Origin of the sequence: uncultured Coprobacter sp. (assembly GCF_947855755.1) — a bacterium.
In the GTDB taxonomy this organism is placed as follows: domain Bacteria; phylum Bacteroidota; class Bacteroidia; order Bacteroidales; family Coprobacteraceae; genus Coprobacter.
This window is the reverse complement of record NZ_CANUAR010000024.1, coordinates 1-57,671: the sequence shown is the minus strand read 5'-3', so window position 1 is coordinate 57,671 and position 57,671 is coordinate 1. Positions and strand designations below refer to the sequence as shown.

Sequence of the window (57,671 nt, the reverse complement as noted above, 5' to 3'; positions counted from 1 at the left end):
GACTTAATTCTGCACTGCTAATAATATCGATATTCATAGCACTACTCCTTAATTTCGTAGTTCCGAACCTGCGCCTTACGACATTAACCTCGCCTAAAGACAATCCCTCACGTAAAACTATTTCCAGCGTTGCATTTTCACTATCGACATGAACTGTATCATTTTCGAATCCTATATAACTAATAACCAAAATCTCACTATCTTTCGGCTTCACAATAGAAAAACTTCCATTTTCGGCAGTAACCGCAAAAACCTTCGTATTGATCCATGCCACATTAGCCCCGGGTAACGGTTCTCCTACACTATCTTTAACAACACCCTTTACCTTGGCCTGTACCGGATACAAAAGCAAACAGAAAAATATTAAAAATATATATTTCATATATGACAATTCGTTTATTACTAAAAAATATAACACCCTTAATCACAAAGTCTTTTCCGTTCACTGAAACATGTCTGGCTTGACTTGCAATAAGGAAATACAAAATCACGCATCTTAAATATCCCAAGATACGTCACACAGGGACACGCAAACTCTTCCACAAGAAACATTTGCTTATTCCCCGCAATAAATTCTAAATAAGGAAAATAGAATAAAGAGTAAGATAATAACGTGGTGTACGTAAAGAATTGGGAGGAATATCTTTTATCTCGGTACGTACGGATTCGACAAATGAAAAATTCCTTTCCCTGTCAGGTAACAGATAACAAAAGAACTGCATAAACGGAATAAAACTCGCACACTCACAAGAATGTTTCATCAGATCTACTTTATAAACAGTAGCTTCACATCCGTCATCTCCACAAAAATTATCTGATAAAAAGTTCGTATCACGGCATTTTTCACAACCGGTAACACAACATTTCTGTTCAGCCTCACACCCCGAACAGCAATAGTGCATAACAGAGATCCCTACCCCCGCAAAAACGATCAGCAGAGATAATGAAATAGCCAATATGTAACGAAAACTTCTCATAGTACGTTGCAAAAATAAAAAGATTCGTCCATTACGACCATTTAATTTTCCCTTTTTATCTATTACATTTATTAAATACAACAGATAAATATTTAATATACAAGTATTTAAATACTAAAAAAAAATTTACTATTCTACTTCCTTGAAATAACAATCATTCTGCAGTTTCGGACAAAAAATGCTCCAAGTCCTTACCAGAAAGCCGCAAATGCAGTTTACCATTACGTGCAACCGAAATATTTCCGGTTTCTTCTGATACGATAACCGCCGTAGCATCCGACTCTTGAGTAATACCCAATGCCGAACGATGCCTTAGTCCCAAAGATTTAGGAATATCGTTATTATGAGACACAGGCAATATACAAGCAGCCGCCACAATACGGTTATCCGCTATAATCATAGCTCCGTCATGCAAAGGACTGTTCTTAAAGAAAATATTTTCTATAAGACGAGAATTGACATCGGCATTTATAATATCTCCTGTTTGCTCATAAGCAGTAAGTGCCATATCTTTTTGTATCACAATAAGAGCTCCGGTTTTGGTTTTAGACATATTCATACACGCATACACCAATGGCATAATATAAGACTGCTGATCTGCATTTTTCTCTTTACTGGGAAGAAACAACCTGAAAAAGAAACGCCATCGTTTATGAGATCCCAATTCGACAAGAAAACGACGGATTTCATCCTGAAACAAAATAACTAAAATCAAGACCCCGACACTTACCAGCTTATCCATTATCGCCCCGAGCAAACGCATATCCAAAATCCGAGTAACAACGACCCAAACTCCGATAAAGGCCATAACACCGGCAAAAATATTGATCGTGCCGGAATCTTTCATCATCTTGTAGATATTATAAAGCAACAAACCGACAAGTAAAATATCTAAAGCGTCTTTTATCCCGAAATGAACAAACATAAATTATCTTGCTGTTAAAGTTTTTGTAACGATCTTTACTGTTTCCACAGCTTCTCTGACATCATGCACACGCAATATATCCGCACCGCCCAACAATGCAAGGGTATTCAGAACAGTCGTACCGTTCAGACTCTCTTCCGGAGATGTTCCTAACAATTTATAGATCATAGATTTCCTGGATATTCCCGCCAAAACAGGTAATCCCAATGTCCGAAACTCAGACAATCCATTCATCAATGAATAATTATCGTCTAATGTTTTACTAAATCCGAAACCGGGATCTATGATAATATCATTCACACCCATCAACCGGAGTTTCTCTGTCTTCTTGGAAAAATACATCAACAAATCGGCAACAATATCATCATAATTCGTATAATCCTGCATAGTTTGAGGAGTTCCGCGCATGTGCATCAAAATATATGGAACTCTGAGAGCAGCAACAGTTTCAAACATCTCATCATCTAATTCTCCCCCCGATATATCATTAATCATCGACACCCCGAATTCTTCTACGCAACGACGGGCTATCCCTGCACGAAAAGTATCTACCGAAATATAAACATCCGGATATATTGCCCGAATTGCTGAAAGCGCATGAGACAAACGATTCATCTCTTCCTCTTCCGGTATATTCTCTGCCTGAGGACGAGAAGAGTAAGCCCCTATATCGATAATCGCGCCACCCTGCTCAACAATCTCTCTCGCCCGCGATATTACGGCAGCTTCGGTCTTACAACGACTTTCGGCATAAAAAGAATCGGGAGTAACATTTAATATACCCATTACCAAAGGCGGTGTCAAAGCCACCATATCTCCGTTCAAGTTTATAGTAAATGCAGGTTTATTGCAGGCAACATTCATAAACGGTCTTTTTATTTACAACAAACGAAGATAGACCTTTTTATTTAAAAAGCCTATCCGATATAATGTATATTTTCATACAAATTACAAAAAAGGCTTCCTTCATAATCCGAAATTCTAACTATTTGCATATTTACGTAAGCCCCAAAACATCACCGCTCAATTCCCGGAATCCCGATTTTGTCCGGTACTTTCTAAAGATTCCCGCTCAACCGGAGCAAACGATTGTTCTCGAGGACGATATATAGGAGTCGATTTCTTTCTACCGGAATTTTTCTTACGCCGAACAGTATCCTTCTTAATTGAAATTTGCTTTTCAAAATCAGAGATTTCGGTTTCAAACTGCTTGAAATCAGAAACCTCCGGCTCAGCTTGTCTCGTTGTACCATAAAAACGCACGACAAGAAGTATCACAATGCAACATAGTAATAAAATTACTGCAAAGCGTTCTCCACGACTGAAATTCCAAAAACGATATTTTTCAGATTCTTTCATCTAAAATAATCCGAGTCCGGACAGAAAAATTAAAAATATAGCTACAGGTGCGACAAAACGCATACAAAACATTAAGATACTAAAATACCAGACACGAGAAACCCCATGATTACTCAATTCTTCTTTTATAAATTGCCGATCGAGCTTCCATCCGACAAATATAGAAATAAGCATTCCTCCTGCAGGCAACAATATATTCGAAGCTAAAAAGTCGCAAAAATCAAATATGGAAAAACCGAAAATGTGAAAATCACTCAATGGACCGAATGATAATGAACAAAGAGTACTCATCACCAAACAGATGAAAATAAGAATTTGTGATGCCCGACGACGTGTAAAATGAAATTCTTCATGCAAAAAAGCAATAGCGACTTCACACAACGAAATGGTAGAAGTCAAAGCTGCAACTGTAATAAGCACGAAGAACAATATAGACCAGATATAAGCACCCGGTATTTGCTGAAATACATTCGGCAGTGTAATGAAAATCAACTCCGGACCTTGTGAAGGACTTATTCCAAAAGAAAAAACCGCCGGAAAAATAATAACTCCGGCCAATACAGCGACAAAAGTATCCAAAGAAGCCACCGTAATCGCCGTTTTAGGTAGCGAAGTTTTATCGGAAAAATATGAAGCATACGTTATCAGTGTACCCATTCCTAAACTCAATGAAAAAAACGCCTGCCCCATAGCCCGCAACACCACGCCTGAATCTATTTTAGAAAAATCAGGATGAAACAAAAAAGAAAGCCCTTCCTTTGCACCGGACAAGAAAAGCGACCGTATGCAAAAAGCTATCAATATTACAAACAGTAAAGGCATCAAAACATTAGATGCACGCTCTATTCCGTCACTAACACCCCTTGAAACAATAAAATAATTCATCCCAAGAAACAGAAATATCCAAAATAACGGACGAATAGGCGATGCCGTAAATTCAGTAAAAGCAGTAGCAAAATATTCGGGACTTTTCTGACTCATTCCGAAAGTAGCCGCCTGATAAACATAATCTAATGTCCATCCGGCAATCACAGAATAAAATCCCATAATAAACACCGGAGCAAATACTCCCATATATCCGATAATATTCCAATGTGTTCCGGGAGCTAATTTCAAAAACGAACGATTTACATTTGCCTTGGCACTACGTCCTACGACAAACTCGGCAAGCATGACGGGTAATCCCAAAAACAATACACAAAGAATATATACCAGCAGAAATGCCGCCCCTCCGTTTTGTCCGGTTTCATAAGGAAACCTCCAAATATTTCCCAATCCGACAGAAGATCCCACAGTAGCGGCAATAACCCCCAGTTTCGTCACAAATGTCGCCCGTTTTGCCATAAACTCCAAGTTTAAATTACATTTAATACAAAAATAACATTTATATATCTTTTTATCACATTTAACCCCACAAAAATTAATTCTTGCAACAAATCAGAATAAATAAGAAGCAAAAAAGAATCTAAAGTGCGTAAAAAATAAAATCCTACATACAAAATATAGTATCTTTGTATAATTAGAATTTGTCTAAATTTTACATAGACATTTTTTAAGAATCATTTTCGAGAATGTTTTCTTGTTTTTATAAAGAAAATATCGAGCTATTCAAATGAAAACAGGAAAACAAATCGAAAAAAAACGCAAAGATGCCCAGACTGAATTTCCTTATCGGGAAATTTAAAATGGCTTTTAATCAATATAACAATTATGAAAGTAATACGGTTTTTATCGAAGTTCATTCCTACAATACTGGTAGGTATCACTATATTATATCTTTCTCTTTCTCATGTTACCTCTCCATATAATGTTCCCAACATACAGAATTTAGACAAAATTGTTCATTTTACAATGTATATGGGATTAGTTTCCGTTTTTTGTTTCGATGTGTATCGTTCCAGTTGGCTTTCACGCCACGACGGATCTATACTGCTATCGGGATGGATACTTGCCGTTTTATGGGGTGGTTTGATGGAATTATTCCAAAAATACTTTACCGAATACAGAACAGCCGACTGGTTCGATTTTTTAGCAAACACGGTAGGTGCTTTCGCTGGAATCTTAGTAGGAGTTTTTATTATACGCCCCCTTATTCAACGATACAAAAAAACAAATCAAAAACAAAACACCTCTGTTCGATAATCAAACTCTCAATCATCCAAAAATATTCTCTACATAATAATTCTTTGAAGCCTGCCCAAGAGTCTGTCTGAATTTTACTCGGGTCAGGTTTGAAAGTTTCTTTCGAGGATGTTTTTCTGTTTTTACAAAGAGGATAGCGGGCTATCTGACGAGGGAAAACGGGAAAATAGACCGGAAGAAAACACAAAATTTCCCGATTATTTTCAAAATCTTATCGAATTAGTTTCTTCAAAATATTTTTTCAAAACAAATAAAGAAACAAGTTTTTCTCTTTCCGGATCTTTAAACTGTTCTACATATTCGTGCGCGTGGGCAATGATCTCCTCTGCCTTTTGAGGATGTGTAATATAATAATTAAGCCGCTCTTCCAAATCCGAAAAATCAGGCTTAATCTCTACATAATGATAATCCGGAATAAGCCTCCCCTCCATAAACCAGGTCTCACATGTGGGTCGGGGCATAACAGCCAATGAATTAGACGACATTACCCATTTCAAATTACTTGCAACATCATTTCCCTCCAAAGACAAGATAAATTTATAATCGAGGTGTTGACGCAATGTCATTTTCTCTACTATCCACTGCTTATTCGGATGCCGACCTTTGATTTCCCCCAAATTGCACATAGGATGTCCCCAATATTTTTCAAGAAACCGATAACGATTCTCTTTAAACCCATTTGTTCCGGGTAATCCGATCTTTCCACGAAAGACTATCATATCTTTCTTTTCTGCAAAGCTTTTTTCATCTTTGACAAAAATAAAATGGCGGACTTTATCTAATTTCATAATAACCGAATTCTCATTACCTGCTACAAGAGGCCGGCTTTTAACAATAGACGGAACTTTCGGAACAGAAACCAAATCTCCCGGACATAACTTCCATTTCAAGTATTGAGGAAACCAACGAGTATATTCGAAAGTATCGAAAAAATAGACTTTTTGTTTACACATCGGTTGCCTCTTCAAAGGAATAAGTTCATCCTCCCAATCATTATAAATAGTTGATAAATAGCCTTTGTCAAGCTGATTATAATAATTCACGCGCCGCATAATATATTCCTTATCTGCAAACTCATCTAATTTAGTAAACTCTTTCTTTAAACGAATCCGGAAAAAAAATTTCGGAATTACCAATCTCAGATAATTAATCCCATAATACACAAATTTGGGATTCTTTCCATTTCGCCATAAATAAGAAAATTTAGAATTTATCATAAAACTCGATTTGGCCTTCAAAAAATATGAATGTGACTCTATCTCCAATTAATAATATCAATATGATTCAACAATACGACAGTATCCATTACTCCTCATGACCAGCTAAAACCGTAAAAAATAACTCGGATTTTGGCAAGATAGACCTGCATCCCCTCTTTTTACAACAAAGATAGAAATTATTTCTACCTTAACAAACATTTATATGCATTAGGTTAATATTGTGTTATTTTGCTATACTAAAGTCCTCTCAAATTCTGTAAAAGCATTTTTTGAGAATTGTTCCTGAAAGTATTTTTCATTCTGACAAAAAGCGAACAGGTCATGTGATATGCAGAAATGGGGAAATGATAGAAATTATATGGCACAAATATTCCAATAATAAAATAAATGTCCAAAATATCTTTTTAATGCTTAACCGACAACCTCATTATCCCGAACTAACTAAAAAACAAAAGCCTGCAGAAAATTCTCTACAGGCTTCGTGCGGATGAAGGGACTCGAACCCCCACGGCTTTCGCCACTAGATCCTAAGTCTAGCGCGGCTACCAATTACGCCACATCCGCGTTTTGCTTTGCAAAGGTAATCGAAGTTTACGAATTTGCAAATATTATTCGCTTTTTTTCCTCATTCACCCCCTGACATAATCCAGTCTTTCGCACGTTCTATGATAGCATCTCGATCCGGAGTATCTGCCATATTCACAAAAATATCGGGTGCAATTCCAAATTCAGTATGTTCCTTATTAACATTATAAATAGGAGAAGCAGAAAAACGCACCGACCAGCCGTTCGGCAATTCAGAAGACACAGGAAGGCCGCTTCCGCCTCCGGTATAATCCCCTATAATCTTTACTTGCGGCAATTCTTTCATTACCGATACAAAATTATTCGTCGCACTATAACAACGGCGGTTTGTCAATACAGCAACAGGTTTCAGATAGTGTATCCTATCAGAAGGGGCAGTTTCTAACCTGATTTCATGAAAATCGGAGAAAGCATCATGAGCCGGACCGGTCTTATGCCGAATATAGCCGCAAATCCGATCTTCTGTAATAAAACGAGAAGCTATGCGATTTACTGTCGTCAGTATTCCTCCGCTATTGTCTCTCACATCGATAATAATCCCGTCACAAGATGAAAATGCAGCAAGTATCTGATCCAAATTACTCTCTCCCACTCCTGAAGAAAAACTCGCATAATATATGTACCCAATATTCGTATTTGCCAGAATACGGTATTTCATACCTCCGGCTATTTGATAATCGGGCTGCTGCAAATAATATTTATTGACAATCTCTTCATTAAAATTTACCGGATAGTCTTCGAACCATTTCCAATACCGGGCCATATCGAACGAAGAGGATAGATTCACATGCCCGTCTTGCAACTCCGCCAACATATCTGCCAATACACCGAACAACTCCTCATCAGTCATATTCTGAGCAATTCGTGATCGATAATGCTGATGAACTTCATTCCAGTCTATATTTTTATAATCGAAAAAACAATATCTTTCGTCCATAATAGACCACAAGGCCTCAAAATTACCTTCCGGATTATCTGTAAAATCCGATTCGGGAATACAAGAAGAAAAAAGAAGTGATACCCCGAACAAACAAACCATAAAAATCCGACTAAGCATTTTATAAATTTTGTCTTGTAAAAATACATTAGAGAAAAAATATTCCGCCATATCCCGACATCCGAGAATATATTTACATAAAAATGTCCTTCCTTTAATTATCATACTACAATATTAATAAAATGCAGAAATCGAAGAAGCAGCCGACATCACTTTTCTACGCTGACTACGTGTTACAAACTCCGTTGCGATTCCGACAGTAAATACATGTGTGTACATCTTATAAACCAAATGGTTCTGGTGCATAGAACGCAGCCGGTTCTTGTATCCGATGCGAACGGCACTTCTTCCTACCGGAAAATCGACGGTAAACATATTACTCATATCGAACTGATTATGAAAAGAGCCGAAATGGACAATACCCTTCGTATTCCCGAGACTGAACATCTCATAATAAGTTTGTCCGTATCCGGGACAAAAAAATGTCCCTATAAAAGGTAAAGACATTGAATAACGGAACGTAATCGGATAACCGGACACTCGCCATGTATAAATAGCCATACCGGAAACTCCTGCATTGACCGATGCTTTTGCCGCTGCCGGATTATTAGAATTTCTGAGATTATATATTCCACCGACATTTGTACTCAACTCCCCGCCTCCCAATAATTTTAACTTACAAGGCAAACGGAAAATCCGATACAATCCAAAAGAATAATCAAACATACCGGTAATCATCATGCCGTTTCCGGGACGATTCCGAGTAGTTGAAAAATCAACTTCGAAAAGATGCCGTGCAGCCAATCGCCCGGCACCGAAAGGAGCTACTCTCATTCTTTCGTGCCCGATGCCCACATCAAGACCGCTATATCGATTGATCGACAAATAAGTGTCGTAAACCTGATTATTTCCGACAGAGAAATAAGTTGAAGCGACAACCGGACGAACAACTTTCACCGAATCGTTATCTCTTTCAACAGCCTGTATGATATTTTTCCCGAATAGGAAAAACATCATTAAAATAAACATGCTTCGGTACTGCCGGATTCCCATTCTTAAAATAATTTCATTTGACCGGTAATTTCATCTAATATATCGCTATTGCCTTCGCTCTGAGAGTCTGTATCCGTATCATCCGGTAATTCGGCTTCCGGAACTTCCTGCTGCGGAATCTCTTTACGCAAAGGTTCTAATTCATTGATCGTCTCTATCGTATAAGTAGATATACGCTTACCTTTCGCCTTAAAACTTTTTACACCGATAAACTCCTCCGCATCAATTATCAACGGGTCTCGGAACGCGTCATTTCCTCCGAACACCACTTCAAAACGGGGGAACGATTCATCGGTAAGCAAGATCAAAGATGATTTAGAATTCTCACCCAAAAAATTTTGTTTCTTTTGAGTCGGCTCTAACTTGAAGCGTTTCAAATAAGGATATCCTTGATCTGCATCATTTAAAGCCGCAGTCCATGTCTTACCGGAATCATATTTTTCTATAATCATAATATCCGGCTCATAATGGTTGGTTGCATCAAAAGAAGTGGTACAAAAATCTCCGTTCTTCATAATAACAAGAATCTGGTCGTTCCCGTGAAATTCACCCAAAAACTCTCCTCGCCCATCATAATTAAGACGCAAAATATCCCGATCGAACCAAACCTGCCGTCCTCCTAACGTAGAACCGCCTTTTTCTTTCAAGGAGATTTTATGTATCTCATTTTTAGTCACGATATTCCCCATAGACTGCCGCCCCTTAATTGCAATGTCGCTAAAATCCTTGTCGATGAACAAACACTTAAGTCGAGGTTTGGGTTTAAATGTAATTTTCAATATTTCAGCCTCCCCATTCGGATTTGCAGTAAACCAAACGACTCGAGATCCCGGTTTTCCTTGTGTCAAATCATACTCTTTGTCACGAGTCACACCGGTCACGGCAAAACGCTTGATATAATGAAGACCGTCTTTCCCGTCACGATATATGACATTATAGATGGTTCGGGTATCGTTCTTCTTGAACACATTGATATACAATACATTTTTCCCGATAAACATTTTCTCGCTTACCCGAACGACTTTATACTTGCCGTCTTTATAAAAGATAATTATATCATCTATATCCGAACAATTACAAATAAACTCGTCTTTCTTAAGGCCGGTTCCCATAAAACCTTCCTCGCGGTTGATATACAATTTTTCATTTGCTTCGACCACCTTAGTAGCCTCGATCGTATCGAAACTCCGAATTACCGTTCGTCGAGGATAATTCTTTCCATATTTACTTTTCAATGCTTCATACCAACGGATCGTATAATCCACGATATGAGCCAAATGATTCTCTATCTCTTCGATATCCGTCTTTATCGCAGCAATCTGCTCTTCAGCTTTCTCGGAGTTAAATTTAAGGATACGTCCCATTTTTATCTCCATAAGCTTTAGAATATCTTCTCGGGTAACCTCTCTGACGAACGAAGATTTAAAAGGCTCTATTCTTTTATCGATATGCGCCACGGCAATATCCATAGAAGTGCTGTCCTCAAAAGCTTTATCTTTATAAATCCGTTCTTCGATAAATATCTTTTCCAACGAAGCAAAATGAAGAGTCTCCTCCAACTCGTGTTTTTGAATACTCAACTCTTCTCCCAGCAACCGCACCGTATTATCGACACTGCGCCGAAGGACATCGCTCACTGTCAAAAAATGAGGCTTACTGTCGCAAATCACACAACAATTCGGAGAAATACTTACTTCACAATCGGTAAACGCATACAGTGCATCAATCGCCTTATCCGAAGATGTACCCGGTATTAAATGCACCAATATTTCAGCATGCTGAGCCGTATTATCATCTACTTTACGGATTTTTATTTTACCTTTTTCCAAAGCCTTCAAGATAGAATCGATCAATGTCGATGTCGTCTTCCCGTAAGGAATTTCGGTAATTGCCAAAGTCCGGTTATCCCGTTTCTCCACTTTAGCCCGAACTTTTACAGAACCGCCGCGCTCCCCGTCATTATAACGGGTCACATCGATAAATCCACCCGTCTGAAAATCCGGAAACAACTCGAAAGGTTCATTTCTCAGATAAGCGATTGCAGCATCCAATATCTCATTAAAATTATGAGGCAATATTTTTGAAGACAGACCAACCGCAATCCCTTCGACTCCTTGAGCCAATAACAACGGAAATTTAACCGGAAGCGTTATAGGTTCTTTATTCCGCCCGTCATACGAGGGCTTCCACTGCGTAGTTTTAGGATTAAACACGACATCGAGAGCAAATTTCGATAACCGCGCCTCGATATAACGAGGAGCTGCAGCACTATCTCCGGTCAATATATTCCCCCAATTTCCCTGACAGTCGATCAACAGGTCCTTCTGTCCCAATTGCACCAAAGCATCTCCAATAGAAGCATCTCCGTGAGGATGAAACTGCATTGTATGTCCGACAATATTCGCGACTTTATTATAACGCCCGTCATCCAAACGTTTCATCGAGTGAAGAATACGCCTCTGTACCGGTTTCAAACCATCCTCCAAATGAGGAACTGCCCGTTCGAGGATTACATACGAAGCATAATCCAGAAACCAGCTTTGGTACATTCCCGTCAATTGATATTTAAAATCCGGCTTATCGCCTCCCGGCACTTTATAAGACGAATGGCTATTCTCTTCCGCCACATCGTTGCTTGATGCATCAAACTGATCATCAGCAGGAATCAGCTCTTTATCTTCTTCACTCATGAATCAAAAATATCTGTGTTTTAAACGCTCGAATCATATCGTCAAGTTTTCTGAAGTTTCAAAATATGCGGTTTTAACATTTTTATCAGCTTAATAACGACATGCTCATGCAAAAATACAAATTAAATCGAAAAAAATCATTTACTTTGCACTTTATTAGCCTCAGAATCGAGGTTATAAACGATCTTTTTTTAAAATAAACCGACATAAAGATATAAAACATAACAAAAGATATGGCACAGCAAGAAGACGTTTTTAAAAAACTGGTATCGCATTGTAAAGAATACGGTTTTGTTTTCCCTTCCAGCGAAATTTATGATGGACTCGCAGCAGTCTATGATTACGGACAAATGGGTGTAGAACTGAAAAACAATATAAAAAAATACTGGTGGGACAGCATGGTATTGCTTCACGAAAATATCGTCGGCATCGACTCTGCTATTTTCATGCATCCGACAATCTGGAAAGCATCAGGACACGTAGATGCGTTCAATGATCCTCTGATAGACAATAAAGACTCAAAAAAACGTTATCGTGCAGACGTTCTGATCGAAGACCAGTTGGCAAAAATGGACGAAAAGATCGAAAAAGAGGTTGAAAAAGCGGCAAAACGGTTCGGTGAATCATTTGATGAAGCGTTGTTCAGACAAACTAATCCACGTGTACAAGAGCATGCAGCAAAACGAGAAGAATTACACAGCCGTTTCGCCAAAGCAATGAATGACAACAACCTCGAGGAGTTGCGTCAGATCATCCTCGATTATGAAATTGTCTGCCCGATCAGCGGAACAAAAAACTGGACGGATGTCCGTCAATTCAACCTGATGTTCTCCACAGAAATGGGATCTACTTCCGACGGAGCAATGAAGGTATATTTGCGTCCCGAAACCGCTCAAGGGATATTTGTAAACTACTTGAACGTACAAAAGACAGGCCGCATGCGCATTCCTTTCGGAATCGCTCAAATAGGGAAAGCTTTCCGTAACGAAATAGTAGCCCGACAGTTTATATTCCGCATGCGTGAATTCGAACAGATGGAAATGCAATTTTTCGTACGTCCGGGACAAGAACTCGAATGGTTTAAAACATGGAAAGAAATACGGCTCAAATGGCACAAAGCACTGGGATTAGGAGACCATAAATATCGATTCCATGATCATGATAAGCTGGCACATTATGCAAATGCCGCTACCGATATCGAATTCGAAATGCCTTTCGGATTCAAGGAAGTCGAAGGTATCCACTCCCGTACCAATTTCGATTTGGGAAGTCATGAAAAATATTCAGGAAAAAAACTTCAATATTTCGATCCTGAACTGAACGAATCCTATACTCCTTATGTCATCGAAACATCCATCGGTGTAGATCGCATGTTCCTCAGTATTATGGCAGCAGCCTATTGCGAAGAAAAACTCGAAAACGGAGAATCGCGTGTTGTATTAAAATTACCTGCACCTTTAGCACCGGTAAAACTCGCAGTCCTGCCTTTAGTAAAAAAAGACGGGTTGCCTGAAAAAGCTCGGGAAATCATCGATACGCTGAAATTCGATTTCAAATGCCAATACGACGAAAAAGATTCTATCGGAAAAAGATATCGACGTCAAGATGCGATCGGAACTCCGTTTTGCGTCACTGTCGACCATGATTCTCTCCATGATAATATGGTTACGATCCGCCACCGCGATACAATGGAACAGCAACGTGTCCCTATTGACCAATTGGCACAAATCATCGGAGAACAGGTAAGTCTAAAATCTCTGTTAAAGAAAATCGTTGAAAAGTAAATAACGAATATATGAAAAAATCTCTTATCATCTTAATAAGTATTTTTGTCTTACTGGTGATTATTATCGGTTACGGAATATCGATAAATAATAAAATGGTTAATGCCGATGAGGCTGTAATGTCTCAATGGGCAAAAGTAGAAAACCAATACCAACGCCGGGCAGACCTGATCCCGAATCTCGTAAACACAGTCAAAGGATATGCTTCTCATGAGAAAGAAACTCTCGACGCTGTGGTAAACGCCCGGGCCAAAGCCACACAAGTTACAATCAGTCCTGAGAACCTGAACGAAGCATCTTTACAAAAATATCAGGCTGTTCAAGGTGAACTAAGCCAGGCATTAGGACGACTGTTAATGGTAACGGAGAATTATCCCGACCTGAAAGCAAACCAGAACTTTCTGGAGCTGCAAGCACAACTTGAAGGAACAGAAAACCGAATCTCTACCGAAAGGACAAGATATACGGATATGGTACGAGATTACAACGCCATGATACGTCGTTTTCCTGCAAGTATTATAGCCGGAATAGGTGGATTTGACAAAAAACCTCAATTTACAGCCGAAACCGGAGCTGAAAAAGCACCGGAAGTAAAATTTTAATTGATGAATAAAAAGGAATAAAGACGATGAAAAAATTTCCGGGAATTATAATATTACTGACTATCGTTTTCATAATGTCTTGTAAAGACGATAAAGAAGACACATGGACACAATATCAGAAATGGAGAAATGAAAATGCGGCCTACTTCAATCAGAAAAGGGCAGAAACGGATGAAAACGGGTTTCCGGTCTATACAGAAATCTATCCGGTTTGGGATCCGGGAAGTTTCATTCTGATGAAAACATACAAGAAAGGAGATGGAACAAAACCCGCTCCGCTAAACAACAGCACTGTAAAATTCATGTATAAAGGTACGTTATATAACGGCACGGCTTTCGACTCGACTTATCTTTATACCGACAGTGCAACCACCGGAAGAGTAGATCAATTCATACAAGGATTCCAGATAGCTCTCACAAGTATGCAACCCGGTGACAGTTGTCAGGCAATTATTCCTCAAAACTTAGGATATGGAGCAGAAATGTCTTCTTCAGTCATATTGCCTTACTCCACTTTGATTTTCGATCTCAAGTTGATAGACGTTCTCGGTTATGAACATCAAGTTCCCTAAAAAATCACTCCTCTAACAAATAAAAAAAGCCTTATTCCAAAGGCTTTTTTATTTATCGGTAAAGACGTCAATATTCAGATAATCGCTTGATCGTCCCGAACGAATTTTATTATTATTCTAATCAGAAAAATTCTTACAAAAAAATAGAGCAGCTCTTCTCAGAACCACTCTATTACACCTTTTTTGTTCTTATCGCTAAATTATTCAGCAACAACTGCAGCTGAATCAACGATAGCAGCTGAGTCAGCAGCTACAGAATCAACGATTACAGTTTCTTCTACTACAGAAATAGAATCAACCATAGTTGAATCAGCGCTAGTAGCGTCGCTAGTAGTTTTAGAAGAACAAGCTGCAAATGACATTGCAAATGCAACAGCGAAGAACAAGACTAACTTTTTCATTTTCTTTAAATTAAATATAAAACAATAAATTATTGCTTCAAAAACGGTTCAAAGGTATAGATTATTTTCTAATGTTGTATCACCTGAACTCATTTTTTTTCAAAAAAGTCAACTTTTTTCTTCAGAAATGCTATATCGGAGAAAAATTTGTATAAAGATACCGTTTTATACTCCGTTTCGGAGTTTTCTCAAATTCAGTCGGATAAAGATGAATTTTAGCGATTTGTTCATAAGGAGCAACCTCCTTATTTAAATTTTTCCGAATTTCCTCCATTGCTACCGGCAAATCTTCATTCGCAATTCCATAATCATCAACAGCCTCATAGTCAGGATATACCAAAGCGACCAAACGTCCATCCTTTTCAATAACAAGGCTTTCCATTATAAACGGCATATTATTCAATTTCGACTCGATCTCCTCCGGATAGATATTTTGCCCGCTCGCCCCCAAAATCATTGTTTTGTAACGACCCTTTATAAATATGGTATCATCGTTATTCACCGTACCCATATCGCCGGTATGCAACCAACCATCCTTATCGATCACCTTTTCGGTCGCTTCCTGATTTTTATAATAACCGGCCATTACGTTCTCACCTCGTACACAAATTTCTCCCGGAATCAGCTCGGGATCAGAAGAGTCGATCTTCACTTGCATATATCCTTCAAGAATTCGTCCAGAAGAACGTGGTATAAATTCAGAATGGTGAGTATAACTGATCAAAGGACCGCATTCTGTCATTCCATAACCGACAGTAAACGGAAATTTAATACGATGCAAAAAAGCCTCAACTTCGGCATTTAAAGGAGCGCCTCCGACAATTACCTGCTCAAAACGTCCACCGAAAGCATCCACCAGTTTTTTTCGTACCTGCCCATAAATACGGGAGTCGAGCAACGGAACATTAAGAGCCCATTTCAACGGACGTTTATTCAACATCGGCAATATCTGCTTCCGATATATCTTTTCTAATATCAGAGGCACGCAAATAATAAGATTAGGCTTTACCTCTTCCAATGCTTTCAACAATATTTTAGGCGAAGGAATTTTCCCCAATAACGTAATGTGCGTGCCGACAGCCAAAGGTACTAACAAATCAAATGCACATCCGTAAGCATGTGCCAAAGGTAAAAATGAAAGACATTTACTTCCTGAAAAATGAAGTTTCGAAGATATTCCGAAACACACATTTCCTCCGAGATTATTTCCCGTAAGCATTACCCCTTTACTAAAACCGGTCGTTCCCGAAGTATAATTAATCAAGATTACCTTGTCATTAGTTAATTCGGCAAAACGGACATCGTCTCTCGTAAAACCCTTAGGATATGCTTTTTTAAACAACTTATCCATATCACCCAAACATTGAGTAATACATTCTCCGTCCCGCTGATCAAGACAAGTATAATCCACCAAAGAAATAGTCGCGCGTAATTGGCTCAGTTTATCCACTTCGAGATTTTCCCAAATCAAATCTCCGGCAAAAAGCAAAACAGAATCTGAATGATTAACAATATGCTGAACATCATTTGCATTAAAATCCTGCAATATCGGAACGATAATTGCTCCATAAGAAACCGCAGCCATAAAAGCTATACACCATCGGGGAGTATTACGGCCGACAAGAGCAATCTTGTCCCCACGCCTAATCTGACAATATTTAAATAACAGATGCAAACGGGCTATTTGCTCTGCAACTTCTCCATAAGTAAAAGTTTCTCTCGTATTATAATCGGTCAATGCAGGCAGATCCCAATTTTCCTTAAAACTTTTCTCATAGATTTTGATAAAATTTTCCTCGATCATGGCAAATTAAGTTATGTCGAACTGCAAATTTATAATGAATAGTTGGTATTCTCCCTATAATATAGCTAAGGAATGTTACAGCACCGACGCTTTTTGCCTTAAAATGACTAACTTTGTTTCGTTTTTAATATGAATTACAATCTCATTAATGGTCGATCATACAATTTTTGAAAATAAAACAGCAGTTTATTATACATTAGGATGTAAACTCAATTTTGCTGAAACTTCCGCGATTGGAAAGATTCTGGAAGAACAGGGAATCCGCAAAGCCAGAAACGGAGAAAAAGCTGACATCTGTATTATCAACACCTGTTCGGTAACAGAATTAGCCGACAAAAAATGCCGGCAAACCATTCGAAAAATCGCCCGACAAAACCCAGGGGCATTTATAGTAGTAACCGGATGTTATGCCCAACTGAAGCCCGAAGAAATAGCACATATTCCCGATGTAGATCTGGTTCTCGGAGCAGAACAAAAACTAAATATATTAGATTATCTGGATGATCTGCATAAACAAAAGGGTAACGGAACGATCATCACCACGCAAAGTCAAGACATACGGACTTTCAGTCCCTCCTGTTCTCGAGGAGACCGAACCCGCTATTTCTTGAAAGTACAGGACGGTTGCGACTATTACTGCACTTATTGCACTATTCCTTTTGCAAGAGGCAGAAGTAGAAACGGATCGATCGCAGAAATGGTAAAGCAAGCTGAAACTGTCGCAGCATCAGGCGGAAAAGAGATCGTTCTTACCGGAGTAAACATAGGGGATTTCGGTAAATCGACCGGAGAATCATTTTTCGATCTGGTAAAAGCTTTAGATCGGGTAGAAGGTATAGAACGTTACCGGATTTCTTCCATAGAACCTAATTTACTTACCGATGAGATCATCAATTATGTTGCAACGTCCCGCCGTTTCGCTCCTCACTTCCATATACCGTTGCAATCGGGAAGCGACGAGGTACTTAAACTGATGCATCGCCGATACGATACCGCACTCTTCAAGAGCAAGATACAAAAAATCAAATCTGTAATGCCCGATGCATTTATAGGAGTCGATCTCATTGTCGGAGTGAGAGGTGAAACCGAACAATTCTTCAACGATGCCGTTCGATTTGTCTCCGGACTCGATATTTCTCAGTTGCACGTATTTACTTACTCAGAACGACCCAATACACAAGCTCTTAAAATCGATCATGTAGTAAATCCCCAAGAAAAACACGAACGATGTAAAAAGATGCTTGAGATCTCCGAAAAAAAGACACACGAATTCTATTCATCCCAAATAGGAAAAACGAGACCTGTTTTATTCGAGCACCCTAAAAAAGGAGCGCCCATGCACGGATTCACAGACAACTATATCCGTGTCGAGATGCCTTACGAGAAAAACAGGGTAAACACGACATGCAAAATATTATTAGGAGACTTCAATGAAACAGGAGATGCTCTTACCGTAACACGAATTATCGAATAAACCCGTAGATATGAAAAAAGAAACATCCGAAAATATCCTCTATTTTCCGTTGTATTTCTATTTTTGGCTACATGCTCTGTTACCGCTGAAAATATTATACATATTATCCGATATCCTATTTTTTCCGATGTTCTACATAGTACGTTACCGGAGAAAACTGGTATATCAAAATATGAAAGATTCATTTCCTGAAAAAAGCGAAAAAGAAATCCGTCGGATGGAAAAAGCTTTTTACCATCACTTCTGCGACTATATCGTAGAAACGATCAAATTACTCCATATCTCCGACAAAGAGACTCGAAAAAGGGTAAAATTCCACAATACAGAAGCATTACAGGAAATTGTCGATAACGGAGGTTCATGCCTGATGCTGCTCGGACATTACGGCAACTGGGAATTTGTTCCGTCCGTCACTCTCTGGATGCGTAAAGGAAGCGTAATTTTCGCACAAATATATCGTCCTCTGAAAAACAAATGGTTCGATCGTTTCTTTCTCAAACTTCGGGGAAGATACCATTCCGAATGTATTGCCAAACAAGACACGCTAAGAAGTATTTTACGCTATAAATCCTCAGGCAGACCGTCTATCACCGGATTTATGGCAGACCAAACTCCTTCTCCGGCAAACATACACCATTGGGTAAATTTCTTGAACCATGATACTCCGGTATTTACCGGAGTCGAAAAAATCGCCCACAAAGTCGGCTTCTCCGTTTTTTATTTCGATGTCGAAAAAATAAAAAGAGGATATTATTCCGTAACAATCCGGGAAATATCTAAAAATCCGAAAGAGACCGAAGAATTCGAAATTACGAACAAATATATGGAAATGATGGAAACAACAATACTTCGTGCGCCGGAATATTGGTTATGGACTCATAATCGTTGGAAACATAAACGCTCCTGATAACCGATTTATCAAACTTATAAAAATTTCTCTTTTGAAAAAAGTTGCAGTCATCATATTGAATTGGAACGGATTGGCTCTTCTGGAAAAATTCCTCCCGTCCGTGTGCCGATATACGAATCCCGAATTGGCGGACATTATCATTGCAGACAACGGATCTGACGATAATTCTATCGCATGGATACAGAAAAATCACCCCGAAGTAAAAATCATGGCATTCCCGCAAAATTACGGGTATGCCGAAGGGTATAACAGAGCCATCAAAGCACTCGAATACGAATACGTAGTATTATTGAACTCGGACGTAGAAGCCACACCTGCATGGATAGAACCGCTTGTCGAATACTGTGACAAAAATACAGATGTTGCTGCCTGCCAGCCAAAATTAAAAGCATACCGACAAAAAAATTATTTTGAATATGCCGGTGCGGCCGGAGGATTCCTCGACCGGTACGGCTACGCTTTCTGCCGGGGAAGGATATTCGACACGATAGAAAAAGACTACGGACAATACAATTCGATAACCGATATATTCTGGGCTACCGGAGCATGCCTATTTATCCGGAGGACAGAATATTTGGATGCCGGCGGTCTCGATGCCGATTTTTTCGCGCACATGGAAGAGATCGATCTTTGCTGGAGAGTGCATCTTATGGGCAAACGAATTGTAATTATCCCGCAAAGTACCGTCTACCATCTGGGAGGAGGAACACTAAACGCCTCGAACCCCCGAAAGACATATCTCAATTTCAGAAATAATCTATTAATGCTTTATAAGAATCTTCCTCTCAAAGAAGGAAAATCTTTATTATTCATCCGCAGACTTATGGACACGGCAGCAATGGGAAAATTCCTTTTATCGGGAGAGTGGGAAAACGTAAAAGCCGTATGGAAAGCTCATATAGACTACCGGAAAATGAAAAAACGGTATAACTCCCAGCCGAGAACCAACCTGCTTAAAAACTTTCCTGAAACTAACCGGAACATTACCGTAGATTATTTTCTCAAAAAAAAAAGATTTTTTGAGAAAATAAATTCAAAAAAACAATAGCGCCTATTTTTTTAATACCTCATAAGTCTTGTTATATTCCCAATATTTCCCGGCCACACGACAACAACATTTCTGTTTCTTTCTCAGATTGCCCTTCCGCATAGAAACGAATGATATCCTCAGTTTCAGAACTTCGAATAAGTAACCACCTACAAGGACCTAACAAAAATTTAATACCATTGACAATATTTCTACTACTACAAAATGATTGTATACCAAACACTCTAAATCCATTGATCATTCGCGGTGAATTCAAAAATAGTTGAGGTAACAGATCATTTTTATTTTCATATCTGTATACTAAATCCATACGGTTATAATAAATCTGTCCGAGAGTAGACAATTTTCTCTTGAAATATTCAGATAATGTTTTACATGAAGATGTTGCCAACATCTCTAATAAAAGCAATGAAGAAAATATCCCATCCCTCTCAGGAATATGTACTCCATAACCAAAACCTCCACTTTCTTCTCCTCCAAAAGCGATATCATGCCGAATCATAACATCACATATATATTTAAATCCAACTTGCACTTCATATATAGGAGTAGTCTCATTCTCAAATAAAATACGAACTTTGTCAGATACCGAAGATGTTTTTATTATTCCTCCCGAAACTTTTTTTACATTCTTCAAATAATCAACAAGCAACAAAATCGTATACTGTGCAGACAGCCAATCTCCAGAATCAAGACAAACTCCAATTCTATCAGCATCACCATCCGTAGCTACTCCAAATGAGTAATTTCCTTTTTTTAAAGATTCAGACAACGGTTTCAAATTCTTCTCTATGGGTTCTGGTGATCTACCGTAAAAATCGGAAACAGGATCAGCAAAAATCGAAACAGCCTCTATTCCATGCCTTTTTAAAATTTGTTCTGTAAGCCTTTGCCCCGATCCTCCCATACTATCAATAAGCAAACAAAGACCCGACTCTTTTATCTTATCAAAATTAATAATTCTTTCAGTGTGCCTGATATATCCATAGATAAAATCACATTTGGTGACAAATTTTTTTGATTCCTTTATCTTTGAACGATAGAGATATGACTCGACGATCTTCGTCTCTTCAGTAGAAAATGGACCTCCATACTCCGATTTGAATTTTATACCGTTATATTCTTTCGGATTATGAGATGCAGTAATCATAACTCCAGCATCACAACCAGACTCTAATACTTTATAAGATAAAACAGGAGTCGGAATAATACTGTCTGACAGATAAACTTTTATCATGTTTCCCGAAAGTACTTGCGCAAAAATATTCGCAAACAGCTCCGAATTTTCACGGCTATCATAGCCGACAGCCACAACTGGTGTTCGATTTTTTCCCAGTAAATAATCACTAAAAGCTTGTGCTATTACTGCAACTGAAACTTCATTTATTTGAGAGCCATTCAAAGCTCTCCAGCCATCTGTTCCAAAAAATATTTTCATTTTCATATTTGTCCAACTTTTTTCTTAATTGCATTTACATACCAACGCGTTATTATTTGAGGTCGAGTAATAGATGTTCCTACAATGACAGCCCAAGCCCCATTTTCTATAGCTTGTGCAGCATATTCCGGTTTATTAAATCTTCCCTCAGCCATAATCGGGAAATCCCGAGGAACAAACTTTATACATTCTTCCAATAACGAAAAAGAGGGATACTCCTGATTAACAAAAACCGTATCGGGCGTATAACCACACAGTGTCGTCGATATACAATCAGCTCCCGCTTCATAGCAGGCGAATGCCTCCTGAGAAGTAGCAATATCTGCCATTACCAGAATTTTGGGATACATTTTTTTTATTTTTTTTATATAATCCGGTCCCGTATATTGTTTCTCCCTTATTCTATACGTCCCATCCACAGCTATAAACGTCGCATTTATTTTAAGCAAAGCCTCGACTTCCGCAAAAGAACCGGTGATACGTACAAATCCATCTTCAAATATCGATTTAGTAAGACAAATTACAGGTAAAGATGTATTTTGCATTATATAACGACACTTTTCAATACCACAACTTCGAATTCCGACAGCACCGCCAAGTTCGGCACACCTTGCAAAATCGCCTACACCTTTCGGTGTATTAAACGGAGAACCCTCTTCTGCCTGACAAGAAACGATAAGGCCGTTTTTAATTTTTTCCAACACATTCATGACAATTAAACTCTTCTATGGTGTTTATAATATATACATATTAACAGGAGTAATGAAACCATTGCAGACAGTATCCAAAACATACGGATAAATGAAAAATCGATGATTTCTACCCCTCCAATAATCTGTTTTTTGCTCTCAATAAAAAAGCCACTTAAAATATCCTGAATGCCTGCTGCCATATAGCTGGCTATTCCTATTACACCTACAGCCGCACCCGTTGCCTCTTTTGGAGCCAAATCTATAGCCATAAGTCCGCCCAAATAACATATCAAAATACCAATAGATATTCCGAAAAGAACCATGGCTACAATATCCATAAGCTTACCACCATCGGGAATATATAAAAAAAGATATAAAGCGATCAAATTCATAAAGCTTGCCAAACAAGCCGGGATATACCGCTTTCCTCTAAAAAGTTTATCAGATAACAACCCCGAAAATACCGTACCTATAATTCCACATATAGAACTTATCGAAATCAATCCACTAGCCTCCACAATAGAATAATGTTTTTCTACTTCGAAATAATAAACTCCCCAACTATTGACTGCATAACGGCTGATATACATAAAAGCGCTTGAAAGAGCAAGCAGCCAAATAGTACCGCTCTTTAAAACAGAAAGCTGCTTTTTCCCTATTTCCTTTCGGTTAACAAATACGTCCCCGTCTATTGCATCATGCGGAAAAGGTTTTAAGAAAATAAATATAAGAACCGCACCTATAATCCCCAACATTCCGGCACTTAAGAAACCAAACTGCCAACCGGTCATACTGACTACAAATGCTATAAATATAAAAGTAAAAGCCTCTCCTATATTATGGCTCGCACTCCAAAAACCATATACTGTACCTCGCTGCTTATCCCCGAACCAACGATTAAGAGCAATAGCACTACAAGGCCCACCAAGAGACTGTACCCATCCGTTAATCCCCCATAGCACTACAAAAACGCCAAACAATACATGCATACCCAATATCAGATTAAGGAGCGCAGCAACCAGCAACCCGCCGGACATTAAAAAACGTATATTGAAACGATCGGCAAAAAAACCGTTTACAAATTTTCCTACTGCGTACGAAAAGAACAGAGATCCTCCGATAATACCCAACTCTGTCTCACTCAAATAACCCGAATCCACAATCGGCCTCTTTACGACATTGATACTTAAACGGCACACATAGAAAAGACTATATCCCAATGTCGTAATAAGAAATATAATCCATTTGTAATTTTTTTTCACGGCTATCTTAATTTTACATTTAACATATTCACGATGCAAATAAAATAAATATTTTCATAAACAACAATATGTTACAAAAATATTTTCAAAATAAAAAAATCATCATACACACCTATATTCCTACAATATCCAGCCTTTAACCACAAATACAATACAATGTAAAACAAATAATTATAAAAAAAAATAGACAACAAACACATATGCAAAACACATCTATCATAGAATCGAAACACTTTTGTAATATTTTTGTAATATACTCATGCATATACAAAAAATATTTCGTAAATATTTTGCAATTTACAATTTTATCATTTTATTTGCAACAAGATTATTTAAAATAATATTCAAATTCCTGATATAATTAACCCGAGATTTCAAAACCATTATATCTAAATCAACCATTAATACAATCAATTATGAAAAAGGCGTTTTTACTATCGTTATTATGTATTGAAACGGTTTTTGTTGCAAATGCACAAATAAAACCGGGAGGAGTATCAGGATCGGTTTTATGGCTTAGAGCAGATAAGGGTGTGACCATAAATGCGGATAATAAATTGACAAGTCCGTATTGGGAAGATCTATCTGACCAAAAGCAAGAAATCGAACTTTTCCAAAGAGAAGAAGGAGACTCCGAATCATTGACACTAAAAAACAGCACCGTCAATTTCAACCCAACAGTTCATTTCAATGGGAAAATTGCATTAAAAGGATTAGAAAATAAAAAATACCAATCAGTTTTCGCAGTTTATTCAGCAAATCTAACTACAGAAAATAAAGAGGAATCAACAGTTTTATCTATTCAGGAAAAAGGTATAACAGATTACGGGAATAAAGAAGACCTTGTTTTTTTTCAAACTTACAAAATGGGGTCTAATCCTACTCCGACATGGTTAGTTTCTGATGGAATCAACAATTATTGGGGAACACGTTCTACAGCAATAACAAGTAAAGCCACTGGCTTCCATTCTTGTTTTGCAGCTTTTGGCAACCCAAAAGGAGATATGGTAACTTTCGACGGAGGTCTGTTCAGCGTCCTGACAAGATTCGTTTCCTCCCCATCGAAAGAGGGTATTTTCTATGCCGGAGTTAGTGTTGCAGGAACGACTAAAATAGGTAAATGGCTCGAAGGAGATATTGCTGAAATTATAGCTTTCGACAGACTTATTACAGATGAAGAAAGATACAAAATAGAGTCTTATCTTGCTGCGAAATATGGTATTACTCTAATTAAATCCTCTTCTTCCAATCCAACAAAAGTACCTACTACACCAAACTATAAATTCACTTATTCAAGTAGTGCAGGGCAAATTTGGTGGGCAGGAGAAACTTCTGACTATTCTTCTTATAATAATTATATTACAGGCATTGTACGCGATGATGCTTCCGGACTTTCTCAAATAAAATCGACCGGACGGATCGGTTACGGGTTAACTGAAGATGAAGGTATATTGACAATATCAAACGGAAGTTCTTTTTCATCTCCTGCCAAATTTCAAGAAGATGGACAATTTGCTTTTGTCGGAGCAACATCTGACGCTCTTAATACTACAGAACAAATACAAGCCTTTAATGAAGACGAAAAAGAAATAGCCTGTACAGTTTTAAAACGAAATTGGAAAATCAATTTATCCGGGATCAATACGATTAGCCTACAATTCAAAGTTTCGCCAACAATAGCGACATTATTGGCAGAAAACCCTAAAGTCGGTTTGATAAAAAAAACAGAAACCAATACAATATTCATACCGGTACAGTATGATGACGAAGCCATGACTATAACAGCAGAAGGTATCGAATTCACTTCCGGAGATATATTTACAATTGTTGTCGACTATATCGACAAACCGCAAATCAACCACAAATCTCAAAAAGTATGCTTAGAATCAACTATCTCACTATCTGCCACACCCGCAGGAGGCAGTTGGTCAGGAAAAGGAGTTACAGGATCAACGTTTAACGCATCCTTAGCCGGACTGGGCGAACATACAATAACATACACATTGAATAACATGAGTGAAAATATCATATTCACTGTTGAAAACGAAATAGAACCATCTGTATCGCTGACATCCAATATTCCTGAATCGGATGAATGGGATGCCATCATTATCGAAGCTCAATCTGTAACAGGTGGAGAAGATCCTCTATTTCAATTTGCATTAGATGACCCCGATTTTGAATACCCATTGGATGTTTTCTCGTCAAACAACATATTGAGATTGGCCGGTTACCAACTGGAAGAGGGAAATCATACAATATATGTACGCATGAAAACTTCTTTACCTTGTGCAACAAAAGAAATTGCAACAAACCAAATTAACATAAACAAGACTCCTACCGGAATCATTGTTTCTCAAAAAGCGACAATAAGCTGTTTTCCAAATCCTTTCGATAAAGAAATTAATTTAACCGGTCTTGACAATGATAAAGACTATATTATTAACATTTTCACGACCAATGGGAAATTAATATTCTCAAATAATTGTTCAGCCGGACAAAATAAAATCGATGTGGCTCATCTTAATACCGGAATATATCTGTTACAAATCTCCGAAAAAGAATCTCGCAAAAAAGTTGCAGTAATCCAGCTTGTGAAGCATCAGTAAAGATTCATCCCACAAAAATTTATAATTTATCATGAAAATATATCAAATAACACTTACAATTCTCATCGGGCTATTTACTGCCGGAAAACTTCCGGCACAAAGCCTTGAGAAAATAATTACCGGAACTGTAACAGATACAAAAGGTGAAATTCTTATCGGCGTATCAGTTTCTGTAAAAAGTAAAACGACTCAAACCATTACAGATATAAACGGTAAATATCGGATCAAAGCCGCACCTCGAGATACTTTGGTTTTTTCCTATATCGGCATGGAGACAAAAGAATATTACATAAAAAATAAAAAAGAGATAAATGCCATTCTCGAAGAAAAGGAACAATCCATGAAAGAAGTTGTTGTTGTAGGATATTCAACACAACAGCGCAAAGATGTCACCGGAGCCATATCTTCTTTGAAAATAAAAGATGACTTATCCGTTTCGTATGCCACATTCGACCAATTATTACAAGGAAAACTTAGCGGAGTACAAGTACAGTCCGTTTCGGGAAATCCTGGAACTGCAGGGACAATACGCATTAGAGGAGTAGGATCTATTAACGGAGGGAATGACCCCTTATATGTTATCGATGGCATACCTATGGATACTGAAGACGGTTCAGAATTAACCGGATTATTCGGGTCTTCTTATCAGTCTCCTTTATCGCTGATAGACCCTTCAGATATAGAATCTATAGATGTCCTTAAAGACGCCGCAGCGGCCTCTATATATGGTTCAAGAGCGACAAACGGAGTAATTCTCATTACTACAAAAAAAGGACAGAGTGGACGCACCAGTTTCTCGCTGAACATGTCCTGTGGATTTAGCCAAGTACATAACCTCCCGGAAATGGCAGATACAGATTTATACCTGACCGTCATGAACGAAGCTTATAATAATTATAACAAGGATAACAATTATAATCCGGGAGATGCTGGATATCAACCTTTATTAAAAGACCCGAGAGGAGTTAATTATCCCGGAGATTATGACTGGGTAAAACTCCCGTTCAGGGAAGATACACCTATTACTCAACGTTACTCTCTATCCATGAGAGGAGGAAATAGAAATACGAAGTTTTACTCAAATATTTCCTATTATGACCAAGAAGGTGTCATAAAAACAAACCGACTTAGAAGAATCAACTTCCGTTCAAATATAGACCATATCATATCTTCCAAAGTCAATTTTGGAGTTACAATAGGCCTCGGACACACAATTAATAACAGAGTACCGAGTGAAAACGGAAATTATGGATATATATTACGATCATTTCCACAACGGCCGTATGACCGACCTTACAAGAAAGATGGCTCGTATGCGATAGGAGGTATCGACCTCCGATATCACAATGTCCAGGCCATGATAAACGAATCTACTTCCGATTACAAGATTTACTCGGCAAATGCATCTACTTATCTGAACTGGAAATTAGCAAAAGGCCTAATATATAAACCACAGCTAAGTTTGCTATACAATACGAATAACGACTTTTATAATCGGACAACAGATTTTCCGAATATGGAGTCTTACGATGGTTATACCCGAGAATCACGTGCAACTGCAATTCGCTACGTATTACAACATACGTTAACATATAAAACTATGATAAAAGAAAAGCTGGGATTAACTGCAATGGTAGGACAATCTTACGAACATTACAACCGTTCATGGAATATCTCCAGCGGGTGGGACTTTCCCACTAAACAATTCACATATATTCGTTCTGCCGCTTCATTCGGTGCTAACGGATATGCTTATGGAAGTACCCTGATCTCTCATTTCGGAAGATTAGACTTGAGTTGGGACGATAAATATTTGCTTGCAGCAACAGTACGCGCTGATGGATCTTCCAAGTTTCCCTCAAATGGCATGTGGGGAGTCTTCCCTTCTGCATCTATTGCCTGGCGCATCAATAAAGAAGATTTCATGAAAAGCTTCGACTTTATCAACGACTGGAAAATAAGAGTCAGTTGGGGTATGACCGGAGAACAATCAGGCGTAGGATATTATACAGCTCAACGGTACATGGGTGCTGAAGCTCCATATTATGGACAAGCCGGCATTATCCTTGAGAGTCCGGGCAATCGCGATCTGAGTTGGGAAAAAGCAGAACAAATAAATGTGGGAACTGATGCCGTCTTATTTAACGACAGGTTGAATATTTCGATTGATTACTATATAAAAAACACACACGGACTCCTCTTTGAAAAACCGATGCCAGCCACATATGGTTATAAAACAAAACTGGTAAATATCGGAAAAATGAGAAACTCCGGGCTCGAATTATCTCTGAAATCGGTAAATATCAAGCAACGTAATTTCGAATGGACTTCAAATCTAACTTTCACGACTATCAATAATAAAGTAAAAAAATTAATGGAAGGGAATACTCCCGTATATGTCGGCAATTACCATATTCTTGAAATCAACAAACCTGTTGGATCATTTTACCTATACAAGCAAGAAGGCATCTATCAGTCTGACAAAGAAGTGCCTGAAAACTTATACAAAAACGGAGTTCGAGCAGGAGATATGAAATATGCATTGGATGAAAACGGTAATCCTAAACGGATGATTACGGGAAAAGCTATGCCCGACTGGTATGGTGGATTTACAAATACCTTTAAATTTTATGGATTCGATCTAAATATTTCTCTTTCCTATCAATATGGGAATGATATATTAAATATTTTTCGAAGTGGATATTCTGACAGATTGGGACAAATGGATGCAAATATGTTGAAAGAAAGTGCTGAAAACAGATGGACAGGACCGGGAACGAGTAATAAATATCCCAGAGCATTATTTAATTCAGAATACAACAATATGGCCTCAGACCGTTATCTTGAAGACGGTTCTTTTCTCAAATTAAAAGATATAACACTAGGATATACCTTTCCGGTAGATTGGGTAAAACATATTAAGCTAAAACATCTACGTATATACGCAACCATGCAAAACGTAGCAACATGGACAAAATACTCAGGTATGGACCCAGAAGTAAGCTATACACTTTCTCCTAAAGAAATGGGGCAGGACTTTTTCGGCACACCTAATCCCAGAATGTATTTAATAGGCCTTTCCTTAAACTTTTAATCTATAGAAATATGAAAAATTTCAAACTTATAACAACCTTACAGATACTTATCTTTTTCTCGTCATGTAACTTTCTTTTAGAAGAAACACCTGTCGATACCCTTCAGGAAAACGAATTATCGTCAGAACATATCCAAAGTCTTGTTCGAGGAGTCTATCATACTCTAGCGGACTGTACACCTGCCGGACTTATATTGAATGATTGTCTGGGAGAAATAATTGAAAACAATTCAAATAACGGAAGTTTAGTCAATGCCAATATTGCCCATAATAATTTTTCGTCAGACAATAGTTTCGTCGAGAATTATTATTATCATTTTTATAGTGTAATACATCAAGCAAATTATGCGCTCAATTATTTGTCCACTAAATCCGACCTATCAAACATAAGCAACAGACAGATGATCGGATCTCTCCATTATCTAAGAGCTTATTGTTATTTAAAATTAGTAACACAGTTCGGAGATGTACCAATATCTACCCAGATTACAGAAGAGGTCATACCGAGATCCCCAGCATCCGATGTATGGCAACTTATTAAAGATGATTTAGATATTGCAATAACTCAATGTCGTTCATGGGATCAAGCTCCACCCGAATTTCCTACTGCAGCTCGGTACTACTACTATGCATCTTCCGAAGCAGCATCAGCCCTGTTGGCTAGAGTATATTTATACAATAAAGAATATAACAAAGCCAAATCGATAGCTCGCCGTTTTCTCGAAGACTCCCGCTTCCAACTAATTCCAGCTGCTAATATGGCAGCATCAGCTGTAGGTGTAGGGCCTAAAGAACTTATCATGTGTATCTCAAACAATACCGGAGCGTACTACTACAGAAACATATTTAACACCTACGCCATGACTCCATCAGGATCATACCAATTCAAGCCATCTCAATCTTTTATAGATTCAATGGACCCTACAGATGCACGTTATACACTCTGCATCGGACAAAGTAACGACGGTTATACAACAGTAAATAAATTCAACTATAATTCTGTAAGTACATGTCCGTTCACCATATCCAGATTTACAGAAATGTACCTAATTTTTGCAGAATGCGCTCCTGACGAATCAGGACTTGAGAAACTGAATTATTTACGATCTGAAAGAAATCTCCCTCCATTAGACAAAAAAATTCTGAATGATCCCAGTAAATATATAGATGCCATACTCGACGAACGCAAATTCGAATTCTATGGAGAAAACCATTATTTTTATGATCTGGTTCGTCTAGGTAAAGCTCTCGATAAACTGGTCTATACCAAAAACAAATATCAGTTTTTATTACCAATTCCACAAAGTCAGGTCAATTTAGGATTAAAACAAAATCCAGGATACTTCTAGCAATTTTAATATTACTTTTATTATGAATCACAGATTAAACATATTTTGTTTATATTTTTTCTTGAGCATCATAGCAAACGCTCAAGAAATGAAATGGTGGAATCCCCAAAACTCAACGATAAATGCTATCGAAGGACAAGCCTGGCAAGGAGAACACGAAGGTTTTTATGACAGGCTACCTACTCGAGCAAAATCCATTGTCAGACCGGAAGTCTGGGCTCGTTCTAAATTTTCATCCGGACTGACAATTCGATTCAAAACAAACTCCCCAACAATACAGATACGATATAAAGTCGGAGGTAGACTAACTTTACCAACCATGCCAGCAGTCGGAGCAAGCGGCCTCGATTTATATGCGGTCAATGGGGACAAATTCTATTGGTGCCGTCCTGCAACGACATTCGGGGATACCATTATCTATAAATACACCGGATTAAAACCGACTCCCAGTTATTATGAAGAAGGGCTGGAATATAAGCTCTTTTTGCCTCCCTATAACAGCATACTCTCATTAGAAATCGGAGTATATGAGAACCGGACATTCATGCCACTTAGCTCACGTGACGAACTCCCGATCATTGTATATGGCACTTCTATTACACAAGGTGGATGTGCCAGCCGACCGGGAATGACATGGACGTCAATACTTCAGCGAAAACTAAACAAACCACTCATTAATCTAGGATTTTCAGGAAACGGACGTTTAGAACCGGAAGTCATACAACTCATTTGCGAACTGGACGCAGCCATTTTCATATTAGACTGTTTACCAAATTTAACCTCTGAAACAGTATATGATGATAAAAAATTAGAAACATTGATCATAAATGCCGTAAAGGATATTCGAGACAAACATCCGCAAACTCCTATAATATTAACAGATCACGACGGATATAGTAGCGGGTTTAAAAACGCAATATCACAACCCCGATACCACCGATACTATAACCGAGTAAATAAAGTTATGGATAAAGCATTCGCTAAGTTAAAAAGACAAGGAATAAAGGATATATATCATTTAAGCTTCGATGATATTGATCAATTACAGGACGGAAAAGTCGATGGAACTCACCCGAGCGATCTCGGAATGATGCAAATAGCCACAGCTTACGAAAAAATCATACGTGAAATATTAAAATAAAATTATTATGAAAAGAACAAGTATATTTATATTTATTTTATTCTTCATCATTTCTGCAAAAGCTCAACAGAAACAAGACAATTTCAAGATCCTATGTTATAATGTGCTACACGGATTCGAAAGTAATCCGAAAGTTATGGATAAATATGTAACATGGGTAAAAACAATAGATCCGGATATTGTCGCTTTCCAGGAAATGAATAAATTTACCGATAAATCTTTAAAAGAACTTGCTGCTCGTTATGGACATTACTATTCGGCAATTTCTAAAGAAAACGGATATCCTGTCGCCATAACGTCCAAGTATCCCATACGTGACCTTATAAAAGTAGACGATCACATGGAACACGGATATATGTACGCAAAAATAAACAATATCAATCTATTCGTCGTACATTTATCATCATGGAGCTTTTTCTTAAGAGAAAAGGAGATACAGCGCATTCTTTCACATGCAGCCCTAATTCCGGAGAACGAAAAAATCGTTATCACAGGAGATTTCAATTCTCTATGTGAAACAGATTCTTTAACTCACAAAGATGGATATCTAGAGCGAGTCAAACGCCGAGAACAAAAAGATCCGAGATACAAAGCCTTAAATAACGGAAAACTGGATTATTCCGTTATCCACACTGTCAAAGATGCCGGATACTCCGACTCATTCCTGATGTTTCATGATGCTTTTACCCGGGCATTTCCCAAACATTTAAGGAGAGTGGACTATTTGTGGCTAAATCCCCAAATGGCAAAATATGTCATAGCTTCCGATTTTATTTATGATGATAAGAATAACGAAATATCAGACCATTTCCCATTATTAGTAAAATTTAAATTCTAAAATATACAATAAAGTCGGGGTATGATTTTTAAATCTTGTTCATATTCCGACTTTACAGAATTCCCAATCTCATGAAAAATCTTGATTTCTATATAACCTTTGCAATCCTATTGTGCTCCTATTCCAGCATAATATCCTGCACTCAAAACGAACTACCAGAAAATACCAATAATAAAGAAAACAATGACTATATATCATTAAAACTCGTGAGTTATAATGTCAAATATTTCAGCTATGATAATAATGACCCATTAAATTATTTTACAATAGCATCGCTTATGCGCGAACTAAAGGCCGATATTATATGTCTGCAAGAACTGGATAGCTGCACCACTCGTACAAACGGCCATTTTCAATTAGCCAGATTTACCCAATATATGGGATGGGACAATTACTATTTCGGTAAAGCAATAGATTATCAAAAAGGAGGATATGGTATCGGCATATCTTCCCGAGAGAAAATAGAAAACAGTTTCAAAATAATTCTGCCCACCGGAGCAGAAAACCGTATCATCGCCATCGCGGAATTTCAAGACTACATCGTAGCATCAGTGCATCTGGACCATAAACTAAACCAATTGGCCGAGGCTGAAGAAATTAACAAAAACATGTACAAACTGTATCAAAACAGTAATAAACCCGTTTTCTTATTAGGAGACTTCAATTCAAAGACTGACTCTGAAACTATTTCCCTATTAAAAGAGAAATGGAAGATTATCTCTTCCGACAAAAACACATTCCCAGCCTCATCTCCTTCTCAACGTATCGACTATATCATGCAACTAAAAAACGGAATAACTTGTACTGTAGTAGAGACAGACGTTCCTTCTGCATACACCTTAACACAGGGTGACATATCGAGAGCTTCCGACCACAGACCAGTTTATACAATTGTCAAATTTAAAAAGAATAAACAGACCGACATTCAGTAAAACAGAACCGTTCCGAATGTTTGAAAATATAATTTATATGAAATTTACTAAGTTATAAATTCAGAAAACAGAAATCAATGAGTTATTGAGTATATTTGCTATTTATATTAAAATGGTTAAAAAATAGGTATGGACAACAGTTCGATATACGGAGTGGACACAAAAAAGATTCTTATAAAAAAGAGTATTATAAATTTTTACATCTACAATAAAGGAGCAACAATTGCAGATCTTTCAAAAGAGTTCAATTTAAGCGGACCTACTGTTGCAAAAATCATATCTGAGATGATTGAAGAGGGGTTTATTATAGACTATGGTAAACTTAAAACCTGTAGTGGAGGCAGACGCCCCAATTTATACGGATTAAATCCCGAATCAGGTTATTTTGTAGGAGTTGATATTAAAAAATTCGGAATTAATATTGGCATTGTAAATTTTAAAGGAGATATTGTTGATTTACAAACGAATATTTCATTTAAAAACGAGAATACAATAGAATCATTCAATGCCCTCTGCGAAATAATACAAACTTTCATAAACAAGCACAAATCTATCCGAAATAAAATATTGGACATAAATATCAATATATCAGGACGTATAAACGCCGAATCAGGATATAGCTACAGTACATTCTATTTCGGCGAGCGCCCTTTAACCGATTTATTTTATGAAAAATTAGGATATCAAGTTTTCATAGACAACAATACTCGTGCTATGCTTTATGGCGAATACATGAGTAATAATACCAATAATGCAAAAAACATTATTTTTGTCAATATCAGTTGGGGACTGGGTATAAGCATAATGATAAACGGACAGCTATATTATGGCGAATCTGGCTTCTCCGGAGAATTCGGACATATCAGTGTATTCGATAACGAAGAATTATGTCACTGCGGTAAAAAAGGATGTCTGGAAACCGAAACTTCAGGATCGGCCATTCATCGTATCTTTATGCAACGTGTTCTCAATGGTGAAAACTCAATTCTTTCAGCATCAATAAAAGAAGGTAATAATCTAACATTAAGTAACATTATAGATGCAGTGAACAAAGAAGACATATTAGCCATTGATATTATTGAAGAAGCTGGAAACAAATTAGGAAAATATATTGCCGGACTTATCAATATTTTTAATCCCGGATTAGTGATAATCGGAGGAGAATTATCACAAACCGGAGATTATATCAGTCTGCCAATTATAAGTGCTATTAATAAATTTTCTCTTAACCTTGCCAACAAAGACTCCGTTATCACAATTTCTAAATTAAAAGATAAAGCTGGAGTCATTGGAGCCTGTATGTTGGCTCGGAACAATTACCTCAAATTGTCACAAATCGGATATAAATATTAAATACAAAAAAGAACTATTCTCTATAATATACCCTCTTCACTCGGGAAGAAACCGAGGTCAATATTTCATACGGAATCGTTTGTAACCATTCTGCAACTTCCGTTACCGGTAACTGTTCCCCGAATATCTCCACACGATCTCCTTCCTTGCAATCGATATCCGTAACATCGATCATACAAACATCCATACATATATTCCCGACAATCGGCGCTCTCTTCCCATTAACGACAACAGCTCCTTTTCGATTGCCCAAATGCCGATTCAATCCGTCTGCATAACCGATAGGAATAGCGGCAATCCGAGAACGACGTGTAAGTACTCCACGTCGGCTATATCCGACCGTCTGGTCCTCATCCAGTTCTTTAATTTGTAAAATCGTAGTTTTCAACGTCGAGACAGTACGCAAGTCCGTATCCATCCCGCAAGCCGAAATGCCGTAAAGACCTATCCCCAAACGAACGGCCTCCATCTGCTCTTCGGTAAACCGGGTAATTCCGGAAGTATTCAGAATATGCCGCATTACCGGTTGGGGAGTAGCAGATTGCACCGCAACGGCACACTCCTTAAACAAAGCGATCTGCTGACGTGAGAAAGCATCGAAACGAGGTTCGTCGCTTCCGGCAAAATGAGAAAATACAGATCGTGCCATCACTGTCGTTTGAGATTTCAGCCGCTCCGACAAACGTGGCATATCTTCCAATGTAAATCCGAGTCTATGCATTCCCGAATCTATCTTGACATGTATCGGATAACGCATAATTCCCTGTCGTTCTGCTTCATATATTAAAGCATCCAATAATTTAAAACTATAGACTTCCGGTTCAAGAGAATAACGGAACAACGTACGGAAACTATTCATTTCAGGATTCATAACCATAATCGGCATCGTTATGCCGGCTTTCCTCAACTCAGCGCCTTCGTCCGCCACAGCCACGGCCAGATAATCGCATCCCCGATCCTGCAGAGTTTTAGCCAACTCATACGAACCCGCTCCATAACCGAAAGCTTTCACCATACAAATAATTTTGGTTTCAGGTTTCAGCTTTTGTTTATAATAATTATAATTATCTATAATTGCATCCAGATTAACTTCCAAAATCGTTTCATGCTGCTTCAATTCCAAAGCTTCCGAAATTTCTTCAAAATGATAATTCCGAGAACCCTTGATCAAGATAAGCTCATTCGAGAAACACTCTGCCGCCCCTGACGACAAAAACTCTCCGGTAGTAGAATAAAATTCCGCTTCCATAGGGAAAAGGGACTTATATGACAAAAGCTCCCGGCCTATCCCTATAAACCTGTCGATCTTCTTATGAATGACAATCTCGGCAACACGCCGATACAACTCATCGGGCGACATTCCCGATTGCAATATATCCGACAATATCAACGTACGTCTCATTCCCCGTGCCGCCGAACGCCTGTTCTGAAAATCAAGGGCAATATCCAAAGAATTAATGTCCGAATTATACGAATCATTAATGATAAGACAACCATTACGACCCTCTTTTACCTCCATACGCATAGCGACAGGCTCAAGCTTACACATGCGAGCTGCAATTTCTTCTCCGGTTTTACCCAAGTAAAGCATAACCGCCAGACAATGTATCGCATCTTCTATCGATGCATCTTCTACAAAAGGTATCGTAAATGAAGAAGAAAAACGCAAATAATCATAATCGATACGGGTCGAATCTTCTCCTTTTACAATTTTAGAAATATATAAAGCCCTGTCTTTGTCTTTTCTCGACCAGGCTATTTCCCGTGTTCCCATGCACATTTTTTCGGCAGAATCTACAATCAGAGGATCATCTCCATCATAGATAACCGATTCGGAATGCGTAAAAAGAGAAAGTTTCTCGATACATTTCTCCTGCATCGAAGAAAATCCCTCCTGATGGGCATCTCCCAAATAAGTCAAAATACCGAATGTCGGTTTTATTATCGCTTCCAACTTATCCATTTCTCCGGGTTTGGAGATTCCGGCTTCAATAACGGCAAGCTCGGTATTCTCATCGATCTCCCAAACAGAAAGCGGCACTCCGATCTGCGAATTATAACTACGCGGAGAACGCACCATATTATAATCCTCATGCAATAACTGGTAAAGCCACTCTTTTACTACGGTTTTCCCATTACTCCCGGCAACTCCTATCACCGGAATCTTGAAACGTTTTCGATGTGCAGCCGCAAGACTTTGCAAAGCAGACAAGGTATCTTTTACCAAAAGGAAATTGGCATCTGCCATCTGCTTCCGGTCTTCCGGTAAAGAGCTCACGACAAAGTTACGGACACCTTTTCTATACAAGTCTCCTATATATCGATGAGCATCGTTACGTTTTGTCACCAATGCAAAAAAAAGAGTCTTTTCGGGGAAAGTCAAAGAACGACTATCCGTTAATAAATCCGATACCGTACACTCATGTACTATATCGCACTTTGCCTGTAAAATGCAAACGATATCTGTTATTTTATAATTCATCCGGTTATAATGTTTTTAAAAACAACTCCAGAGAATCTATCTCTTTCGAAAGATCAAAGTAAGAATATTTTTCCCAGATTTTTTTCAGTTTAAACAAATTTTGCATAGTAAAATCCCGGAATGCGTCCTTATCCGGAGTAAGAGGGCGATGATTCAACGCTTTTTCAAGACGTTCCCACTCCCGGTTCAAGGTCTGGGTCTCTTCAGAGAAACACGCTTCGGAAAAACGCTCCCAAATATATCTTATCGCCTGCTCATTCGGATGTGTCATTCCGGCATCATAAAAACGGTAATCCCTCAACTCGTCCATAACGATCTCATAAGAAGGAAAATAGATGCACCTATCAGGATACATCCGACATAACTCCTCCACGAATAAAAGCAAGACAGACTTACTAAGTTGGTTTTCATGCGCACCGTCTCTTAAATGACGGATCGGGCTGACCGTAAACATAATCTTTAATTCGGGGTTAGAATCTGACAAACGTTCTATCAAAGGTATCCATCCCCGAAGCATCTCATCGACTCCGACACGACGGCGATCGAACAACGAAGCCGGCAATTTATGACAATTAGCAACCACCTTTCCGGTCTCCCGTAAAGAATACACATATGCCGTACCAAAAGTCACCAACAGCCAAGACGCCCGGTGCAGTTGTTCCGCTCCAGCCTTCAACTCCCGATTAATTCCGTCGATACACAGTTCCGGATCTGTATGTGAAAAACGGGAATGATGCCGAAAACTGTGCCAAAGATTACCATCCCGAAAAATATCATTTACCGTATATCGATAACCGTCCGACATCATTTGCAAAGCGTCTGCAATGGAAACCGGATTATACAAAATACCCGTAGGATTAATTTTTACATTAAATTTATGAGCAACCAATAAATGCCCTATATTCTCGACAAAACAAGAACCCAACAACAAAATCTTATCCCGATGAGAGATCTGATGTTGCAATTTTTCACAAGGTACGATCGTTCTAAATTCCATGTAACAAACATACAAAAAATAATGAAGCTTTTTAGAGCCTATCTAAAATTTACTCGGACAAAGTTTAAGAAAAATCCACATGAACAGGCGGTTTCTCTCTCAATAGCAAAACCATACCAATACCGTCAACATCGTTATAGACCGGGAAAAAAGGTAAAAAACAACCGGATAATATTTTTTATTAGAGAAATTAAACAAACTTTTAAAATAACAAATCAAAAACTAAAAGATAATTTCCCCACGATATTTAACAAAAAAAATATCTCTCCGACAGATACATACAATAAAGCTTTTTACTACTTTTGTAGCCCGAAATTGATCTTGAAGCGATGGTGACAACTTCAGGATTTTAGTTAAAGAGCTTTAGAGCCTGTCTAAATTTTGGAGAGTTTATTTTGAACGATTTTTTTGAAGATACTATTATGTATTTCGCAGGAGGAAGATAATGGATCGACTTGATCGACAACTCCTTGATCGGGAAATTTAAACAAGCTTTTAATTAAATAAAATGATTCATTACGAATTATGAAAAAGCATCTTTTTTCTTTTGTAGTAATTTTCCCTCTCTTGGGATGCAATTCTCCTAAAAACCCAAATGAAGAGGCTCGTCAAGAAAATGAAATCCTACCCGCTGTTATCATCGAAACAAAGCAAGAAGCGGATACAGTCAAACCTTCGGATATGTACAGTAACGCTTTAGATCTTCCCGAATTCCGAGATTGTACCGATTTCGGAGGAGCATTAATTTCGGACGATTACGGAGTGCATGTACTGCAAAACGACAAAAAAAGAATTACCTATCTGCTATTTGACGAACTCTCTGCAAGAAACAACAGCGGTATGCCTCTGTGGAAACTTCTCGACACACTTCAGTTGCAAGGGACAGAACTGAATATCGGATGGACAGGAAACGTAATGCTGAACGGTCGAATAGACAATGAACTCATCGTTCTTCTGCCGGATGATATAGATTGGATCGATACCGAAATATTCGATACGGTAAAACAAGCTTGGAGATTTGACCGAATACGAAAAAAAATCATAGAGATACCGGTCAAAGGTATTAGGTGCAAAAACGATATGTACGGCATCGATTGACATACAAAAAATGCGGGATATCCCGCATTTTTTATGTTCATCATTCCGGACGGAAATAAACAGCCTGCCCTCCTCCGTCTGCCAATTTCATATGTAACGTATCGGCAGAAGTCACAATCCTATGTTCTATCTTATAATCCGTAGGATTATCTTTCCAATGTGCATTATCCCCGTCAGCATAAATATCCGCGTGATATTTTATGTCGGGGCTTAAAAAGTCAAGAGGAATGTTTATCGTACGTCCGTTTTCATTCGTAGTCGCTCCAAGGTAAAACCGATCACCGGCTTGACGCACAACCGCGATATACTCTCCCGGTTCACCAACTAAGGCTTCAGAACGGTCGCAATCGGCATCAAAATCAATAAAGAACTGAAATGCCGGATGATTTTCATAATTCTCGATCATATCCGAAGCCATCTGCAACGGACTGTACAAAATTACCCAATTCGCAATTTGTTTGGCAAGAGTCGTGTTTACTCGACTATTCCCTTTATCCAAGTCGTTCCATTTTTTACGTAACGGAGAGTTGCGGGTTTTCTTGAATAAGATATCGAATGTTCCCGGAGTATAATCCATAGGGCCACCCAACAAACGAGTAAAAGGCAATATTTCATGATGAGACGGCGGATTTCCTTCACTCCATGCATTCCATTCCATACCTCGAGCTCCTTCTCGAGACATCATATTCGGCCATGTCCGACGAATACCGGTATCCTTTATCGGTTCATGTGCATTTACGGTTATTCTATATTTTGCCGCAGTTTCCACTACCTTCTGGTAATGCCGAACACCATATTGACTGTGATGCCAATACCCTCCGGGCATAGCTCCGGCATAACCGGTTTTCAGATCGTGTACTCCATAATCGACATACCAACGCAACGCCTTATCCAACTGCCTTTCATAATTCGGGACATTTCCTCCGGTTTCATGATGTCCGATAATACGAACTCCCTTTTCCTGTGCATAAGCAGCAATTTCATCCATATCGAAATCGGCATAAGGCTTCGTATAATCGAAATTCTGACGGCCGCCCCAACTTTCCCAGCCCTCATTCCAACCTTCAAATAAAACACCTTCGATATTATGGGCTGCCGCAAAATCTATATAGCGTTTAGCATTCTCCGTTGTCGCACCATGACGGTCATTAATAACCCAAGACTCGACACCGAGGTGCATCCCCCACCAAACACCGACATACTTCATCGGTTTTATCCAATCTGTAGAATCAAGGACACAAGGATCGTTCAAGTTCAAAATAAGAGATGAGTTTATCAAACCTACAGCCTTAGGAGCGATCTGAATCGTGCGCCATGCCGTTTTAAATGCACCCGGGACATGAGCTTTCGTGCCATCGGGCAAAGGAGCTAACTCGGATTTGAATTTCCGCTCTCCGCATTTTTTTAATGTCATCTCCGGGAAATCATATAACGCAGCCTCATGAATGCTTGCATAGATACCGTTGTCCGTCCTAAAAGTAATCGGAGTATTAGCGGTCTCCACTTCACTGATTTTTTGTGGAATATATAACAATTCGTAAGTCTCGAAATTTGCAGGAATCGACCAAGACCGGCCATCCTGTGCAAAATCGAATTCGGTCAGTTCATCCATAACGACTAAAGAATCCTTGTCAGGATGCTCATACTCATATCTGAATCCGATACCGTCATCAAAGACCCTGAAACGAATCACCAAAGACACATCTTCTTCGTTCTCCAGACAAACAGACATCTCGTTATAATGATTTCTGTTCTTTTTATTTTCCCCCCACGGTTGAGTCCAAACTTCATCTTTCGAAGAAAATTCGGTCTTACTTATTCTAAACGGCCCTGATATAAGGGAATCTTTAAAAACAAAGCCCAAACGGGAATCCCTTATAAAACTCTCTCCTTCTACATTCACCGAGTAACTAAGATTTCCACCGTCCGGATTATTCAAAACGACCTCAATACGCCCGTCAGGAGACAAGACCCGCTCTTGCAGCGAACTCCGACAACCTGCTAATAAAAACAGAATCGCGACAGTACAACAACATAACTTCTTTCTCATTTTTCACTTTTTTATAAATAATCCATTTCAAACATAGTAAAAAAACATAAAAAATAAAACAACTCCATACTATTATTCAACAAAAATTCAGGGCCGACTTCGAAAAACGAAAATCAACCCTGAATTAACCCATTGATACCGTCAGGACTCTTCGCTATTACAAACTAACCTTATACGCTTTATTCTCAACTACCACAATCACATTCTTTTGAGGAACGGGGATTACAATTTCCCGACCTGTCGCCTTTATCATTTTTACAAGAGTTCCCTTTAAAGTAAATACATTCACAACAGTACCCCTCGGTGCTGAGACATAAAGATTTCTATTAAATCCGTAAGGTCTCTTTTCCGATACCGAATCGCCTTTTATTCCGGAAACAGAAGTAACGACCGCCGAAAGAGCAATTTCATAAGAAAAACCTTTTCCATCAGAAAATATCACTGTTGCATTATAAACTCCTTCAGACTCAGGAGTAAATGTAATCTCTATATCCTTTTCACCGTTTTCCTCATCTCGACCAATAACAGAAGATGAAACGGCAAACAACGCTGCATCTTCACCTTCCAATGTTACTGTCACATCATTCTCCATATGCAACAAAGACAATTTAAGTGAACGGGATACCGGTTCCGTTGTCAAATCAGATCCAAAGTCCAATTCCGTTATTCCGGCAAAATCAATGACTGTATGATAATATGCTTCTGCCAAAAGGTCTATACTCTTTACCTCTTCTCCGCCATAATAGATTAATATCTCTCCAGATATCCGTCCCTGCTCATCGGGAGTAAATGTCACGATTATTTCTTGCTCACCGGATGCATCTACCGGAATCTCCGTCTTAGAAAGGACAAAGCATTCATCAGACGAAGTCAATAACACACTTTCTTTCAAATTGGCAACATCCAATATAAAGCGTCTCTTCTCAGGCTGATCACCGATAGCGACACGTCCGAAATCCAGTTCAGCGACATCGGTATCAACAGAAGGTGCTGCAACAGATTTTCCCCGAAGAGCAACAGTTTTCTCAACTTCTCCGCTTTTCAATAGAAGTAAAGCGGTATATTCCTGCACTGAACTCGGTGCAAATTTTACCGTAACGGTTTGTTCGCTTTTACCATCAACTATTATCAAAGAAGGATTCACTTCAAATATAGGATTATCGCACGTCACTGTTATATCTTCTGATAAACCAAAAAAAACAACCGTAAATGTCTGTTCTTCAAATTGACCGGCAACAACATCTTCAAACACCAACTCTTCAATGCTCGTTTCCATCAAGATCGGAGGCATCACAGCCTCTCCTACACCCAAAACCTTCACAGTCTCATTTATGCCATCTCCTTTTATCGTAATAAAACCCGTTGCATTACCACCTCTTACCGGAGTAAATTTCACTTTCACCATCTGCGGTTCGGTGCTATCCTGATCTACGTGAGACAAATCGACCGAAAAATCGGCATAATTCGATATAATATCCAATCCGCTTGCCAAATCAGTCGGGGTGAAAGAAAACTGCAATTCTTTGCTTTCCCCACATGCCACGGTACCAAAATCCAATACCGAAGTCGAAAGTTCGACTTGAGGAGACTTTATCTCTACAGGAACATAAAAGCCGATTTTATCTCCTCCGGAAATTTTAAACCCTGCCGCACAACCTTTGCCAGAAGGATCGTTCCCCACATTACCTTCTACCCAAATCTGACGTCCGATTAACTCCGGATGCGATTTGCTACCCCACTCATTTCTCGTACTGCCGGCAGGCAGTTCTATCACCATAATTTTATGCTTTCTATTATTATAAACTTCATCTTTCGAATCGGCAATAGCGATATAACGATCTTGAATATACCCCTCATTCAAACCAGTCGAAGTAATACATCCCAAATAATAACCAACAATCCGCTTAGCTCCTTTTTCCGCTATGGCATTCTCAACCAACACAGGAGTCTCACCACCCGCTGCTCCGATACCGGTTAAAGAAATTTTCTTTTCAAGTCCGAAAGCAACAAAAGAAAGTTCTCCCGAATATTCATTTTCCGTATCCGGAGCAAAAACGACAGTTATTTGCTGTGGTTCAGACAGATTTGCAGGAATAACCTCAGGAGTCACCGAGAAAGAAGAATTATCTGCTGTTATCATCACATCTTCTGCCAGATTCTCCGCTGTCACATAAAAAGAAAGCTGACGGGAAGAGCCTTTTGACACCGCTCCAAAATTAAGATCTCCAACCGAAGAATATATAACCGGAGAATTCTCAGACAACCCTTTCCCCGAAACAGTATATACGACATCCAAGTCTGTTCCGCTCACCTGTATGTTTCCTGTATAAGATGTCACCGCCTTAGGAGAAAAAGTTACCGTTATCACCGTCGTGGACACATCCTGTAAAATTTTTGCAGGTGTTATATCAAATGCATCATTATCACACATCAAGGTCAAGTCACTTTTCAGTTTTCAGGTCTCAACCTCAAACGTCAATACAGAAGATTCTCCCTCCTTAACATATCCAAAGTCCAAAGTTTCAGGAGAGAATGACACTTCAGGAGACTGGGAAACCCCATTCATTTGCAAAGATGTCACAACCAAAGGAGCTTGGGCATACTGTCCTGCAGTAATAACAACTGTAAATCGCTCCACGAGATCTCCAATTTCCATGACTTGACTCGTACCATACTTATCGACATCCTGTATATTAAGTTCTTTCAATACACGCTGATCCACAGCGCTAATAATTCTCACATTCAATGTCGTATTCCAATCCCCACTTGATTTTCCGAAAATTTCTAACGAAAGTCCCGTATGCGGACCGAAAACCGGAGATGTTATTGATCCGGCATCTAATCCGGCACCGGTCGCTTTCTGCTCTAAAGTCAAACGATCCGTCCCGATAACAGCCCTGTTATTACAAACCCATCCGTCTTTTTCCATAGACGAGAAATTCCCTTTATACTGAAATACCATATCATCCTGTGCCATAGCAGACACCCCATATCCACCAAAGAAAAACAATACAAATACAAGCCAAATTTTAAATGTTTTCATAAGCATTAATAAGATAAAATTAGCATTAAAAAGATAGGGGCACGAGGTTTATACTCTTGCCCCATAACTACAATATTAGATATTCAATTTGCAACCGACATTACTTGACAGTCACTTTCTGTACTTTCATGTCGTTTTCCGTATCAATAATCAGCAAATATACACCAGAAGACAGGTATCCCATATTCAATTCGCACCGGTCACTTTCTACCGCTACTTCTCGCAACAAACTTCCTTGCAAAGTCAGAATTTTTACCATACGTATTTGTTCTGCCTCAATAACCAAAACTCCTCCTTTTCTCACCGGATTAGGATAAACTTTGCAAGCAACAGTTTTCACATTTTCAATTCCGAGAAGCGGATCATCGGAAAGAACCGAAACATTCACATCAGATGACGTACTCCATTTCCCGTTTTCAAAAACGATACGAACTCCGGTAGTTCCTTTCTTCAGGCCTCTCAGTTCAAAAGTTATTTTTTGTTGTACCTCATCATACATTACTTTGGAAACCTTTACTATATTTCCATCTTGAGCAGATACAGAAATGTCAAAATTCTCTTTTTGAGAAGCGCCACCCAAACTATAGGAAGTTTCCAAAGTCTTTGATTCTCCACCATTCAATGTCACGGCTTCGATCGGTGAAACAGATAAAGTATTAGAAGGAGTCTCTCCATCGGACGATGATTCTCCGTACACTTCGATCTCTCTCAATGCAACAGCCATACCATACTCATTATTTTGTGTCAACTGCAACTTAACATAACGTCCCGTCATCGGAGAAGGCAAGTGATAGTCAAACTCCATGTGACGATACTTGTTAGGTGTTTCATATTCTGACGAGCGCTTCCATGTATAAACTTCTTGATAAGACGATTCAGAATCTTCAGAACCTATAAAAATCTTAACTTCCCCAGGAACAGACACTGTACTCCAAAACACGGCGCCAAATACTTTTATATCAGATATCGAGGCTTCACTCTCCAAATCAATCACCACCGTAGATTTTGCATTATTCTGCCACGACGGTCCACACCAAAGATTATTAAAATCGGCACTTCCATCACCCTTAATCGGTTTAATACCATCGACAAGTGTCTTAACATCTGCCTTTCCGCCTCCGGAAAGCGGAGTACCAGTCGCACTTACATGCGATTCCGTAATTGACTTACCTAAAGCTAAATTGCCTCCAGAAAATACGACAACCGAAAGATTGGTACAAACCTGCCAATCTCCATTCTTCAATGCAACTACCAAATCAGCATTACCAGGTGTTTTACCCTCAATATCCAGCAATATCTTTCGAGCATCTTCATCATAACTGGCATTAACTATTGCAACATCACTTCCCGATACACTTTTTAACCGAGAAACGACCTCAAGATTATCTTCTACCGACATGTCGCCAAGATCTACCGGTATCTTCTTTTTCACAGATTTCCCCACCTCGATTTTCACACCGTTCACATTGCCAATAAGCAAAGGATTTTCTTTATCTGTTTTAGCAAGGACCTCTATCTCCTGCAAGAATACTCTTCTCTCATTATATCCTGTTACCTCCAAACGCACATAACGGACCTGACGACCATCAACGGGAAGCACGACTTCATTTATCTCCTGAAGATTCTTATTTTCAAACCATGCAACTGAAGCATAAGCACTCTCTTCATCGGTTTGAGCAGTATATACTTTCACTTCACTCGGGAAATAACAACGATTACCTACAACATTATAATCCGCCGGCTCAAACATAAACTTAATAACCCTTGCATCGTAAATTTTCCCCAAATCGATTTTTACCGAGAAAGTCTTCCACCCGGCCCAAAAAGTCGAGCGATTACCATCAGTCAATGCATTTTCCGGTTTCAAGTTTGGTTCGTTAAGTATTGCACTCATGGCGTCTTTCATTACGATTGACGGTAGAGCTCCTCTTGCAATATTTATCAAGCTAAGGTCTTCGATCTTAACTTCAAAAACAGAAGATTTCACCCAATCACCGTTCTTGATAGAAACTTCCACTTCTGCCGTTCCTATCTCAAGAGAGAGCATGTCGAAAGAAATTTTATTCTTTACCTCATCATGTCTTATGTTTTTAATCTCCAATAAATCAGGACGATCTGTTTTTACTTCAATGTTAAAGTTTTCCTCTTTTTCCGTACCACCGAATCCATAAGAGAATTCTTTCTCCGCAGATTCACCCAGCCCCAATAACAAATTCTCAGACTTATCCAAAGTCAACTTCGTTGCAACACCATAGGCTTCAAATTCCCATATACGAATAGTAACCGGTTCTGTAGAATAAGGGACAAACTTAACATAACGGGCTATCGTTGGTTTTACCCAAATTGTTTTTTCCGTAGCCGGATTACTTCGTTCATCGGCAATCAATGTCCAATCTACAGCATCATTGCTGACATATATTTTATACATGGAGATATTATCAAACTCCGGTTCTCCCTGTTTACAGTCTATAATACGGAACTTATATAACTTATAAGATTCTTGCAAATCGACAACCACCCAATGTTCTTTCTTACCACCGATGCACCATTTCTGATGCACATCCGAGAAATTTTTAGTTACACCATCAATCAAATGATATGCCTCTTCTCCCGCCAATTGTCCACTTACCGAGTGAATCTGCTTATCAACGCTCACCACTTTGAGATCATCGGCATTATTTGCGACTTCAACAAACGCTTTTTCGGTTATTTCAGTAGTCCCGGCTTTGTTCGTCACTTTCACTCCTATATCGAATACTCCTGCCTGAGTAAATTGAACAGAAATCTGTCCGCCATTTCCGGTTTTACGAGCCGAAGAGGGAAGAATCCACTCATATCCAGTCGGATTATCTTCCGTTTTTGCATACAAAGTTACCGTTCCGTTTACAGGAATCAACGTTTGTGAAGCCGAGAGAACAACTTCGGGAGCAGCAAGATCACGATAATTCACCGATGCCGAGACTTCCGCTCCTTCACGCATATCTTTAACTACTGCCGTCACAGATACCGTAACTCCTGTCTCCGAATCGCTACTACGGTTGAATTTAGGAATATAGAATCCTTCATCACGAGTTTGTCCCACCAATGATTTCACACCGTTTCTTTGCAGATAGATATTATAGTGATCAATATCTTCAGATTTCGGAGCATCCCATACTACACGTATATCTCCGCTATTGGCAGCCAACTTATTCTCAATCTTAAGATTTTCAACACGAGCCAATTCCGGATAATACCCTTGCGGATAAACAGCCAATTGACCCAACAAAACTTCATAAGAAGACAGATTCGAAGAAGAACGGAAATTCAATGCAATAATAGAAACCGTTTTCCCCTCCAAAGAAGACAAATCTCCCTCAGCTACTGTCCATCCGTTATTCGTCGAGACAGTATTTAATGTAACGGTAGCAAATTCATTAGCATTCTCAGAAATACCCAACTTGGCTTCTATAACCGCTCCCGAACCTTTATATACCAATTGAATCTTATCTCCCGAAGCAATTGCCAAACGAGTCTTATAAAGACGCATGATATGGTCAGCATCAGCACTCAACGCCCCCGATACCTTGACCGACGTCCCCATATTATAAGCATCATCAAGATAGATATCAGCCGAAAGAGTTTTATTATCAAACCACCAGCGCCAAGTAGGCATAATTGTCTGCATTCCACGATGATACCAGTCATGATTTCCCTTCTCTTCTCCGTTTACAAAACGTTTTTTCCCTAAACCTGCACCAAATGTCGTTACAAAGGGTTTGGTCTGAATAACCGAACGCTCCAATATCGTATTCGCCAAGCCTGGCCATGTAGAAGATCCCCAAGCCGAATTATCGGAAGGATCCCCTTTCGCATTTGTCCAAAAGCGAGACTCGTTTTGAAATACCTCCTGCATTTTCTTATATTGTTCAGCACTGCCGTTCACGGGATTTTTTCGAAACTCATCCACGACTTTTTTCCAAATTCCCTCCTCCGGGTTAAAGATATTGGGCGATCCCCGATGTCCGGTAGAAGTAAATAGATTTGAAAATTTATCCGCATTTCCGGTAAAACCGTTTATTGCAGATTCGATTCCGAAATACAGTTTAGAAAATGCGATATCTGCCATACCTGCATTCTTTACCGCCTGCATTTGAGACTGAATATTCGACACGGTATTGCTTCCATAATCCAAAAAATAAGAAACCCCGTCCATTTTCACCATATCCATATAATCTCCTACAACAATATCGTTATTATACCATTGTATCTCCATATATTCCTTTCCTCCCGCTTTCTTGCACTTATTAAAGGTCTCGATAAATCCCATCCAGTCTCCCGGCAAAGCGCCATGAAGTTCTTCATTGATAAACCAACCATCAAAGCCATAATAATCGGCTATCTCATACAACTTACGGGCATATGGGTATTCTCCGCCTTCTTTAGTCAACATCTGACGCAACCATGCCGGATCTCCAGAAAAAGCCCTAGGAGGGAAAAACAACTGACCCAGAACTTTTACTCCATTCATGTGCGCTACATCCACTACCGGGGCCGAAGGAGGTATAATAATGCCTTCTCCTGCAGATCCACCCCACCAAATCAGCAAATCCATATATTGCCAATAAGTAGGATTATATCCGAGAATATTGTCCGCATCCTGCGAAGGAGTAAGACTGCATTCAGGATTCATTGTCAAACAAGCCGCCACACGGGAATCTGCAAATTGAGAAGAGTTCGCTTTCACCGTATTATCCCAAAAACGTGGTTGAAGAGGAACTCTACTCCTATTAAATTTCGCATCTTGGTCATCCGAAGGCTTCCAATTCTTAATATTGTCCGGATGCCAACACGGACTATATGGCTGTTGCGCAATTGCACTGCCTACGCCCAAAATAACAAAAAGCGTAATAAATAACTTTTTAATGTTCATGATATAATTTATTTTAAAGGTTTTGATTATCTGAAATTATTCGGCTTTACACGCTCTCCCTGATCATTATTCGTATCAGAAACGTCCCAGAAAATACGTTGAGCCTGACTATCCCGATATTTTACCGGTATATTATCGAAATTATGCTCAAACTCACTATTCGAATACCGTATGCGCTTAATAAACTTCCCTTGAGGAACATCAGAAGAATAATTTCCGCTTTTTGTCTGAAAATCCATCAGCCGAGGATAATCAGTACGACGAAACTCCGCCCACGCCTCATTCCCGTTCGGGAAAACAGCCAACCATTTTTGAGTAATAATTTGTTCCAACATGCCTTCTCTATCATTCTTTTCAAACGGGTTATCTTCATCTTGCAAACAATGCAGCATCATTATATATACATTCGTTTTCTGAGGCAGAATTTTATAATAATCCATCGAAGCTTTAATTCCGGATTTAAAATACTCCAAGACATCTCCTTCGACCCATCCGCGAAGAACTGCTTCCGCCAACAAAAACTGACATTCGGCATACCCCAACCATACAGACTCACGAGAAAAACCAAACCAATTCATATCTTCCAAAACTTTCGGAGCAGTTTGATTGCAGCGCAGTACAGAATGCTTCGAACTCTCTTTATGAATAATATCCCGACTACCTATCACACATCCGTTAAAATCTTTACTCGTATCCTCGATATTATTCTCAAGAGAGGCATACGGTGTAGGACGATACCATAATATCTCCATACGCGGATCTTCAAAATCAGCCAGATTTTTATATGCCGACTCAATATCCTTAGACATAACACAATCTCGGTAATTGGTAGAACACAAAGCAAATATATTCTCGTCACCTCCGGAATCGATACCGCCAAGTGCAACCGGAGCATAGTCGGGGATAGTCACCATATTATCCTCTTGTCCTTTCATCACACCTTCAGGAGCAGAAAGTGCGGCCAAAGCTTCCCTTTTGGCCCATTCGGGATTTGCAACAGATATCCTCATTGCCATACGCAGACGGAGCGTGTTGGCAAAGCGCATCCATGCCCGTTCGTCACCACCATATACAAAATCTTCTGTCTTAGTAAACTTAAATTCGCATTCTTCAGGACGCATATTCTCTACCGCCTGGGCCAATATACGGAAACACATATCATAAACTTTCTCGGCATCATCATAATGCACCTTCTCAGGAGCCTCCCAACCACGTACATATTCAGAGAAAGGAATAGGACCGTACGTATCAACCATCTGTACTGTCAAAAATGCCATATAGATGCGGGAGATATAATAAGCATTCTTATACTTCTCCCTATCAACATAATAAAACGGCCGTATCAGCTGCGCATACTCCTTTACCCTTTCCTTATAGAAATGGTCCCAACGCCGACCGCTATAATCTTCAGTATAAACATATCCAGGAGAAGAACTGAGGAAAGCAGTATTATTACAAGCAAAATACCCCCCATACACATCATGAGATAGATTAGTCGTACGTTGATAATCGTTATACATCCCCTGATATAAAAATTTCTTAAATGTCGCAGGCGCATTTCCTATAATCGTTTTCAGATATTCTAACTCCTGCTCACTTACGGTAGCATTCAGATCAATATCAGCGAGACCCTCATCCAGATCTTCCGGACCGCTAACCACATATTCCGGATTTAGAGGATCGGTATTTATCTCATCAAAACTATCTGTACAAGCAGTAAATATGCTCATGATAAAAGCCTGTACAACAACACATAAAAAGAATTTCATATTATGTAGCATAATTTAGTCCTTAATTTAAAATGAAACATTTACAGAGAAACCAAACGTACGGGTATAAGGTACAGCCAAATAGTCTATCGCTGACGAATACATGTTGGTATCGTAACCACCCTCAGGGCTAGTTCCCGGTGTATGTTTCAGCAAATAGCACAAATTTCTGGCGACCAATGAAAGTCTGAGGTTTGTAAAAGGTGTTTTCTTCAATAACGTTTTCGGGAAACTATAAGACAACGCCAATTCTTTCAATTTTATATAAGAAGCATCATAAATAAACTCTTCAGCAAAACCATCCGTAGAACCGATAAGCTTATAATAATCTTCGGCTGATACCGGTTTTGTATTTTTTTCTCCAGAAACAGTCACACCATCAACGATTATATCCGTACGTTTTGCCGTACGTTTTGCCGTACCATAAAATGTTGCCATTGCCTCTGTCACAGAAACGATATCCCCGCCAAACTTCATATCAAACAAAGCCGACAAAGTGAAATTTTTATATGTAAAAGAAGGTGATACCGACATCAACAAATCCGGCTGGATATTTCCAATAGCCTTAGGATTTTTTTCCGAATTTACCAAAGGTAATCCGTCCTCACCTACGATAATACGACCCTCAATGTCTCGCGCATAACTTTTCCTCGGGAAAATATCGCCCAACTTCCCGCCAGAAAACGCTCCTACATTGACCAACAACTTTTCGGAATTATCAAAATCCATACGAGATACGCCATCGGCAAGTTCTTTCACGGTAGAACGATTATGTGCCAAGTTAACACCCAGATCGAAAACAAAGTCCTTTGTCTTTACCGGAGTCGAATAAATCATCAACTCGAGACCTTTATTTACTATATTTCCGGCATTAATACGTTTCCATGCATAGGCTCCACTCATGGGAACTTTCATCACTTGATTCTTTGTATCGCTATAATAATATGTAAAATCAAATCCTAAACGATTGTCAAAGAAACGCATATCCAGTCCGGCTTCATACGATGTAGCAATCTCCGGTTTCAGATTTGCATTTTCCAAAACATCTACGGCTGCCGCTTCCGGACCGTTCGGTGTCTGATGATATACAAAGCGGTTGTACAATTGATAAGGGTCTGTATCCTTACCCACTTGAGCAAAAGAAAGACGCAATTTTGCAAAATTTAACCATGAAGGCAGTGAAGCATCCATTTTTCGGACAAAATCGGATATAACATAGCTCACATTTACCGATGGGTAAAAATAAGACCGATTATCGGAAGGCAGTGTCGATGACCAGTCGTTTCGGGCAGTTAAATCAACCGACAAATAATCATCCCATGCAAACTGAAACGTCGCAAAAAGAGAATTTACCCGCTTACGTTCAAACGCTTGTTCCGAAGCATTAAAACCAAGTGCCGAATTCAATACCCAATCGTCTTTTTTCCGCATATTACGGGCTGTACCCAATAATCCTTCAGAACGCATATCCATAAAATTCGCACCCAATGAATATCCCAACTGAACCCGATCTCCGACTTTATTGCTTCCAGTAAGCATAAGTTCTACATTTTGTTCAAAAAAATTATTTTCACGAAGATTCATTTCATCAGCCAATACCTCTTTTGTATAATCGGTACGGTCTGAATCGAACAACTGAGTACGATAATAATCGAACATATATTTCCCCGAGAAATGTAACCACGAAGTGAAATTCAACTTCAGATTATAATATCCGAAAGCCCGCCAACGATCATCATAATTGTCTCGTTGATTATTGATATAGTAAGGATTAAGATCGGTATTACTCGGACCAAACCAATTAACATGTTCACTGGTTTCAGTACGATAATGTTTCAAATCATCAAGGCTTACGTTATTAGGGATCATCAACAATTGGGCAATCTCGCCATATTTACCAAAATAAGGGCGATTATCTGCTTTCGTCCTCGACAAGGAGATCTTTGAGTCCATACTCAAATATTTATTAAAATCTGTCCCGGCTTTTAAGTCAGCATTATATTTCTGCAACTGTTCTTGGTGAAAAACCCCAGAACTCTTCACATATCCGAATGAAGCGCGGTAATTACTCTTCTCAGTAACCGTACCGAATGAAACATTATGATTTTGAGAAAACCCTGTTCTGAAATAGTCCTTTAAAGGATCTCCATATTTCTTATAATTACGGATCTCGCCATTCCATGCAATAAATTCATGACCATCCAATAAAGATCCCCAACTCCCCGACTTAGAAGCATCGGCAACTCCACCTTCTCCCTGGCCATAAACATCTTGCATATCAAGTGTCTCAGCAACTTGAGTCCAAGTGCAACTGCCAGAATAAGAGACACCCCAACCATCGCTTTTCGTTCCTCTCTTAGTCGTGATCAAAATAACTCCGTTACCTGCCCGGGAGCCGTAAAGTGCAGCGGCATTAGGACCTTTCAAGACTGAGATAGATTCTATATCGTCCGGATTGATATCAACCGAAGCTCCACCTCTGTCAAAGCCTCCGTATTCCGATGCAGTAGAATTATTCATATCACTAAAAGGCACTCCATCCACAACCCATAAAGGCTGATTATTATCCGACAAAGAAGAATTACCACGAATAGTGATCTTCGTAGATCCATTAAGTCCTGTACTAGAAGTATTCATCTGCAATCCTGCAACTTTTCCCTGCAACGCACTCGTTACGGATGGATCTCCGGTTTTATTCAGATCTTCACTTTTCAATTCTTGCACAGCATAACCCAACATTTTTTTCTCTCTTTTGATACCCAAGGCCGTCACGACAACCTCCGAAAGCACTTTATTATCTTCTTCTAAAGTTACATCGACGGTAGTCTGATCTTTAATTTCTACACTAAACGGACGATAGCCCACATACGTAATTTTCAGTTTTGCACCTACAGGAACGTCTAAAGCATATCTCCCGTCTATATCTGTTGCAGTACCGGTGGTAGTACCTTCTACTACCACGCTGGCACCGATAACAGTTTCCCCTTTCTCATCCTTTACGACTCCGGATATATGACGTTTTGCCGTCTTCGATCCTGAGCTTCTTTTAGAAAGAAGGACTATCTGACGATTCGATATTTCAAAATCCAGATTCGTATCCTTCAAAAGGGCTGTCATGAGACTTTGCATATTTACATCCTTTACATCCAGCCTGACCTTTTGATTTACATTTACATTCTTTTCATCATAAAAAAATGTATAATCACTTACCTTTTCTATACGTGAAAGAGCTTCCCGAAGAGGAATATCCGAAAACGAAAGTGTAATCTTTCCGTCTTGTTCGGCAGCATAAATCTGCGAATGAACACCAAATGATAAAATGAAAATAAAGAATGCAAGTCGCCACAACTTACTAATTGATTTTTCGATTTCTCTGTACTTCATGCTGATTAGATTTATAATCTGTTATCTTCTTTTATTTATTGCCGGAATGGCCGGTTCTGGCAAACAATTATTTCAAGTTTATAAAAAGTACCGCAAAATATCGGTATATCTTTTCCGGTACATTCAATCGTATGACACAGAAATCTATAATAACCCTTATAAGAGAATGCGATTTTTTTACCGTTTTTTTCATAAATATTTTTCGGTTTCCCAAACGGTCCTTAAAAAAATTTTGTCCGATATATTTTATATACTGTCATATAATATCCCAATCTTTCTTTTGAAACTTAAAAACAACATTTTCTTCACAAAAAAGTCATATTATAAAAACATCCTTCAGATACTTTTGGCGTATCAAAAAAATATGTGAGTTTCATTGGCAAGGGAACAGCAACCGTTGCGGTACGCCGAACGGATATATGATCGTCGATGTAGATGAAGATAATGTTCGCTGGCATTTTAAGCCGACAGGGCATGATTTGAATTATCAATTCAAAATATATAAACCCGGAGAATTTTTCTCTCAAACGGAATATATCGTCGCAAATGTTTGGGATTAGGATAATACCTATAAAATAAATTGGTATAGAGACGGCATCTTGAAAGGATCAATGGAACAATTCTCGGATTTCGATCAGGATTTTATCGATTTCGGCAGAATAAAAGTTTATAGAACAGATCATCTATTCCGGGCAAGACCTTCTTCCACAACAAAAAAAAAATTAAAATCGAAGTTACCAATCGATTCGGAGAAACATACACCGAAACAATAAAATTATTAATAAATACGAAATAATGCAGTTAGAATAAACAACGGTTGTATTTTTTGAATACAACCGTTGTTTATTCCTAAGCTTCTCTAATACTATTTCTCGACTGGATAAATAAATATCCGTCTTTTCCCATCAAAAGAATATGAAACAGGATTTGTTTTCGAAATCAAACGCAGTATTTCTTCCAGAGGTTCTTCACGTACGGTAAACGTATAGGCAAAATTGTCACTCACCTGCGGATCGACCTCTATCTCAACATTATACCATCTCGACAAATATTTACAAACCTGAGCAAGAGATTCCCCTTCGAATCTCACGGTTTCGGTTGCCCAAGATGCCGTATAAGCGACATCGTCTTTCTCGACACTTAAAGCAGAAAGCCTTTTATTGTAAATACCCGTCTGATCAGGTTCCAAGAATGTTTTCTGGTTTTCATCGGTATATAACGCAACCAATCCTTCCAATAAACTGACCAATATGTTTTCTTTTCCGGAAAAACATTCTACATTAAACCGTGTCCCATAAACCTGAACATTTAATTTATCGGCACTTACGATAAAAGGCTTATCGACATTTTTCGTTACAGAGAAAAATGCCTCTCCATTTAACGAAACCCGACGTTCTTTCTCTCCGAAATCATTATTATAAGACAATGTAGTATTGTTATGTAACCACACCTCCGTCCCATCCGGAAGAATAACTTTTGATTTTCCGCTTATAGTCGAATATGTCTGTGCTAAACAAGGTTTATCGACAATATTGACTTTCCATAAAAAAAGTGTTGTCGAAAATGACAAAACAAGCAGGATCGATGCTGCAACAGCAAATGTACGCCAATGAGAACGAAAAGAAAAACGTTTAGGATTTTCCGTTCTTTGCTGCATCCGTTCCTTCATTTTCGTCCAATAATATTGTGTATCAGGGTTATAATCCGAAACTTCTGCCACAATTTCTTGCCACATTTTTTGCAACGAACTGAATATCTCTCGGTTCTTATCCTCTTTCAACCAAATTGCAAATAGCTTTTCTTCTTCATCCGAAGTTTCTCTCTTCAGATGCTTAATAATTAAATACCAAGGAATTATATCTACTTTCATTCTTAAATTCTTATACCATTTACGCATTTAATATTCTCTATATAAATGTCGTCTTATTAGAATGACACATCAGATAGCTCAAACCCTTAGAGCCTGTCGTAAATTTTAATTTTTTACCATATATAAGAATATGTTTCACCAAGGTATTTCCTTATCATCTTCAAAGCCTTGGTTATCTGTGCCTCAACCGTTTTTACCGAAATCTGCATTTCTTTGGCAATTTCTTGATTAGACAAATGTTCCTCCCGACTTTTCCGAAAAACCTCTCCACATTTCTCCGGCAAACTCAAAACCGCCTCTTCAATAATACGATTCAGTTCATTCACCTCAACACTCGTATCCTCTAAACAAGCATCATACCCACTTTCTTCTATGGAACAAGTATTCTTACGATCCCGAATATTATTCAAACATTTATTTCGTGCAGCTTGAAACAAATAAGCTTTAAACGTCAATTTGATCTCTAAAGTAGCTCGGTTTTCCCAAACATAAGTAAATATATCCAGAGCCATTTCTTCTACTTCTTGCTGATTCTTTACATATAGATACATAAAACGACACAATGGCGAGAAATAACGATCAAATATATATTTGAAAGCTTTCTCATCATCCGCTTTTAATAAATTCAGCAATAAAATATCATTCAATTCATTCTCGGATACCATATTTTTGAATATTTCCACACTATAAGCATAATATATGCCTATTCCCGATCAAACTATGGAGATTTTATTATCGCGATTCAAGGATACTACAGCCCAAATAATCGTACGTCTATTTGGATTGTATTTATACCGAGAAGATAAATTGAGATA

General features: G+C 38.6%; 41 protein-coding genes and 1 tRNA gene (1 of these 42 running past the window's edge). 16 read left to right on the top strand and 26 right to left on the bottom strand.

Annotated elements, in window-relative coordinates; translation table 11 throughout:
- From Q0093_RS11970 to Q0093_RS11945, 6 genes are all read right to left on the bottom strand, one after another.
- A protein-coding gene (locus tag Q0093_RS11970) for a TonB-dependent receptor (protein WP_297930784.1) crosses the window boundary here: on the bottom strand, window positions 1-382 show its start. It extends 1,835 nt beyond the left edge of the window; the window shows 382 of its 2,217 coding nt (coding positions 1-382); it begins with the start codon at window positions 380-382; its stop codon lies beyond the left edge, outside the window.
- Window positions 383-575: 193 nt separating this feature from the next.
- Window positions 576-977 (bottom strand): hypothetical protein, encoded by a 402-nt coding sequence (locus Q0093_RS11965; protein WP_294179496.1) that lies wholly within the window; start codon window positions 975-977, stop codon window positions 576-578.
- 154 nt (window positions 978-1,131) lie between these two features.
- Window positions 1,132-1,902 (bottom strand): diadenylate cyclase CdaA, encoded by a 771-nt coding sequence (gene cdaA / locus Q0093_RS11960; RefSeq protein ID WP_294179497.1) that lies wholly within the window; start codon window positions 1,900-1,902, stop codon window positions 1,132-1,134.
- Window positions 1,903-1,905: 3 nt separating this feature from the next.
- Entirely contained in the window at window positions 1,906-2,766 is an 861-nt protein-coding gene (folP, locus tag Q0093_RS11955; protein ID WP_297930780.1) for a dihydropteroate synthase, read from the bottom strand.
- Window positions 2,767-2,925: 159 nt separating this feature from the next.
- Window positions 2,926-3,261, bottom strand: a complete 336-nt coding sequence (locus tag Q0093_RS11950; protein WP_294179499.1) for a hypothetical protein — start codon at window positions 3,259-3,261, stop codon at window positions 2,926-2,928.
- Window positions 3,262-4,605: a sodium-dependent transporter gene (locus Q0093_RS11945; RefSeq protein ID WP_294179500.1), complete on the bottom strand. Its 1,344-nt coding sequence runs from the start codon at window positions 4,603-4,605 to the stop codon at window positions 3,262-3,264.
- Between the two features lie 366 nt (window positions 4,606-4,971).
- Here Q0093_RS11945 and Q0093_RS11940 point away from each other — a divergent pair, with 366 nt between their 5' ends.
- On the top strand, window positions 4,972-5,403 hold the full coding sequence (locus tag Q0093_RS11940; protein ID WP_297930776.1) for a VanZ family protein: 432 nt from the start codon (window positions 4,972-4,974) through the stop codon (window positions 5,401-5,403).
- 203 nt (window positions 5,404-5,606) lie between these two features.
- Here the strand turns inward: Q0093_RS11940 and Q0093_RS11935 are convergent, their stop codons facing one another.
- From Q0093_RS11935 to Q0093_RS11915, 5 genes are all read right to left on the bottom strand, one after another.
- Window positions 5,607-6,620: a glycosyl transferase family 90 gene (locus Q0093_RS11935; RefSeq protein WP_297930774.1), complete on the bottom strand. Its 1,014-nt coding sequence runs from the start codon at window positions 6,618-6,620 to the stop codon at window positions 5,607-5,609.
- A gap of 485 nt (window positions 6,621-7,105) precedes the next feature.
- Window positions 7,106-7,187 (bottom strand) — tRNA-Leu (locus tag Q0093_RS11930).
- Between the two features lie 61 nt (window positions 7,188-7,248).
- Window positions 7,249-8,265 (bottom strand): S41 family peptidase, encoded by a 1,017-nt coding sequence (locus Q0093_RS11925; protein WP_297930800.1) that lies wholly within the window; start codon window positions 8,263-8,265, stop codon window positions 7,249-7,251.
- A gap of 114 nt (window positions 8,266-8,379) precedes the next feature.
- Window positions 8,380-9,258: a DUF3316 domain-containing protein gene (locus tag Q0093_RS11920; protein ID WP_297930772.1), complete on the bottom strand. Its 879-nt coding sequence runs from the start codon at window positions 9,256-9,258 to the stop codon at window positions 8,380-8,382.
- Window positions 9,259-9,260: 2 nt separating this feature from the next.
- Window positions 9,261-11,948, bottom strand: coding sequence for a DNA gyrase/topoisomerase IV subunit A (locus Q0093_RS11915; protein WP_294179504.1), 2,688 nt, complete (start codon window positions 11,946-11,948; stop codon window positions 9,261-9,263).
- Window positions 11,949-12,181: 233 nt separating this feature from the next.
- Here Q0093_RS11915 and Q0093_RS11910 point away from each other — a divergent pair, with 233 nt between their 5' ends.
- Genes Q0093_RS11910 through Q0093_RS11900 form a run of 3 tightly spaced genes read left to right on the top strand, consistent with a single transcriptional unit; the run spans window position 12,182 to window position 14,906 of the window.
- Complete coding sequence (locus Q0093_RS11910) at window positions 12,182-13,732, top strand: glycine--tRNA ligase (RefSeq protein ID WP_297930769.1); 1,551 nt, start codon at window positions 12,182-12,184, stop codon at window positions 13,730-13,732.
- Window positions 13,733-13,743: 11 nt separating this feature from the next.
- Complete coding sequence (locus Q0093_RS11905) at window positions 13,744-14,334, top strand: LemA family protein (protein ID WP_294179506.1); 591 nt, start codon at window positions 13,744-13,746, stop codon at window positions 14,332-14,334.
- A gap of 26 nt (window positions 14,335-14,360) precedes the next feature.
- Window positions 14,361-14,906: an FKBP-type peptidyl-prolyl cis-trans isomerase gene (locus Q0093_RS11900; RefSeq protein ID WP_297930767.1), complete on the top strand. Its 546-nt coding sequence runs from the start codon at window positions 14,361-14,363 to the stop codon at window positions 14,904-14,906.
- A gap of 200 nt (window positions 14,907-15,106) precedes the next feature.
- Here Q0093_RS11900 and Q0093_RS11895 read toward each other — a convergent pair whose 3' ends face one another.
- Both Q0093_RS11895 and Q0093_RS11890 read right to left on the bottom strand, forming a co-directional pair.
- A complete protein-coding gene (locus Q0093_RS11895; protein ID WP_009319178.1) occupies window positions 15,107-15,307 on the bottom strand; it encodes a hypothetical protein in 201 nt (66 codons plus the stop codon).
- 130 nt (window positions 15,308-15,437) lie between these two features.
- The gene (locus Q0093_RS11890; RefSeq protein WP_288640087.1) at window positions 15,438-17,111 is read right to left on the bottom strand and encodes an AMP-binding protein; all 1,674 of its coding nucleotides are present in this window, start codon (window positions 17,109-17,111) and stop codon (window positions 15,438-15,440) included.
- Window positions 17,112-17,259: 148 nt separating this feature from the next.
- Here Q0093_RS11890 and mtaB point away from each other — a divergent pair, with 148 nt between their 5' ends.
- Genes mtaB through Q0093_RS11875 form a run of 3 tightly spaced genes read left to right on the top strand, consistent with a single transcriptional unit; the run spans window position 17,260 to window position 20,543 of the window.
- Window positions 17,260-18,585, top strand: coding sequence for a tRNA (N(6)-L-threonylcarbamoyladenosine(37)-C(2))-methylthiotransferase MtaB (mtaB, locus tag Q0093_RS11885; RefSeq protein WP_009319180.1), 1,326 nt, complete (start codon window positions 17,260-17,262; stop codon window positions 18,583-18,585).
- A gap of 10 nt (window positions 18,586-18,595) precedes the next feature.
- A complete protein-coding gene (locus Q0093_RS11880) occupies window positions 18,596-19,492 on the top strand; it encodes a lysophospholipid acyltransferase family protein (protein ID WP_009319181.1) in 897 nt (298 codons plus the stop codon).
- A 34-nt stretch (window positions 19,493-19,526) separates the two neighbouring features.
- Window positions 19,527-20,543, top strand: coding sequence for a glycosyltransferase family 2 protein (locus tag Q0093_RS11875; RefSeq protein ID WP_297930762.1), 1,017 nt, complete (start codon window positions 19,527-19,529; stop codon window positions 20,541-20,543).
- A gap of 31 nt (window positions 20,544-20,574) precedes the next feature.
- Here Q0093_RS11875 and Q0093_RS11870 read toward each other — a convergent pair whose 3' ends face one another.
- The 3 genes from Q0093_RS11870 to Q0093_RS11860 are packed head-to-tail and all read right to left on the bottom strand — an operon-like array spanning window position 20,575 to window position 23,935.
- Window positions 20,575-21,987: a hypothetical protein gene (locus Q0093_RS11870; protein WP_022390488.1), complete on the bottom strand. Its 1,413-nt coding sequence runs from the start codon at window positions 21,985-21,987 to the stop codon at window positions 20,575-20,577.
- Window positions 21,984-22,691: an N-acetylmannosamine-6-phosphate 2-epimerase gene (locus Q0093_RS11865; protein ID WP_022390487.1), complete on the bottom strand. Its 708-nt coding sequence runs from the start codon at window positions 22,689-22,691 to the stop codon at window positions 21,984-21,986. Before Q0093_RS11865 ends, Q0093_RS11870 begins: the two co-directional genes overlap by 4 nt.
- Window positions 22,692-22,696: 5 nt before the next feature.
- Window positions 22,697-23,935 carry an MFS transporter gene (locus Q0093_RS11860; RefSeq protein WP_270214546.1) on the bottom strand — a complete coding sequence of 413 codons (1,239 nt, stop codon included), beginning with the start codon at window positions 23,933-23,935 and terminating at the stop codon, window positions 22,697-22,699.
- 416 nt (window positions 23,936-24,351) lie between these two features.
- On the opposite strand from Q0093_RS11860, the gene Q0093_RS11855 reads away from it, so the two are divergent.
- From Q0093_RS11855 to Q0093_RS11825, 7 genes are all read left to right on the top strand, one after another.
- Entirely contained in the window at window positions 24,352-26,544 is a 2,193-nt protein-coding gene (locus Q0093_RS11855; RefSeq protein WP_022390485.1) for a T9SS type A sorting domain-containing protein, read from the top strand.
- Window positions 26,545-26,575: 31 nt separating this feature from the next.
- Complete coding sequence (locus tag Q0093_RS11850) at window positions 26,576-29,638, top strand: TonB-dependent receptor (protein ID WP_022390484.1); 3,063 nt, start codon at window positions 26,576-26,578, stop codon at window positions 29,636-29,638.
- An 11-nt stretch (window positions 29,639-29,649) separates the two neighbouring features.
- Window positions 29,650-30,987 carry a RagB/SusD family nutrient uptake outer membrane protein gene (locus Q0093_RS11845; RefSeq protein ID WP_022390483.1) on the top strand — a complete coding sequence of 446 codons (1,338 nt, stop codon included), beginning with the start codon at window positions 29,650-29,652 and terminating at the stop codon, window positions 30,985-30,987.
- 22 nt (window positions 30,988-31,009) lie between these two features.
- A complete protein-coding gene (locus Q0093_RS11840; protein ID WP_022390482.1) occupies window positions 31,010-32,128 on the top strand; it encodes an SGNH/GDSL hydrolase family protein in 1,119 nt (372 codons plus the stop codon).
- 7 nt (window positions 32,129-32,135) lie between these two features.
- On the top strand, window positions 32,136-32,966 hold the full coding sequence (locus Q0093_RS11835; protein ID WP_297930751.1) for an endonuclease/exonuclease/phosphatase family protein: 831 nt from the start codon (window positions 32,136-32,138) through the stop codon (window positions 32,964-32,966).
- 71 nt (window positions 32,967-33,037) lie between these two features.
- Window positions 33,038-33,898, top strand: a complete 861-nt coding sequence (locus Q0093_RS11830) for an endonuclease/exonuclease/phosphatase family protein (RefSeq protein ID WP_022390480.1) — start codon at window positions 33,038-33,040, stop codon at window positions 33,896-33,898.
- A 129-nt stretch (window positions 33,899-34,027) separates the two neighbouring features.
- The gene (locus Q0093_RS11825; RefSeq protein ID WP_022390479.1) at window positions 34,028-35,251 is read left to right on the top strand and encodes an ROK family transcriptional regulator; all 1,224 of its coding nucleotides are present in this window, start codon (window positions 34,028-34,030) and stop codon (window positions 35,249-35,251) included.
- Window positions 35,252-35,264: 13 nt separating this feature from the next.
- Here Q0093_RS11825 and Q0093_RS11820 read toward each other — a convergent pair whose 3' ends face one another.
- Together Q0093_RS11820 and Q0093_RS11815 are read right to left on the bottom strand one after the other, a co-directional pair.
- Complete coding sequence (locus tag Q0093_RS11820; protein WP_022390478.1) at window positions 35,265-37,733, bottom strand: bifunctional UDP-N-acetylmuramoyl-tripeptide:D-alanyl-D-alanine ligase/alanine racemase; 2,469 nt, start codon at window positions 37,731-37,733, stop codon at window positions 35,265-35,267.
- Window positions 37,734-37,737: 4 nt separating this feature from the next.
- Complete coding sequence (locus Q0093_RS11815) at window positions 37,738-38,730, bottom strand: GSCFA domain-containing protein (RefSeq protein ID WP_278716255.1); 993 nt, start codon at window positions 38,728-38,730, stop codon at window positions 37,738-37,740.
- Between the two features lie 525 nt (window positions 38,731-39,255).
- On the opposite strand from Q0093_RS11815, the gene Q0093_RS11810 reads away from it, so the two are divergent.
- Window positions 39,256-39,828 (top strand): hypothetical protein, encoded by a 573-nt coding sequence (locus Q0093_RS11810; protein WP_278716257.1) that lies wholly within the window; start codon window positions 39,256-39,258, stop codon window positions 39,826-39,828.
- Between the two features lie 40 nt (window positions 39,829-39,868).
- Here Q0093_RS11810 and Q0093_RS11805 read toward each other — a convergent pair whose 3' ends face one another.
- The 6 genes from Q0093_RS11805 to Q0093_RS11780 form a co-directional block, all read right to left on the bottom strand.
- The gene (locus Q0093_RS11805) at window positions 39,869-41,878 is read right to left on the bottom strand and encodes a glycoside hydrolase family 97 protein (protein WP_022600654.1); all 2,010 of its coding nucleotides are present in this window, start codon (window positions 41,876-41,878) and stop codon (window positions 39,869-39,871) included.
- Window positions 41,879-42,035: 157 nt separating this feature from the next.
- Entirely contained in the window at window positions 42,036-44,309 is a 2,274-nt protein-coding gene (locus Q0093_RS11800) for a choice-of-anchor D domain-containing protein (RefSeq protein ID WP_297930684.1), read from the bottom strand.
- Window positions 44,310-44,333: 24 nt separating this feature from the next.
- The gene (locus Q0093_RS11795; protein ID WP_147590018.1) at window positions 44,334-44,921 is read right to left on the bottom strand and encodes a hypothetical protein; all 588 of its coding nucleotides are present in this window, start codon (window positions 44,919-44,921) and stop codon (window positions 44,334-44,336) included.
- A gap of 100 nt (window positions 44,922-45,021) precedes the next feature.
- Window positions 45,022-49,833 carry a discoidin domain-containing protein gene (locus Q0093_RS11790; protein WP_297930681.1) on the bottom strand — a complete coding sequence of 1,604 codons (4,812 nt, stop codon included), beginning with the start codon at window positions 49,831-49,833 and terminating at the stop codon, window positions 45,022-45,024.
- Window positions 49,834-49,859: 26 nt separating this feature from the next.
- Window positions 49,860-51,563 carry a SusD/RagB family nutrient-binding outer membrane lipoprotein gene (locus Q0093_RS11785; protein WP_261797434.1) on the bottom strand — a complete coding sequence of 568 codons (1,704 nt, stop codon included), beginning with the start codon at window positions 51,561-51,563 and terminating at the stop codon, window positions 49,860-49,862.
- A gap of 66 nt (window positions 51,564-51,629) precedes the next feature.
- On the bottom strand, window positions 51,630-54,986 hold the full coding sequence (locus Q0093_RS11780) for a SusC/RagA family TonB-linked outer membrane protein (protein ID WP_122337364.1): 3,357 nt from the start codon (window positions 54,984-54,986) through the stop codon (window positions 51,630-51,632).
- A gap of 419 nt (window positions 54,987-55,405) precedes the next feature.
- On the opposite strand from Q0093_RS11780, the gene Q0093_RS11775 reads away from it, so the two are divergent.
- Window positions 55,406-55,546: a calcineurin-like phosphoesterase C-terminal domain-containing protein gene (locus tag Q0093_RS11775; protein ID WP_297930676.1), complete on the top strand. Its 141-nt coding sequence runs from the start codon at window positions 55,406-55,408 to the stop codon at window positions 55,544-55,546.
- Window positions 55,547-55,851: 305 nt separating this feature from the next.
- Here Q0093_RS11775 and Q0093_RS11770 read toward each other — a convergent pair whose 3' ends face one another.
- Entirely contained in the window at window positions 55,852-56,856 is a 1,005-nt protein-coding gene (locus Q0093_RS11770) for a FecR family protein (protein WP_297930673.1), read from the bottom strand.
- A 113-nt stretch (window positions 56,857-56,969) separates the two neighbouring features.
- A complete protein-coding gene (locus Q0093_RS11765) occupies window positions 56,970-57,521 on the bottom strand; it encodes an RNA polymerase sigma-70 factor (protein WP_297930798.1) in 552 nt (183 codons plus the stop codon).
- Window positions 57,522-57,671: the final 150 nt, after the last annotated feature.

Excerpts from the sequence above, each read along its gene's own strand:
- Q0093_RS11965 (WP_294179496.1), bottom strand. The coding sequence starts at position 977 with ATGAGAAGTTTTCGTTACATATTGGCTATTTCATTATCTCTGCTGATC.
- cdaA (WP_294179497.1), bottom strand. The coding sequence starts at position 1,902 with ATGTTTGTTCATTTCGGGATAAAAGACGCTTTAGATATTTTACTTGTC.
- folP (WP_297930780.1), bottom strand. The coding sequence starts at position 2,766 with ATGAATGTTGCCTGCAATAAACCTGCATTTACTATAAACTTGAACGGA.
- Q0093_RS11950 (WP_294179499.1), bottom strand. The coding sequence starts at position 3,261 with ATGAAAGAATCTGAAAAATATCGTTTTTGGAATTTCAGTCGTGGAGAA.
- Q0093_RS11945 (WP_294179500.1), bottom strand. The coding sequence starts at position 4,605 with ATGGCAAAACGGGCGACATTTGTGACGAAACTGGGGGTTATTGCCGCT.
- Q0093_RS11940 (WP_297930776.1), top strand. The coding sequence starts at position 4,972 with ATGAAAGTAATACGGTTTTTATCGAAGTTCATTCCTACAATACTGGTA.
- Q0093_RS11935 (WP_297930774.1), bottom strand. The coding sequence starts at position 6,620 with ATGATAAATTCTAAATTTTCTTATTTATGGCGAAATGGAAAGAATCCC.
- Q0093_RS11925 (WP_297930800.1), bottom strand. The coding sequence starts at position 8,265 with ATGCTTAGTCGGATTTTTATGGTTTGTTTGTTCGGGGTATCACTTCTT.
- Q0093_RS11920 (WP_297930772.1), bottom strand. The coding sequence starts at position 9,258 with ATGGGAATCCGGCAGTACCGAAGCATGTTTATTTTAATGATGTTTTTC.
- Q0093_RS11915 (WP_294179504.1), bottom strand. The coding sequence starts at position 11,948 with ATGAGTGAAGAAGATAAAGAGCTGATTCCTGCTGATGATCAGTTTGAT.
- Q0093_RS11910 (WP_297930769.1), top strand. The coding sequence starts at position 12,182 with ATGGCACAGCAAGAAGACGTTTTTAAAAAACTGGTATCGCATTGTAAA.
- Q0093_RS11905 (WP_294179506.1), top strand. The coding sequence starts at position 13,744 with ATGAAAAAATCTCTTATCATCTTAATAAGTATTTTTGTCTTACTGGTG.
- Q0093_RS11900 (WP_297930767.1), top strand. The coding sequence starts at position 14,361 with ATGAAAAAATTTCCGGGAATTATAATATTACTGACTATCGTTTTCATA.
- Q0093_RS11895 (WP_009319178.1), bottom strand. The coding sequence starts at position 15,307 with ATGAAAAAGTTAGTCTTGTTCTTCGCTGTTGCATTTGCAATGTCATTT.
- Q0093_RS11890 (WP_288640087.1), bottom strand. The coding sequence starts at position 17,111 with ATGATCGAGGAAAATTTTATCAAAATCTATGAGAAAAGTTTTAAGGAA.
- mtaB (WP_009319180.1), top strand. The coding sequence starts at position 17,260 with ATGGTCGATCATACAATTTTTGAAAATAAAACAGCAGTTTATTATACA.
- Q0093_RS11880 (WP_009319181.1), top strand. The coding sequence starts at position 18,596 with ATGAAAAAAGAAACATCCGAAAATATCCTCTATTTTCCGTTGTATTTC.
- Q0093_RS11870 (WP_022390488.1), bottom strand. The coding sequence starts at position 21,987 with ATGAAAATGAAAATATTTTTTGGAACAGATGGCTGGAGAGCTTTGAAT.
- Q0093_RS11865 (WP_022390487.1), bottom strand. The coding sequence starts at position 22,691 with ATGAATGTGTTGGAAAAAATTAAAAACGGCCTTATCGTTTCTTGTCAG.
- Q0093_RS11855 (WP_022390485.1), top strand. The coding sequence starts at position 24,352 with ATGAAAAAGGCGTTTTTACTATCGTTATTATGTATTGAAACGGTTTTT.
- Q0093_RS11850 (WP_022390484.1), top strand. The coding sequence starts at position 26,576 with ATGAAAATATATCAAATAACACTTACAATTCTCATCGGGCTATTTACT.
- Q0093_RS11845 (WP_022390483.1), top strand. The coding sequence starts at position 29,650 with ATGAAAAATTTCAAACTTATAACAACCTTACAGATACTTATCTTTTTC.
- Q0093_RS11840 (WP_022390482.1), top strand. The coding sequence starts at position 31,010 with ATGAATCACAGATTAAACATATTTTGTTTATATTTTTTCTTGAGCATC.
- Q0093_RS11835 (WP_297930751.1), top strand. The coding sequence starts at position 32,136 with ATGAAAAGAACAAGTATATTTATATTTATTTTATTCTTCATCATTTCT.
- Q0093_RS11830 (WP_022390480.1), top strand. The coding sequence starts at position 33,038 with ATGAAAAATCTTGATTTCTATATAACCTTTGCAATCCTATTGTGCTCC.
- Q0093_RS11825 (WP_022390479.1), top strand. The coding sequence starts at position 34,028 with ATGGACAACAGTTCGATATACGGAGTGGACACAAAAAAGATTCTTATA.
- Q0093_RS11820 (WP_022390478.1), bottom strand. The coding sequence starts at position 37,733 with ATGAATTATAAAATAACAGATATCGTTTGCATTTTACAGGCAAAGTGC.
- Q0093_RS11815 (WP_278716255.1), bottom strand. The coding sequence starts at position 38,730 with ATGGAATTTAGAACGATCGTACCTTGTGAAAAATTGCAACATCAGATC.
- Q0093_RS11810 (WP_278716257.1), top strand. The coding sequence starts at position 39,256 with ATGAAAAAGCATCTTTTTTCTTTTGTAGTAATTTTCCCTCTCTTGGGA.
- Q0093_RS11805 (WP_022600654.1), bottom strand. The coding sequence starts at position 41,878 with ATGAGAAAGAAGTTATGTTGTTGTACTGTCGCGATTCTGTTTTTATTA.
- Q0093_RS11800 (WP_297930684.1), bottom strand. The coding sequence starts at position 44,309 with ATGTGTGATAATGATGCATTTGATATAACACCTGCAAAAATTTTACAG.
- Q0093_RS11795 (WP_147590018.1), bottom strand. The coding sequence starts at position 44,921 with ATGAAAACATTTAAAATTTGGCTTGTATTTGTATTGTTTTTCTTTGGT.
- Q0093_RS11790 (WP_297930681.1), bottom strand. The coding sequence starts at position 49,833 with ATGAACATTAAAAAGTTATTTATTACGCTTTTTGTTATTTTGGGCGTA.
- Q0093_RS11785 (WP_261797434.1), bottom strand. The coding sequence starts at position 51,563 with ATGAGCATATTTACTGCTTGTACAGATAGTTTTGATGAGATAAATACC.
- Q0093_RS11780 (WP_122337364.1), bottom strand. The coding sequence starts at position 54,986 with ATGAAGTACAGAGAAATCGAAAAATCAATTAGTAAGTTGTGGCGACTT.
- Q0093_RS11775 (WP_297930676.1), top strand. The coding sequence starts at position 55,406 with ATGATCGTCGATGTAGATGAAGATAATGTTCGCTGGCATTTTAAGCCG.
- Q0093_RS11770 (WP_297930673.1), bottom strand. The coding sequence starts at position 56,856 with ATGAAAGTAGATATAATTCCTTGGTATTTAATTATTAAGCATCTGAAG.
- Q0093_RS11765 (WP_297930798.1), bottom strand. The coding sequence starts at position 57,521 with ATGGTATCCGAGAATGAATTGAATGATATTTTATTGCTGAATTTATTA.